This is a genomic window from Gulbenkiania mobilis, from assembly GCA_004346645.1.
Lineage (GTDB): Bacteria > Pseudomonadota > Gammaproteobacteria > Burkholderiales > Chromobacteriaceae > Gulbenkiania > Gulbenkiania mobilis.
In genome coordinates this window covers 281,343-337,075 of the sequence record SMDA01000001.1, presented here as the reverse complement: position 1 = coordinate 337,075, position 55,733 = coordinate 281,343, and the positions used below count along the sequence as shown (strand labels likewise).

52 protein-coding genes and 8 tRNA genes (1 of these 60 only partly in view) are annotated in these 55,733 nt (G+C 64.0%); 17 read left to right on the top strand and 43 right to left on the bottom strand.

Going from position 1 to position 55,733, the window contains the following annotated elements:
- Both EV669_RS01660 and EV669_RS01655 read right to left on the bottom strand, forming a co-directional pair.
- Positions 1-1,459, bottom strand: partial view of a methyl-accepting chemotaxis protein gene (locus tag EV669_RS01660; protein WP_132097716.1) — the 5' portion only. Its footprint begins 341 nt before the window's first position; the window shows 1,459 of its 1,800 coding nt (coding positions 1-1,459); the start codon lies at positions 1,457-1,459; the stop codon falls past the left edge of the window.
- A 134-nt stretch (positions 1,460-1,593) separates the two neighbouring features.
- Entirely contained in the window at positions 1,594-2,175 is a 582-nt protein-coding gene (locus EV669_RS01655) for a methyltransferase domain-containing protein (protein ID WP_132097715.1), read from the bottom strand.
- Positions 2,176-2,484: 309 nt separating this feature from the next.
- Between EV669_RS01655 and EV669_RS01650 the strand changes: the two genes are divergently transcribed.
- Complete coding sequence (locus EV669_RS01650; RefSeq protein WP_152966468.1) at positions 2,485-3,033, top strand: hypothetical protein; 549 nt, start codon at positions 2,485-2,487, stop codon at positions 3,031-3,033.
- Between the two features lie 391 nt (positions 3,034-3,424).
- Here EV669_RS01650 and EV669_RS01645 read toward each other — a convergent pair.
- The 3 genes from EV669_RS01645 to EV669_RS01635 all read right to left on the bottom strand — a co-directional run bounded on the left by EV669_RS01645 (position 3,425) and on the right by EV669_RS01635 (position 3,730).
- Positions 3,425-3,500: transfer RNA gene (locus tag EV669_RS01645), tRNA-Thr, on the bottom strand.
- A gap of 51 nt (positions 3,501-3,551) precedes the next feature.
- Positions 3,552-3,628 (bottom strand) — tRNA-Pro (locus EV669_RS01640).
- A 25-nt stretch (positions 3,629-3,653) separates the two neighbouring features.
- A tRNA-Pro gene (locus EV669_RS01635) sits at positions 3,654-3,730 on the bottom strand.
- A gap of 78 nt (positions 3,731-3,808) precedes the next feature.
- Between EV669_RS01635 and EV669_RS01630 the strand changes: the two genes are divergently transcribed.
- Both EV669_RS01630 and EV669_RS01625 read left to right on the top strand, forming a co-directional pair.
- Positions 3,809-4,801 carry a recombination-associated protein RdgC gene (locus tag EV669_RS01630; RefSeq protein WP_132097713.1) on the top strand — a complete coding sequence of 331 codons (993 nt, stop codon included), beginning with the start codon at positions 3,809-3,811 and terminating at the stop codon, positions 4,799-4,801.
- A 164-nt stretch (positions 4,802-4,965) separates the two neighbouring features.
- Positions 4,966-5,745, top strand: a complete 780-nt coding sequence (locus EV669_RS01625; protein WP_132097712.1) for a DODA-type extradiol aromatic ring-opening family dioxygenase — start codon at positions 4,966-4,968, stop codon at positions 5,743-5,745.
- 10 nt (positions 5,746-5,755) lie between these two features.
- On the opposite strand, the gene EV669_RS01620 is transcribed toward EV669_RS01625, so the two are convergent.
- From EV669_RS01620 to EV669_RS01605, 4 genes are all read right to left on the bottom strand, one after another.
- The gene (locus EV669_RS01620) at positions 5,756-6,700 is read right to left on the bottom strand and encodes a dihydroorotate oxidase (protein WP_132097711.1); all 945 of its coding nucleotides are present in this window, start codon (positions 6,698-6,700) and stop codon (positions 5,756-5,758) included.
- Between the two features lie 124 nt (positions 6,701-6,824).
- Positions 6,825-7,292, bottom strand: coding sequence for a bacterioferritin (bfr, locus tag EV669_RS01615; RefSeq protein WP_132097710.1), 468 nt, complete (start codon positions 7,290-7,292; stop codon positions 6,825-6,827).
- A 76-nt stretch (positions 7,293-7,368) separates the two neighbouring features.
- Positions 7,369-9,141: a ferrous iron transporter B gene (gene feoB / locus EV669_RS01610; RefSeq protein WP_132097709.1), complete on the bottom strand. Its 1,773-nt coding sequence runs from the start codon at positions 9,139-9,141 to the stop codon at positions 7,369-7,371.
- On the bottom strand, positions 9,138-9,365 hold the full coding sequence (locus EV669_RS01605; protein WP_054285712.1) for a FeoA family protein: 228 nt from the start codon (positions 9,363-9,365) through the stop codon (positions 9,138-9,140). Before EV669_RS01605 ends, feoB begins: the two co-directional genes overlap by 4 nt.
- Positions 9,366-9,517: 152 nt before the next feature.
- On the opposite strand from EV669_RS01605, the gene dcd reads away from it, so the two are divergent.
- On the top strand, positions 9,518-10,087 hold the full coding sequence (gene dcd / locus EV669_RS01600; protein WP_054285711.1) for a dCTP deaminase: 570 nt from the start codon (positions 9,518-9,520) through the stop codon (positions 10,085-10,087).
- 215 nt (positions 10,088-10,302) lie between these two features.
- Complete coding sequence (locus EV669_RS01595) at positions 10,303-10,812, top strand: glutathione peroxidase (RefSeq protein ID WP_318271264.1); 510 nt, start codon at positions 10,303-10,305, stop codon at positions 10,810-10,812.
- Between the two features lie 65 nt (positions 10,813-10,877).
- Here the strand turns inward: EV669_RS01595 and EV669_RS01590 are convergent, their stop codons facing one another.
- From EV669_RS01590 to EV669_RS01520, 15 genes are all read right to left on the bottom strand, one after another.
- Positions 10,878-11,192, bottom strand: coding sequence for a hypothetical protein (locus tag EV669_RS01590; protein WP_132097708.1), 315 nt, complete (start codon positions 11,190-11,192; stop codon positions 10,878-10,880).
- 116 nt (positions 11,193-11,308) lie between these two features.
- The gene (locus EV669_RS01585; RefSeq protein WP_318271263.1) at positions 11,309-11,677 is read right to left on the bottom strand and encodes a YchJ family protein; all 369 of its coding nucleotides are present in this window, start codon (positions 11,675-11,677) and stop codon (positions 11,309-11,311) included.
- 62 nt (positions 11,678-11,739) lie between these two features.
- Positions 11,740-12,204, bottom strand: coding sequence for a hypothetical protein (locus EV669_RS01580; protein WP_054285708.1), 465 nt, complete (start codon positions 12,202-12,204; stop codon positions 11,740-11,742).
- Between the two features lie 65 nt (positions 12,205-12,269).
- Positions 12,270-13,202 carry a cysteine synthase A gene (gene cysK / locus EV669_RS01575; protein WP_132097706.1) on the bottom strand — a complete coding sequence of 311 codons (933 nt, stop codon included), beginning with the start codon at positions 13,200-13,202 and terminating at the stop codon, positions 12,270-12,272.
- 126 nt (positions 13,203-13,328) lie between these two features.
- Complete coding sequence (locus tag EV669_RS01570; RefSeq protein ID WP_132097705.1) at positions 13,329-14,465, bottom strand: glycerate kinase; 1,137 nt, start codon at positions 14,463-14,465, stop codon at positions 13,329-13,331.
- A gap of 84 nt (positions 14,466-14,549) precedes the next feature.
- On the bottom strand, positions 14,550-14,741 hold the full coding sequence (locus EV669_RS01565) for a hypothetical protein (RefSeq protein WP_054285705.1): 192 nt from the start codon (positions 14,739-14,741) through the stop codon (positions 14,550-14,552).
- A gap of 119 nt (positions 14,742-14,860) precedes the next feature.
- Entirely contained in the window at positions 14,861-15,271 is a 411-nt protein-coding gene (locus tag EV669_RS01560; RefSeq protein WP_054285704.1) for a ProQ/FINO family protein, read from the bottom strand.
- A 219-nt stretch (positions 15,272-15,490) separates the two neighbouring features.
- Positions 15,491-15,578: transfer RNA gene (locus EV669_RS01555), tRNA-Leu, on the bottom strand.
- Positions 15,579-15,610: 32 nt separating this feature from the next.
- Positions 15,611-15,684 (bottom strand) — tRNA-Cys (locus tag EV669_RS01550).
- 40 nt (positions 15,685-15,724) lie between these two features.
- A tRNA-Gly gene (locus EV669_RS01545) sits at positions 15,725-15,800 on the bottom strand.
- Positions 15,801-15,825: 25 nt separating this feature from the next.
- Positions 15,826-15,901 (bottom strand) — tRNA-Gly (locus EV669_RS01540).
- Positions 15,902-15,928: 27 nt separating this feature from the next.
- Positions 15,929-16,004 (bottom strand) — tRNA-Gly (locus EV669_RS01535).
- 80 nt (positions 16,005-16,084) lie between these two features.
- Positions 16,085-16,666 carry a CDP-diacylglycerol--glycerol-3-phosphate 3-phosphatidyltransferase gene (pgsA, locus tag EV669_RS01530; protein ID WP_054285703.1) on the bottom strand — a complete coding sequence of 194 codons (582 nt, stop codon included), beginning with the start codon at positions 16,664-16,666 and terminating at the stop codon, positions 16,085-16,087.
- A 15-nt stretch (positions 16,667-16,681) separates the two neighbouring features.
- Positions 16,682-18,490, bottom strand: coding sequence for an excinuclease ABC subunit UvrC (uvrC, locus tag EV669_RS01525; protein WP_132097704.1), 1,809 nt, complete (start codon positions 18,488-18,490; stop codon positions 16,682-16,684).
- Complete coding sequence (locus tag EV669_RS01520; RefSeq protein ID WP_165922677.1) at positions 18,487-18,942, bottom strand: DUF4124 domain-containing protein; 456 nt, start codon at positions 18,940-18,942, stop codon at positions 18,487-18,489. The genes uvrC and EV669_RS01520 overlap by 4 nt, the downstream gene beginning before the upstream one ends.
- A gap of 151 nt (positions 18,943-19,093) precedes the next feature.
- On the opposite strand from EV669_RS01520, the gene guaB reads away from it, so the two are divergent.
- The gene (gene guaB / locus EV669_RS01515; protein ID WP_054285701.1) at positions 19,094-20,554 is read left to right on the top strand and encodes an IMP dehydrogenase; all 1,461 of its coding nucleotides are present in this window, start codon (positions 19,094-19,096) and stop codon (positions 20,552-20,554) included.
- 103 nt (positions 20,555-20,657) lie between these two features.
- Here guaB and EV669_RS01510 read toward each other — a convergent pair whose 3' ends face one another.
- Positions 20,658-21,503, bottom strand: a complete 846-nt coding sequence (locus EV669_RS01510) for an AraC family transcriptional regulator (protein ID WP_165922676.1) — start codon at positions 21,501-21,503, stop codon at positions 20,658-20,660.
- 57 nt (positions 21,504-21,560) lie between these two features.
- Between EV669_RS01510 and EV669_RS01505 the strand changes: the two genes are divergently transcribed.
- Both EV669_RS01505 and EV669_RS01500 read left to right on the top strand, forming a co-directional pair.
- Positions 21,561-22,457: an alpha/beta fold hydrolase gene (locus EV669_RS01505; protein WP_132097701.1), complete on the top strand. Its 897-nt coding sequence runs from the start codon at positions 21,561-21,563 to the stop codon at positions 22,455-22,457.
- 76 nt (positions 22,458-22,533) lie between these two features.
- Positions 22,534-23,385, top strand: a complete 852-nt coding sequence (locus tag EV669_RS01500) for an HDOD domain-containing protein (RefSeq protein ID WP_132097700.1) — start codon at positions 22,534-22,536, stop codon at positions 23,383-23,385.
- 29 nt (positions 23,386-23,414) lie between these two features.
- On the opposite strand, the gene EV669_RS01495 is transcribed toward EV669_RS01500, so the two are convergent.
- The 7 genes from EV669_RS01495 to ilvD all read right to left on the bottom strand — a co-directional run bounded on the left by EV669_RS01495 (position 23,415) and on the right by ilvD (position 32,769).
- Complete coding sequence (locus tag EV669_RS01495) at positions 23,415-24,059, bottom strand: hypothetical protein (RefSeq protein WP_132097699.1); 645 nt, start codon at positions 24,057-24,059, stop codon at positions 23,415-23,417.
- A 16-nt stretch (positions 24,060-24,075) separates the two neighbouring features.
- Positions 24,076-25,152: a malate/lactate/ureidoglycolate dehydrogenase gene (locus EV669_RS01490; RefSeq protein WP_132097698.1), complete on the bottom strand. Its 1,077-nt coding sequence runs from the start codon at positions 25,150-25,152 to the stop codon at positions 24,076-24,078.
- Complete coding sequence (ribD, locus tag EV669_RS01485) at positions 25,149-26,270, bottom strand: bifunctional diaminohydroxyphosphoribosylaminopyrimidine deaminase/5-amino-6-(5-phosphoribosylamino)uracil reductase RibD (protein WP_132097697.1); 1,122 nt, start codon at positions 26,268-26,270, stop codon at positions 25,149-25,151. Before ribD ends, EV669_RS01490 begins: the two co-directional genes overlap by 4 nt.
- Before the next feature lie 26 nt (positions 26,271-26,296).
- A complete protein-coding gene (gene nrdR, locus EV669_RS01480) occupies positions 26,297-26,758 on the bottom strand; it encodes a transcriptional regulator NrdR (RefSeq protein WP_054285694.1) in 462 nt (153 codons plus the stop codon).
- 154 nt (positions 26,759-26,912) lie between these two features.
- The gene (glyA, locus tag EV669_RS01475; RefSeq protein ID WP_054285693.1) at positions 26,913-28,166 is read right to left on the bottom strand and encodes a serine hydroxymethyltransferase; all 1,254 of its coding nucleotides are present in this window, start codon (positions 28,164-28,166) and stop codon (positions 26,913-26,915) included.
- 92 nt (positions 28,167-28,258) lie between these two features.
- Positions 28,259-29,371 (bottom strand): hypothetical protein, encoded by a 1,113-nt coding sequence (locus tag EV669_RS01470; RefSeq protein ID WP_132097696.1) that lies wholly within the window; start codon positions 29,369-29,371, stop codon positions 28,259-28,261.
- A gap of 1,541 nt (positions 29,372-30,912) precedes the next feature.
- Positions 30,913-32,769, bottom strand: coding sequence for a dihydroxy-acid dehydratase (ilvD, locus tag EV669_RS01465; protein ID WP_132097695.1), 1,857 nt, complete (start codon positions 32,767-32,769; stop codon positions 30,913-30,915).
- A 197-nt stretch (positions 32,770-32,966) separates the two neighbouring features.
- Between ilvD and lgt the strand changes: the two genes are divergently transcribed.
- From lgt to EV669_RS01430, 7 genes are all read left to right on the top strand, one after another.
- Positions 32,967-33,818 carry a prolipoprotein diacylglyceryl transferase gene (gene lgt, locus EV669_RS01460; protein WP_054285690.1) on the top strand — a complete coding sequence of 284 codons (852 nt, stop codon included), beginning with the start codon at positions 32,967-32,969 and terminating at the stop codon, positions 33,816-33,818.
- Positions 33,819-33,986: 168 nt separating this feature from the next.
- Positions 33,987-34,838 (top strand): putative selenate ABC transporter substrate-binding protein, encoded by an 852-nt coding sequence (locus EV669_RS01455; protein ID WP_054285689.1) that lies wholly within the window; start codon positions 33,987-33,989, stop codon positions 34,836-34,838.
- On the top strand, positions 34,835-35,635 hold the full coding sequence (locus tag EV669_RS01450; RefSeq protein WP_054285688.1) for a phosphonate ABC transporter ATP-binding protein: 801 nt from the start codon (positions 34,835-34,837) through the stop codon (positions 35,633-35,635). The genes EV669_RS01455 and EV669_RS01450 overlap by 4 nt, the downstream gene beginning before the upstream one ends.
- Positions 35,629-37,203 carry a PhnE/PtxC family ABC transporter permease gene (locus EV669_RS01445; protein WP_132097694.1) on the top strand — a complete coding sequence of 525 codons (1,575 nt, stop codon included), beginning with the start codon at positions 35,629-35,631 and terminating at the stop codon, positions 37,201-37,203. Before EV669_RS01450 ends, EV669_RS01445 begins: the two co-directional genes overlap by 7 nt.
- Positions 37,204-37,304: 101 nt before the next feature.
- Positions 37,305-39,701: a glucose/quinate/shikimate family membrane-bound PQQ-dependent dehydrogenase gene (locus EV669_RS01440; RefSeq protein ID WP_132097693.1), complete on the top strand. Its 2,397-nt coding sequence runs from the start codon at positions 37,305-37,307 to the stop codon at positions 39,699-39,701.
- A gap of 171 nt (positions 39,702-39,872) precedes the next feature.
- Entirely contained in the window at positions 39,873-41,768 is a 1,896-nt protein-coding gene (locus tag EV669_RS01435) for a M14 family metallopeptidase (RefSeq protein ID WP_054285685.1), read from the top strand.
- 120 nt (positions 41,769-41,888) lie between these two features.
- Positions 41,889-42,668 carry a 3',5'-cyclic-nucleotide phosphodiesterase gene (locus tag EV669_RS01430; protein WP_054285684.1) on the top strand — a complete coding sequence of 260 codons (780 nt, stop codon included), beginning with the start codon at positions 41,889-41,891 and terminating at the stop codon, positions 42,666-42,668.
- A 69-nt stretch (positions 42,669-42,737) separates the two neighbouring features.
- Here EV669_RS01430 and EV669_RS01425 read toward each other — a convergent pair whose 3' ends face one another.
- The 11 genes from EV669_RS01425 to EV669_RS01375 all read right to left on the bottom strand — a co-directional run bounded on the left by EV669_RS01425 (position 42,738) and on the right by EV669_RS01375 (position 52,751).
- Complete coding sequence (locus EV669_RS01425; RefSeq protein ID WP_054285683.1) at positions 42,738-42,956, bottom strand: heavy-metal-associated domain-containing protein; 219 nt, start codon at positions 42,954-42,956, stop codon at positions 42,738-42,740.
- A gap of 29 nt (positions 42,957-42,985) precedes the next feature.
- Entirely contained in the window at positions 42,986-45,346 is a 2,361-nt protein-coding gene (locus tag EV669_RS01420; RefSeq protein WP_054285682.1) for a heavy metal translocating P-type ATPase, read from the bottom strand.
- Positions 45,347-45,435: 89 nt separating this feature from the next.
- Positions 45,436-46,506, bottom strand: coding sequence for a magnesium/cobalt transporter CorA (gene corA / locus EV669_RS01415; protein WP_054285681.1), 1,071 nt, complete (start codon positions 46,504-46,506; stop codon positions 45,436-45,438).
- Positions 46,488-48,005: an exopolyphosphatase gene (ppx, locus tag EV669_RS01410; protein WP_207913761.1), complete on the bottom strand. Its 1,518-nt coding sequence runs from the start codon at positions 48,003-48,005 to the stop codon at positions 46,488-46,490. Before ppx ends, corA begins: the two co-directional genes overlap by 19 nt.
- A 125-nt stretch (positions 48,006-48,130) precedes the next feature.
- A complete protein-coding gene (gene phoU / locus EV669_RS01405) occupies positions 48,131-48,835 on the bottom strand; it encodes a phosphate signaling complex protein PhoU (protein ID WP_055433492.1) in 705 nt (234 codons plus the stop codon).
- 83 nt (positions 48,836-48,918) lie between these two features.
- The gene (rpiA, locus tag EV669_RS01400; protein ID WP_132097692.1) at positions 48,919-49,578 is read right to left on the bottom strand and encodes a ribose-5-phosphate isomerase RpiA; all 660 of its coding nucleotides are present in this window, start codon (positions 49,576-49,578) and stop codon (positions 48,919-48,921) included.
- 54 nt (positions 49,579-49,632) lie between these two features.
- Complete coding sequence (ispF, locus tag EV669_RS01395) at positions 49,633-50,124, bottom strand: 2-C-methyl-D-erythritol 2,4-cyclodiphosphate synthase (protein ID WP_318271260.1); 492 nt, start codon at positions 50,122-50,124, stop codon at positions 49,633-49,635.
- Positions 50,121-50,822, bottom strand: a complete 702-nt coding sequence (gene ispD, locus EV669_RS01390; protein ID WP_132097690.1) for a 2-C-methyl-D-erythritol 4-phosphate cytidylyltransferase — start codon at positions 50,820-50,822, stop codon at positions 50,121-50,123. The genes ispF and ispD overlap by 4 nt, the downstream gene beginning before the upstream one ends.
- Positions 50,819-51,547, bottom strand: coding sequence for a DNA polymerase III subunit epsilon (gene dnaQ / locus EV669_RS01385; RefSeq protein ID WP_054285677.1), 729 nt, complete (start codon positions 51,545-51,547; stop codon positions 50,819-50,821). Before dnaQ ends, ispD begins: the two co-directional genes overlap by 4 nt.
- A 33-nt stretch (positions 51,548-51,580) precedes the next feature.
- The gene (gene rnhA, locus EV669_RS01380) at positions 51,581-52,021 is read right to left on the bottom strand and encodes a ribonuclease HI (protein ID WP_054285676.1); all 441 of its coding nucleotides are present in this window, start codon (positions 52,019-52,021) and stop codon (positions 51,581-51,583) included.
- Positions 52,014-52,751 carry a class I SAM-dependent methyltransferase gene (locus tag EV669_RS01375; protein WP_245622691.1) on the bottom strand — a complete coding sequence of 246 codons (738 nt, stop codon included), beginning with the start codon at positions 52,749-52,751 and terminating at the stop codon, positions 52,014-52,016. The genes rnhA and EV669_RS01375 overlap by 8 nt, the downstream gene beginning before the upstream one ends.
- A 29-nt stretch (positions 52,752-52,780) precedes the next feature.
- Here EV669_RS01375 and gloB point away from each other — a divergent pair, with 29 nt between their 5' ends.
- Positions 52,781-53,542 (top strand): hydroxyacylglutathione hydrolase, encoded by a 762-nt coding sequence (gloB, locus tag EV669_RS01370; RefSeq protein WP_132097689.1) that lies wholly within the window; start codon positions 52,781-52,783, stop codon positions 53,540-53,542.
- A 156-nt stretch (positions 53,543-53,698) separates the two neighbouring features.
- Positions 53,699-55,717, top strand: a complete 2,019-nt coding sequence (locus tag EV669_RS01365) for a LysM peptidoglycan-binding domain-containing protein (RefSeq protein WP_132097688.1) — start codon at positions 53,699-53,701, stop codon at positions 55,715-55,717.
- Positions 55,718-55,733: the final 16 nt, after the last annotated feature.

Sequence of the window (55,733 nt, the reverse complement as noted above, 5' to 3'; positions counted from 1 at the left end):
GCAGCTTTTCCACCTGTGAATCGTAGAGCGTGTGGTACTTGGCGGGATGGGTACCAGGGATGGCCTGGTAGTTCTGGTCGAACAGGTTCAGCCCGTCCTCCGCCAGCCGGTTGAGCCGCTGCTGCACCTCGTCGCGGGCCTGACGCGCCATGTTCACCGTACGGTCGAAGTCGCCCTCGCCGATGACGAAACGTGACACCAATTCCTGCACCTGCTCGGCGGCACGCGAAAGGGCGCCAGCCACCTGCTCGGTATGGTTGAGCCGGCTGGTCACTTCCTGGCTGAGCTGGTGGATTTCGGACACGTGCACGTTGACTTCACGGTTGGTCTGGGCAAAGCCCTCCATCGTCACCGCGATGTCGGACAGGCTGTCGGAGGTGGTTTCGAAATCCCCCACCATCTTGCCGAAGTGCTGCGAGGCACGGGATACCACCTCGCGAGCCTCGTCCGTGTCTTGCGTGATCTGTCCGGTTTCCACCTGGGTTTCGGACACCAGCGTCAGCATGCTGTCGATATTCTGCGAGATTTCGTCGGAGGCGTTCTTGGCCTTTTCGGCCAACTTGCGCACTTCGTCAGCCACTACGGCAAAGCCCCGCCCGCTTTCCCCTGCACGGGCCGCCTCAATGGCGGCATTCAGGGCCAGCAGGTTGGTCTGGTCAGAAATATCCTTGATCAGGTCGACGATGGTTTTGATGCTGGAAGAGCGCTGGTTGAGGTCATCCACCGTCTGGTTGAAGTGGCCAACCTTCTGACTGATGGTATAGATGCGGTCGGCCACGGCTTTTAGCTCGTCATACGAGTCGCGCGCCATGGAAAGGTTGGACACCGTAGTCTGCGAAATGCCCTGGGTCTGGTTGGTCACCTGATTGATGCCGTCCGTGGTGCGGTCGCTGGCCTCGCGCACCTGCGTCGCCACTTCATCCTGCTGGCGGGCACTGGAGAGCGATTCCGAGACATTCTTGCTGGTGCGCGCCGAGTCCATGGCAATGCGTACCGTCATCAGCCGCACATTGCTGATGATCTCACGCATCTTGGCCAGGAAGCGGTTGTAGGACAGCGAAAGGTCGCGGATCTCATCGAAGGTGATGGTGGGGATATCATGCGAGAGGTTGCCTTCGCCATCACCGATCTCATTGAAGATACCGATGATGCGCTTGAGCGGTCGCACGATCAGGTAGCGCAGGTACCAGACCATGAAGCCGATGAAGACCACACACACCAGCCACAACACGAATATCCACACGATGGCCTGGTCGATCCGTCCCTCCATAGACTGGAGCACTGCGGGCGCGAGGTTGCTGGCGTGCAAACCGGTACGGACATCCTCCAGCACCAGGTACACATATCCCACCATCGCCAGCTGGAACAGGCTGATGAAGAAAAAGCTGCACAGCTTTTTGGTCAGGCTGTTCCAGAACGTCTTCTCGATCAGCGTGTAGAGCCGCCAGAACCATTCCATGTCTGAATCCTTCTCCCCGGTCTGCCTTGTTATGGTTGCTTCAAGCCTCGTGGGCCATTTTTGCTTTTTTCTTAAGAAAAGGCCAGCCTTTCACCGGCCACCCTTGCGCAGGCTCAAACCTGCCGGCAAAGGCTTCAGATTCGCTGCCAATGCATCCACCTCTCATGGCCGGCAAACACCGGCAGGCTGTCCTCTACGGGCCACTGCTCCGCCAGACGGAAATGCGACGCCAGAAGATCGCACAAAGCAGGCTCGGTGGTACCAAACGGCGGCCCCTTCGCGGTGGATTTCAGGAAGAAGTACCCCACCAGTGCCCCGCCAGGACGGATGCACTCGGCCATCTTGGCCGCATAGGCCGCCCACACCCTGGGCGGCAAGGCACACAGGAAGGCGCGCTCGTACACGAAATCATAGGTGGAGGCACCCAAGGCGAAAAAATCTGCCTGACGCACCAGATCGGCCCTAGCCCCCAGCCAAGCCTGGGCCCGCCCCACTGCCTCGGGACTGAAATCGATCGCGTCCACCCGGGCACCGGCATTATCCAACACCGCCACTTCGTACCCTGTGCCACAGCCGGGCACCAGCACCCGCGCCCCCGGTGTCAGCCGGGCACACCAGTTTTTGAAATCCCGGGGCACCTCGCCCCCATCCCAAGGCATTACGCCCTGCTGATAGCGCTGATCCCAGAAATCGGGGCGGGAACTGTCCTGAGCCATGCTGCCTCCAGAGGGCATAACCGTTCAAGCCGCCATCATAACGTCTCGTTCAGGCATTTATAAGACGCATTCTCAAACATTTTCCCGATTCTAGCCGTGTCATGCCCGCTAACGCGCGACCTTCGCACCAGCCTCGACGCCACAGAGGCCGCCCAACAGCCGACACGGGAAAAAGTATTAAGTTTCTTTGCGAGCCCGGTTTCGGGCAGCGTACTTGCTCTGTTCAGCCCTTACGAGAGGGTTGGACAGTCTGGACTGTCCGTGCAGAAACGAGGGCCGCAAAGAGAGGCTCGAGAAAGTGAGGTGAACATGGAGATGCTTCCGAAAATACTGGCATTGTGCGGGCCGGCCAGCCCCGTCAAGACAGCCTTGGCCGAAAGTCTGGTCAATCGACAGGGGTTTGTGCGCTTGCCGTTCGACCGGATTCCCAAAGCGATGATGGAAGCGCTCGGCCTGACGGCTGACGAACTGAGTGGAGAAAAGGCCCAGCGCCCACACGGCATGCTCGGCGGGCTTTCCCCGGCACGGGTGCTCACGTTGCTCAAGAGCGGGTGGGGCGAGGAGATGGTTTCGGCCGACCTGTGGGTGCATGCCTGGGCGCGGGCAGCCCGCACGGCACTGGAAGCGGGACAACGAATTCTGGTGGATGATGCCGAAACCGCCGATCAGCTGATGATGGTGCGCGCGCTCGGAGGCAAGCTGGTGCATGTGGAACCGGCCCCAGAAGGGATGAGGGCCTCACCGCATGCCTTCGATGACGACAGTCAGGAGGCTTCGGCCAACCCTGAGCGCCCGCAGGTGGCCGCCGAGCTGGTTACCCTGTTTTCGCTGGAAGCGCAGAACCGGTCCATTCATTGAACGAGCAGCCAGGTGCGCAAGACAGGGTCCGCCGGTTTGCCGCGATGGGCTGGCTGCAGGCGCGCAGACCAGCCACCACGATAAGTTACACGCTTGGCGCGGCCGGAAAACGGCCCCTTACGCCTTCCAGCGCTTGGCACACCGGCCCTGCCTTATCCTCTTGACCGTATGCTTGGACCAGCCTCCTCCTGCATAGCCGCAGCGAGGCTAAGGCGCAAGACAGTTGGGTCATTCAAGGGTCGCCCTCACCGAGCAATACACCAGGGATCGCAAGAGAGGACAAAGTAGTGCTGACTTGCTGGCCCCTCTGATGCGGCATGTTTTGTGGACAAAAACCAGAATTAAAGGGCAAACAAAACGGGCCTTGCAGTGATGCAAGGCCCGCTGATACTGGTGCCGTTGATGTGAATCGAACACACGACCTACTGATTACGAATCAGTTGCTCTACCGACTGAGCTACAACGGCTCCAACCGTTAAAAGCCTTGATGTTATTGTTCAGATCAACGCTTTTGAAAATGGTCGGGGTGAGAGGATTCGAACCTCCGGCCTCTACGTCCCGAACGTAGCGCTCTACCAGGCTAAGCTACACCCCGAATCCTGAATCTTGCCAAAAAACCGTGGTCGGGGTGAGAGGATTCGAACCTCCGGCCTCTACGTCCCGAACGTAGCGCTCTACCAGGCTAAGCTACACCCCGATGTGTTTTTTGGTCCGGTGCTGCGCTCGCTAATGCGGTACAATCCCGGCTTCAGAGGACGCGAATTATGAAACAAATATGTGGTTTAGGCAACTCTCTTTTTATCGCTTGAGTGCGGAAAACCGCACCGATCCCGCTGATCTGGCCGATGCGCTGGAGAAGCGGCCGTTCCAGCCCTGCTCCGGTCTTGACTGGTTCAGCGAGGGCTGGGTCCCCCCCGCCGCCCATCTTCCCGTGCCGGCGCACAGCGTGCGCGGCAGCACCATGATCGCGCTGCGTCGCGAGGATAAAGTCTTGCCCGCCGCTGTGATCCGCGACTTCCTGGATGCCCGCATCGCAGAGATTGAGGACAAAGAAGCGCGCAAGGTAGGCCGCAAGGAAAAGCTGGCGCTCAAGGAACAGATCACCGACGACCTGCTGCCGCGTGCGTTCACACGCTCCAGCCGGCTGACCGCCTATCTGGACAACGAACGCGGCTGGCTGATGGTGGATACAGGCACAGCCAGCCGGGCCGAAGCACTGATCAGTGCGCTGCGCGAGGCCCTGCCGCCGTTCCCCGCCGCCCTGCCCCGCACTACTTTGGCCCCTCACACCGCCATGACCGACTGGGTGGCGGCCGGCGAGGCGCCACCCGGCTTCGAGCTGGATGCTGAGTGCGAACTGAAGGACCCGACCGAGAACGGGGCGGTGATCCGGGTCAGCCGCATGGATCTGACCAGCGACGAGATCCGCCAGCATCTGGCTTCGGGCAAGCAGGTGACCCGGGTCGGGCTCATCTGGCAGGAGCGCATCCGCTTCGTGTTGACCGATACTTTGCAGCTCAAGCGCCTGCAGTTCCTGGACGTACTGCAAGAGGAGGCGAGCCAGGCGGGAGACGATCGTGAAACCCTGTTCGAGGCCACCTTGCTGCTGATGAGCGAGGCACTTGGTGAACTGGTGGAACACCTGGTGGAAGCCTTGGGCGGTCTGTCGGGCGAGCAGGCTGCGGCAGAGCCTGCGCCTGTGCCGAAGTCAGCAGAACCCGCCGGCAAGCCGGCAATTGCTGGCGATGACACGGTGCCTTGGGACTGAGCCTTATTCGCTCACCCTCCCGCTGAAAAGGAGCCACGGCTCCTTTTTTTATTCTCCACAAACGCACATTCGCTCCATAAGCAGGACAAAGTGTCGGGGAAAAGGGGATTTATCCGTTTTCGCCCGAACGGTAACCTGCAATCAATCATTAATGGAGAACCCGCATGTCTGTCCTGCCCGTCCTGTTCATCTCGCATGGCGCCCCTACGCTTGCCTTGGAAGACAGTCCGACCGGGCGTTTTCTGGACACACTGGCCAGCCGCTGGGCGCGTCCAAGCGCGATCATCGTGGTGTCTGCCCACTGGGAAGCCCCGTCCGTTACGGTGAACTTCACGCCACAGCCGAGCACTGTGCATGACTTCGGAGGCTTTCCGCGCGCGCTTTACCAGCTGCGCTATCCCGTCCGAAGCGACCTTGGGCTGGCAGAAGCCGTATTCGAGCGGCTGGAGGCAGCCGGACTTTCTCCAAAGCGAACAACGGATCGTGGCCTGGATCATGGTGCGTGGGTGCCGCTGTTGCGCATGTATCCCGGGGCGGATGTGCCGGTGGTGGCTGTCTCACTGCCGTGGCAGGCAAGCCCTGACACGCTCATGACACTGGGCGAAGCGCTGGCTCCGCTACGCGAAGACGGGCGGGTACTTGTATTGGCCTCTGGCAGCCTCACCCACAACCTCTACGCCCTGACGGCCGACGGCAGCCCCACCGCAGCTTGGGCCCATGACTTTTCTTCCTGGGTGGCAGCCCGCCTGGAAGCGGGCGACCGCGAGGCCCTGCGCGCTTGGCAGGATCAAGCCCCGTTTGCCAGGCAGAACCACCCCAGTGCCGAGCACTTCAATCCGCTACTGGTGGCCTGCGGTGCAGCCCGAAAGCCGCTGAAGGCCCACCGCCTGCATGAAGACTGGCGTTTCGGCGTGCTGTCGATGGCAGCTTGGCAGCTGGACTGAGCCACCCTCCTTATAGTGTGCGCAAGCGGCCCCGGAAATCGGTCAGCGTCCGGTAGCCCTTGTCCTGCATCAGATAGACGAGTTCATCCCGGATGCGTGCCAGGCAGGCAGGGCCTTCCTCGTACAGACAGGTCCCCACCTGCACCACGGTGGCGCCTGCCAGAATGTGCATGAAGGCCTCGCGCCCGCTACGGATACCGCCGCAACCGATCACATGCCGGCCGGGCAGGCGGCGGGCGAACTCCCGCACGTTGGCCAGCGCAGTGGGCAATACATAGTCACCACCAATCCCCCCAAGCCCGTCCTTGGGACGGATGACGACGGACTCGCGTTCGAGGTCGATCACCAGCCCGTTACCAATCGAATTGATGCAGGTGACAAAACCGATGGAAGGACAGCCATCCAGTACGTCCGCCATCTCGCCGAAGTGGACCGGGTCGAAGTACGGCGGCAGCTTCACGCCGAAGGGACGCCGGTACACCTTGGAGACTTCGGCCAGCAGGCGGGCGCTGGCTTCGAAGTCGTAGCCGATCTGGGGTTTGCCCGGAAGGTTGGGGCACGACAGGTTCAACTCCACCAGCACCGGTAGCGCCGCTTCGTCGAAGGCCGCCATCATCTCCAGATTGTCTTCCAGGCTCATGCCGGACACCGACATCAGGAGCGGCTTGCCGTGTTCATGGTCGTAGCGACGGGCATAATCGAGATAATAGCGGTAGCCGGCGTTGGGCAGGCCCATCGAGTTGATGCTGCCGAGCGCGGTCGAGGCATACCGTGGCTCGGGGTTACCCTTGCGCGGCTCCAGGGTGCAGCTTTTGGTAATGAGTGCACCCGCTGCAGAGTGTCGCAACGCCTCCAGCTCTTCTACGGTGCGGCACATCACACCCGATGCGTTGATGAGCGGGTTATCCATTTGGATACCCAGCCAGGCCACGGCAAGATCCACGGTCACGTCCATTCCTCCGGTAAAGGGTTCGGGGCGAGCCTACCGTCTGCCGGGTGCCCGGCCTCTGCGGCATGTCAAGGCGGCCGCAAAAAGCGAAAGCCGGCGCAAGCGCCGGCTTTCGGATGAAGACGGAAACTCACATCCGCGACTGGATGTAGTTTTCCAGGCCCGTCATCCGGATCAGCTTGAGCTGCTGTTCCAGCCAGTGGGCGTGGTCGTTCTCGGTCTCTTCCAGCAGCACCATCAGCGCATCGCGCGTCACGTAGTCGTGCACGCCCTCGCAGAAGGCGATCACTTCCTTGAGCAGCGCACCTACGCGGTATTCCACCTGCAGGTCGCTCTCCAGCATGGCGGGCACGTCAGCTCCCACCATGATCGGAACACGAGCGGCCACATCCGGGCGGCCGCCCAGGAACAGGATGCGGGCCACAAGCACCCGCGCGTGCTCCAGCTCGTCCATCCGCTCGTGGCTGATACGCTCGTGGAGCTTGTCCAGGCCCCAGTCCTTGTACATCTCGGCATGGATGAAATACTGATCGGCGGCGGAGAGTTCCTCTGCCAGCAGCCGGTTCAGGTATGCGATGACCTGCGGATCGCCTTGCATGCTCGTTCCTTTGCGTACGGTAGCGGCCCTTGCGGACCAAAATGTCATTTTAGGCGCTGGCGCCGTTTCGGCCAACCTAGAACCAGTACCGCGCCCCCTGATAAAAGGCAAAGCTGAGCAGCCAGGCCAGCGAGATCGACCAAGCCACGGACAGGGCGGCGAAAGCACGGGAACCGGATTCGCGCCGGATGGCGGCCACCGTGGACAGGCAGGGCACATACACCAGCGCGAAAATCAGGAAGCTGATACCGGAAATCGGATCGACCTGATGCAGGATGGCAGAGGCCAGACCCGCATCGCTCACGCCGTAGACCACAGCCAGCGCACCCAGCAGGATTTCCTTGGCGACGAAGCCCAAAATAAGCGCCACGGCCATCTCGTGCCGGATACCGATCGGGTCGAGCAGTGGCGCAAACAGGGTACCCAGCGCATCGGCCAGCGTGCCCTGCGCGCCAGCGGGCACATGCGTGAGCAGCCACACAAGCAAAACACCACCCAGGATGAAGGACGACGCCAGCTGGAGGAAAGCCCGCACCTCGCCGTAGGCACGGGTGAGCACATGCCCGATGCCCGGGAGGCGGTAAGGCGGCACCTCCAGAAGGTAGGCCTCGCACGCAGGATAGCGATGCTTGAACAGCCAGGCTGTCCCGGCGGCCACCGCAAGGCTCAGCAGATAAAAGCCCGTCAGGACCCAGGGGGCCCAGCCGGGCGCGAACAGCACGCTGACGAAAAACATCACCACTTGCAGGCGCGCCGAACACAGCGAGAAGGGGATCACCAGCATCGACAGCAGGCGCTGGTTGCGTTCGCGCATGACCCGGGTGCCCAGAATGGCCGGGACATTGCAGCCAAAGCCCATTAGCTGCATCACGAACCCCCGCCCATCGAGCCCCAGACGCACCATCAGCGCATCGGTGAGATAGGCAGCGCGCGCAAGGTAGCCGCTGTCTTCCACCAGCGCCATGAGGATGAAAAACACGAACAGGATGGGGACGAAGGTCAGCACGGTGCTCACCCCTTCCCAGAGGCCGTCCAGCAGCAGGCTCTGCACGATGACCGGTAGCGACGAGAGCGCCGGCGCCAGGAGACTATCCTTCACCGTGCCGAGCAGGTCCCCGGCCAGTGTCTGCAGCGGCGTGCCGACCAGATAGGTCAGGTTGAACACCAAGGCCATGATCAACGCAAACAGCCCCAGCCCGGCCCACGGGTGCATCAGCCAAGCATCGAAACGGTCGGTGAGCCGGGCCGGCAGCTGGACAGGGGCCTGCCAGAGACCGCTGCCGAGCACCGACCGTGTCCGCGCTACGGCTTCGAGATGCTCGGGCAGGGCATCAAGCCGGGCAAAGCCTGCCGGCCTGTCCCCCGCGGCCAGACGGTTGAGGGCATCGGTAAGGGCCGGCCAGCCCTGCATACGCCGGGCCGACACCAGCACCGTGGCGCAGCCGAGGGCTTCGGCCAACCCTGCCGCATCCACGCGGATCCCCAGCAGCTCGGCCTCGTCGGCCATGTTGAGCACCAGCAGACAAGGCAGTCCGGTAGCCTGTACCTGCAGGGCCAGCGGCAACTGACGGTCCAGCTGCGCCGCGTTGACCACCAGCACCACCGCGTCAAAGGCCGTGCCGGCCAGTACCTCGCGCACTACAGCCTCGTCGTCGGTGTAGCCGGTCAGGTCGTTGGCGCCAGGCAGGTCCACCAGCTCCACCATCTGTCCGCCCAAGAGCAGGCGTGCCCGGGCGAGCTCCACCGTCAGCCCGGGCCAGTTGCCCACACGCTGGGACAGCCCGGTCAGCCGGTTGAACAACGTGGACTTGCCCGTATTCGGCAGGCCGATCAGGGCAAAACGCTTCATGACCGTACCTCCACCTCGATCTGCCTGGCCAGGCTCTGGCGCAGCAAAAACTGGGTGGTACCGATGGCCAGCACCAGCGGACCGCCAAAAGCGGCACGGCGCATCAGCCGCAGGTCGGCGTTTTCCAGCAGGCCAAAGGCGGCCACCCGCCGGCGAGTGGTGTCATCCAGATGCAGGCACACCACCCGCGCCATGGCCCCGGGGCCGAGAAGATCGAGCGTCATGAGAGAGGCTTTTCGCGAATACGGATAATTCGCAATTCTAGAATGAGCAAAACTGTCACTTCATGACCTGTCTCAAGTGGGCCTCGGGCCGGATGACGCTTCAGGGTGCGCACGGTAGAATCCCGGGCAACTACCGATACGGAAAAGAAACGATGAGCATCAAGTCCGACAAGTGGATCCGGCGCATGGCCGAAGCGCACGGCATGATCGAACCCTTCGAACCCAACCAGGTCAAGCAGGGCCCGCAAGGCAAGGTGATCTCCTACGGCACCTCCAGTTATGGCTACGACATCCGCTGCGCGGACGAATTCAAGGTCTTTACCAACATCAACAGCACCATCGTCGACCCCAAGAACTTCGATCCGCAATCGTTCGTGGAAGTCTCGGGCAAAGGCTACTGCCTGATCCCCCCAAACTCCTTCGCGCTGGCACGCACGGTGGAATACTTCCGGATTCCGCGCAACGTGCTGACCGTGTGCCTCGGAAAGTCCACCTATGCCCGCTGCGGCATCATCGTCAACGTGACCCCCTTCGAACCGGAGTGGGAAGGCTATGTGACGTTGGAGTTCTCCAACACCACGCCGCTGCCGGCAAAGATCTACGCCAACGAGGGCGTGGCCCAGGTCCTGTTCTTTGAGTCCGACGAGGAGTGCGACGTCTCTTATCGCGACCGGGCCGGCAAGTATATGGGTCAGCACGGCGTTACCCTGCCCCGCCCCTGAGGCCGTCAGCCTTCAGCATCATTTGCAACGCTTTTAACGGGTTTGCCTCGCTTTTTGACAACGGTGTCCTACGATGAAACAGGATTGGCCTGCAGACCTCCCGGTGGCAGCCATCCAGGCACAGCAAGCCGTTTCTTCGAGGGACGTCGCGGTTCCCCCTTGCCGCTTCGTCCCTTTTTTTGTCCGTTGTACACCGGGAGGAGGCCGCCCCGCACATGGAGAAACCGCCGCATATGAGCACGCCCTACGATTTCCCCGTGCAAGGTCTGGACGGCACGCCGCTGGATACCGGGGCGTGGCGTGGCAAGGTGCTGCTACTGGTGAACACGGCCAGCGCTTGCGGCTTCACAGGCCAGCTGGGTGGGCTGGAACGACTGCACCAGCGCTTTCACCCGCAAGGGCTGGAGGTGGTCGGTTTTCCCTGCAACCAGTTTCGTGCGCAGGAACCGCTGACGGACGCACAGATCGGGGCCTTCTGCCAGAAGAACTACGGAGTCAGCTTTGTCTTGGCCGCCAAGTGCGAGGTCAACGGGCCGGGCGCCCATCCCCTGTGGGTCTACCTCAAGCAGCATAAACCGGGCGTGCTGGGTACCCGCGCGATCAAGTGGAATTTCACCAAGTTTCTGGTAAACCGTCGCGGCGAGGTGGTGGCACGCTTTGCGCCAATCACGCCCCCCGAGAGGTTGGCCGAAGCCATCACCCGCTGCTTGGCGGAGACGCCCTGAAGCCGGAAAAGAAAAGGAAAAGGGCGCCTGCGGGCGCCCTTCTTCTAATGCCGGAGGGGTGAGGATCATATGGCTTCGGAGGCAATGCGCGCCGGGTCGAGCAGGCTCTCGCAGGCACAGTCGGCCCAGGCATCCATATCGTGCTCGAGCCCGCCGACCAGATCGGCCAGCGCGGCCTTGAGCACGGCGGTGGCCAGCACCGCAGGCTCGCAGCCGAACACGCTGGCCAGCCCAGTCAACCGGGCACAAGTTTCGTGATCGAGCGGTGTGTGCAGCCAGTGGCAATCGGACAGATCGCCGGGCAGGGCCAAGGCGCTGTCCTGCGCTTCATGCAGGCTCTCCAGCCGCAGGAGCAATACGTTCAGGGCGGCGGGGTTCATGGTGGTCTCCTTGCACGGGTTCCACTCTGCAGCCTAGCCGCCAGGTGCGTTAAGACAAGCCTCCGGCTGGGCGCAATTGACCCAACACAAGCCCTTTAGGCAAAAAACAGACTTTTTTACGAGTCCTGCAGATCTCCATCCACATACCACCAGCGACCATCCTCCTTAAGGAAGCGACTGGTTTCATGCAGGCGAAAGGCACGGCCCTGGATCTTGTACCGTGCCACGAACTCGACCAGACCGTGCGTATCCGTGTTCTGTCCGCCCTCGCTCCGCACGATGCTCAGTCCCAGCCAGCGCGGCCGGGGCTGCTCGTCGGCCAAGCCGAGTCTTTCTGGCCGCGTCGTGGCATGCCAAGTGGCCATAAGATAAGGCTCGTTGCCCATCACGTAGGCACTGTAGCGCGAGCGCATCAGGGCCTCGGCCGTGGGAGCGGGCGCAGCCTCCGGGGGCAGGTAGCGCCCGCAGCAGGCGTCAAAGGGCACGGGCCGCCCGCAGGGGCAGCCCGTACCGGATGAGGCATTCGGTTTCATTGAAGAGAGTGGCGTCAGTAACCCAGAGGCGGTAGACGATACAGCTTCAGAAGGAACTGCGTAAAGGCCGGGTCCGCAGGCTTGGGGGTATATTTCGGCCAACGGCGCAGCCAGTCGCGCAAGCGTGCTTCCATGCGGCTTTGAGCCTCGTCGGCACCGATCACCCCACGGTCGCGCTGGACGGCAATCTGGCGATAGAGCGCGAAGGTGTTGTCATCCACCGCATTGGCGCCCACCAGTCGCAGGCGCAGACGGTTCAGTTCGTCTGCAGCGCCGGCACGGCTGATCTGGCCGGACTTGATGCGGTCGGCCAGACGCCCGGCTTCCTGCAGCAGTCGGTCGGCATTGCTCTGCTTGGGCACCGAGGGGGTTACGGGGACCGGGCGCTGCGGCCGAGCGGGCGCAGGCGGGGCGGTGTCGAGGGCGGCACAACCGGACAGGAACAGGGCGGCCGCAGCAATCGGTATGAGCGCTTTCATGCTACCGATTGTAAGAGGCCGCCCCGGGCATGGGAACGGAGCGCGGCAAGCACGCCCAGCTCCCTTCAGGCGAGGTGTTCGAACAGCGGGGTGGAGAGGTAGCGCTCGCCGTAGGATGGCACAACCACCACGATCAGTTTGCCAGCGTTTTCCGGGCGTTTGGCCAGTTCGAGCGCCGCCCACACGGCCGCGCCCGAGGAAATGCCCACCAGCAGCCCCTCCCGCGACGCCAGCGCACGGGCCGTGGCGAAGGCATCATCGTTCTTCACACGCACGACCTCGTCGTAGACCGCAGTGTTCAGGATGGGGGGCACGAAACCGGCACCGATCCCCTGTATCGGGTGCGGACCCTTGGCACCGCCGGACAGCACCGGAGAGGCATCGGGCTCCACGGCCACCACCTGCACGCCCGGCTTCCGCGCCTTGAGCACTTCGCCCACGCCGGTGACCGTCCCCCCCGTGCCCACCCCAGCAACGAAGATATCCACTTGGCCGTCGGTGTCGCGCCACACTTCCTCGGCGGTGGTATTGCGATGGGTTTCGGGGTTGGCCGGGTTTTCGAACTGCTGCGGCATGAAATGCGTGTCAGGATTCTGCTCTACCAGCTCGCGCGCCTTGGCGATCGCGCCCCCCATCCCTTCTGGGCCGGGCGTCAGTACCAACTCAGCCCCATAGGCCTTAAGCAACATCCGGCGCTCGCGGCTCATGGTCTCGGGCATGGTGATCACCAGCTTGTAGCCGCGGGCGGCACACACCATGGCCAAGCCGATGCCAGTATTCCCCGAGGTGGGCTCCACGATGACCGTGTCCGGGCCGATCTTGCCGGCCTTCTCGGCGGCCTCGATCATGGCCAGCGCAATCCGGTCCTTGACGCTGTGGCCGGGGTTGAAGTACTCGAGCTTGGCAACCACGGTGGCCCCTGCTCCCTCGGTGACACGGTTGAGCCGTACCAACGGGGTGTTACCGATGAGTTCGTTGACCGACTGGGCAATACGCATGCGAATTCTCCTGAAGGGTGCGGGCAGAACGCCCCGCCAAGTTTCAATCTTATACGGCATAAGGCATAACCGGCCAAGAATGACTGGTTATAAGATAAAAACAGGCGGTCACAGCCGTTGCGGAGGCTAAGGCTTGCGCAGGGGCCGATTGGCCAGTATCACCTGCGCCAAGGCGGCAGCGGTCTGGGACAGGTTGTCTTCGGTATGCGCCAAGGCCTCCTCCAGCGTGGCCGGACCAGGCTGGATCGAAAAGCAGCCGTCGAACTGATCCAGCAAAGCGGACAGCGCCTGACGGTCCAGGCCACCGGACAAAAGGGATACGGGTACGCCCGCCTCCCGCGCCAGGGTGGCCACCCGGGCGGGGGCCTTGCCGTGAAGAGTCTGCCCATCGCTGCGTCCTTCGCCAGTGAGCACCCAGTCGGCCCCGGCAATGGCCGCTTCCACCCCTGTAAGGCGTGCCACGACCGCGGCTCCACTCTCCACCTGCCCACCCAGCAGTCGCAGCGCAAAGCCCAGGCCGCCTGCGGCACCACTGCCGGGCAAGTGGGCACAACGTTGGCCGAAGGCCTGCTCGGCTTGACGTGCCCAGTGCGCGAGCGCTGCATCGAAGGCCTCCAGCTCATGGGAAGCCACACCCTTCTGCGGTCCAAACACCCGGGCCGCGCCCTCAGGGCCGGTCAGCGGGTTCCCCACGTCGGACAGGACCGTCCATTGCACCCTGGCCAGCCGCGCATCCAGGCCGGAAAGCTCCACCCGGTGCAGGTGGACAAGCGCCTCCGGAACCGGAGCCACCTCCTGGCCCAGCGAATCCAGAAGCCGTGCCCCCAGTGCGACCAGGCAGCCCGCGCCCCCATCAGTGGTACTCGAACCACCCAGACCAATCAGGATCCTGCGGCAGCCTGTGTCCAGTACAGCCCGAATCAGCGCACCCACGCCCACCGTCGACCGTTGCCCCGGCCGGGTACCACCCGCATCGGGTAGCCCCACCACTTCCGCCACCTCGACCACTGCTGCGCCATCCTCAAGACCTAGCCACCGCACGGGACGGACTGTACCGTCCACCCCGGCCACCCGCGCGTGCCGCCACTGGCCCAGTCCGGCCGCGCACAGCGCTTCGAGCGTGCCTTCCCCGCCATCAGCCATGGGCCGCAGCAGCAGCTCGGCACTCGGGTCCACCCGTGCAATGCCGCGAGCCAACGCTGCTGCCACCTTGGCAGCAGACAGCGACCCCTTGAAAGAATCGGGAGCGATCACCCAGCGCATGAAACCTTTTCCTTACAACGTGCTTCGGCCAACCTTGCCATGGAACGGCATCACGCGAAAGTCGGGCCCACTCCAGGGTGGCTGTTAGTCCTTCTCGCGCGCTTCCTTGCGCCCAGCCTGCTTGGCCGCGCTGTGTGCCACCGCGTAGGCCTTGCCTTCATCGCCCTCATACTCGTCAAAGGCATGGTTGAGCGCTTCGATGAAGGCATGCTTCTGGTGGGTGTCGTACTGGTCGATCTGGGCCGCAGGAATATCGGCCAGTGTCTTGTGCAGCATGGAAGTCTCCTTGAGGTACCGGCACCTGCCGGTACCTTGCTGTCATCAAGGGACGTGCCCGACAGACAAAACAAAACCCCCGCCAGGTGGCGGGGGGGGGAGACGCGGGGTCCGACGGCTTACTCGGCCGCACTGCCCTCGGCAGCCGGAGCCGGAGTTTCCGCTGCGGCAGGCACCGCCTCGGCCTTGGGCGTCACCATTTTCTCGGCGGCGGCCTTCTCCTCGGCAGTAACCTGCCCCGTGGGCTTGCCGGCCAGATCGAAGCGCTTGCCGCCCCGGGCCAGGGCCTTGAGGTAACGCGGCTTGCGGCAGTGATTGGCAACCACGCGCGAGATCAGGGCAGCATCGAACTGCGGCAGAGCCGCGATCAGGCTTTCATGAATGCCCAGCGCCAGCGGACGGAACTGCTTGAAGACGTCAAACTTGCCGTAGATGTGGTCGGCAATCATCTCCGTCTGTTTTTTCTTGCTCAGGCTCTGTACGGCGGACTTGAGGGCCGCGCCCAGTGCCGTTTCATTCGGGGTCTTCATCAATCGAAACAATCCGTAAAAGCGGTCAGACAAGCAGTCCGGGGCTCAGCAACGCCATGCGAAGCCTTGACGGCGAAAGGGTCATGATAAACCACGGCGCGGGGTGTTGCCACCTGCAAGAGCAGCCGCCACGCCGTAAAAGAGGAGACTCCGGCCCTCTGGGCCGGGTAAAAAACGAAACCCGCAGCCAGAGGCATGCGGGTTGTCTGCTTGTGTGCTTGGTGCCCGGAGCCGGACTCGAACCGGCACGACGCTTTCGCGTCGGCGGATTTTAAGTCCGCTGTGTCTACCATTTCACCACCCGGGCGCAAGGTAACAACAAGGGTCGTACTGACTAACTGGAGGCGGGGGTCGGAATCGAACCGGCGTCCACGGCTTTGCAGGCCGCTGCATAACCACTCTGCCACCCCGCCATGATCTGGCGCACCGGCGATGCCGGCAACGTGCGTATTCTGGAGCGGGAAACGAGGCTCGAACTCGCGACCTCAACCTTGGCAAGGTTGCGCTCTACCAACTGAGCTATTCCCGCATTGTAAACTGCTGCGGCAGGGACTTGGAGCGGGAAACGAGGCTCGAACTCGCGACCTCAACCTTGGCAAGGTTGCGCTCTACCAACTGAGCTATTCCCGCATCGCAAAATACTGCTGCAAGAGTTTTTGGAGCGGGAAACGAGGCTCGAACTCGCGACCTCAACCTTGGCAAGGTTGCGCTCTACCAACTGAGCTATTCCCGCATGTCTCTGCAGCGTCGCTGCGGCTTATCGGCTGCAGCGAGAGTGCGAATTATAAGGCTTCGGGCTCTGCTGTCAACTGGTCAGAGATCGATTTTTTTGCCGGCCAGCTCGTGGCTGGCCATGCGCAGGTAATAAATCATTGACCACAAAGTCAAAATCACCGCCAGCATCATGAAGGTATTGCCGATCATCAGCGTGCCCACGCCGGGCACTACGGGCTCGGCAAAGAGCAGCAGCAGGATGGCGATCATCTGCGCCGCCGTCTTGAGCTTGCCGATGTAGGCCACCGCCACGCTGCGCCGCGAACCCAGCCCGGCCATCCACTCCCGCAGGGCCGAGATGGCGATTTCGCGACCGATGATGATCATGGCCATCCAGCCCGGGGTGCGTTCAAGCTGCACCAGCAGGATCAGTGCGGCGGCAACGATCAGCTTGTCGGCCACCGGGTCCAGGAAGGCACCGAAGGCAGAAGTCTGGCGCCAGCGACGCGCCAAGTAGCCGTCCAGCCAGTCGGTGAATCCCGCCAAGCCGAAGATGGCGGCCGCAGTGAAGTTCTGCATCCGCGGCGAGAGCGCGGTATCGGGCAAGAAGAAAACGGCCACGAAGATCGGGATCAGCGCAACGCGCAGCCAGGTCAGGAAGATGGGCAGGTTCAACGGCATCGGGTCTGGAACGCTTCAGTGCAGTGCATTGTAAATAGCTTCGGCCAAGGTATGGCTGATCCCCTCCACCCGGGCAAGGTCTTCGATGCTGGCGGCCTTCACGCCCCGCAGCCCGCCAAAACGGGTGAGCAGCAGTTGCCGTCTGCGCGGGCCGATGCCCGGGATGTCTTCCAGAGTCGACAGCGTGCGGGCCTTGGCGCGTCGTGCGCGGTGACCGGTGATGGCAAAGCGGTGTGCTTCATCGCGGATGGTCTGGATGAGGTGCAGCCCCGGGTGGTCGCGCGGCAATTGTATCGTCTTTTGCAGGTAGGGGAGGATCAGGGTTTCCAGTCCCGGCTTGCGCTCCTCCCCCTTGGCGATGCCCACGATGGGCAACTGCAGCCCCAGTTCGGAGAGGACCTCGCAGGCGATCCCCACCTGACCCTTGCCACCATCGATCAGCACTACGTCCGGGAGCACTCCTTCGCCTTCCGCCAAGCGGCTGTAGCGCCGGGTCAGCACTTCGCGCATCGCGGCGTAGTCGTCACCTGGCTTGGCGGTCTCGATGTTGAAGCGTCGGTATTCGGAGGATTGCATCGCCCCTTTGTCGTATACCACACAGGAAGCCACGGTGGCCTCCCCCATGGTGTGGCTGATGTCGAAGCATTCGAAGCGCTGGGCCTGCTCCAGCTCCAGCGCCTCGACCAGCGCGGAGAGCCGGGCGTTCTGAGTGGCACGGGTAGCCGCTCGCTGCGAAAGCGCGAGGCTGGCGTTCTTCTCAGCCATCTCCAGCCACACCCGCCGTTCACCGATGGGGTTGCTGACGATGGCCAAACGCCGCTCGGCCTGCTCGACAAGATAGTCGCGCAGAGTGTCGCCAATCTGTGCATTGACAATGATGACCGGTGGTAACGGTGCACCTAGGTAGTGCTGCGCGAGAAAGGCCTCCAGGTTGGCCGAAGCGTCGGTGTCATCCGGGTTGTTGGGAAAGAAGCTCTTGTCTCCGAGATGGCGGCCACCACGGATCATGACCAGGTTCACGCACACCATGCCCTCCTCCAGCACCACCGCTACGACGTCACAGTCGAGCTGGCTATGGTTGCTGGAGACGAACTGCTTCTCCTGCACGCGCGCCAGCGCCTGAACTTGGTCGCGCAGTTCGGCAGCTTTTTCGAACTCCAGGGCCTCAGAAGCGGCCATCATGCGCCGCGTCAGCCCGTCGATCAGCTCGCTTTGCTTGCCTTGCAGGAAGGCGGCGGCATTGCGCACGTCCTCGCGATAGGCTTCCTCACCGATCTCCCCGGTGCACGGCCCCGAGCAGCGCTTGATCTGGAAGAGCAGACAGGGGCGCGAGCGGTTGGCAAAGACGCTGTCCTCGCAGGTGCGCAGCCGGAAAACCTTCTGCAGGATCTGGATGCTCTCGCGTACTGCGTAACTGTTGGGGAACGGACCGAAATACTGGTGGGAGCGCTTCAGCTCGCCCCGGTAGTAGGCCATCTGCGGATAAGCATGCGCAGAGAGCATGAGGTAGGGGTAGGACTTGTCATCGCGGAACAGGATGTTGTACCGCGGAGCCAGGGCCTTGATCAGATTGTTCTCGAGGATCAAGGCCTCGGCTTCCGAACGCGTCACCGTGGTTTCGATCGCGGCGATCTGGCGCACCATCAGTTGAATGCGCGGCGACAGATCGCTTTTCTGGAAGTACGAGCTGACGCGTTTCTTCAGATCGATCGCCTTGCCCACATAGAGCACGCTGCCCTCCGCATCGAGCATGCGATACACGCCGGGCAGATTGGGCAGCGTGGCCAGCACCGGTCTGGCATCGAACGGGACCGGCTGCGTCACGGATTGCCGCACCAGCTCTGTACGGCCTGCTGCGCCTGACGAAGCATGCTGTTGCGCTCGGCGTCGGACGCCAAGGCGTTGGTGGTACCCGGTTTCACGATACGTCCGGTCTGCTGCAGCGTCTGCAAGTTGGCCCGGGCACGGCGGCAGTTATCCTTGCGGACCTCGGCATTGTGGGCCTCCACCTTAGCGTTGAGCGCATTGACCTCCTCGGCAAGGGGATCACTGGCATTCTTGCGGCGCGCGGGGGCGGGTGCGGAGGTCGCGGACGGTGCACTGGCGGCGGGGATCACCCGCACGCTCAGGGGCTGGGCGCGCACGCCAGGCGGCGGCACGTCCGAGAACACGGTGCGACCGGACGGGTCGGTCCACTTGTACACATCGGAAAAGGCCGGAACGGAAGCCAGGCCCAGCATCAGGAGCATCAGGCCGGTACGGGTCGCGCTTTTCATGGGAAACCACCTGGGACGAATCGTGAAGGCTAAAGCAGCATTGTAAGGCGCGCGCGACACGGCAGGAAGCCGCACCCGTTGACAGGCAGGGATTTTGCAGGCTGCCGGGCTTGCCGGTATAATGTTTCTTTGCCGCCTAAGGAAACGCCAGATGCGTATCATCGAGAAAGCCTATACTTTCGACGACGTTCTCCTCGTCCCTGCCCACTCGGCCGTGCTGCCGCGCGACGTAGTCCTCTCCACCCAGCTCACCCGCAACATCAGCCTCAAGCTGCCGCTCGTGTCCGCCGCCATGGATACCGTGACCGAGGCCCGCCTGGCCATCGCCATGGCACAAGAGGGCGGGATCGGGATCGTGCACAAGAACCTGTCGGTGGAACAGCAGGCGCAGGAAGTCTCCAAGGTCAAGCGTCACGAAAGCGGCGTGGTGAAGGATCCGATCACCATCGCTCCGGACATGCTGGTACGCGACCTGGTATTGCTGACCCGCCAGCACCGCATCTCGGGCCTGCCGGTCATCGAGGACGGTAAGGTAGTGGGCATCGTCACCAACCGCGACCTGCGCTTCGAGACGCGTCTGGACCAACCAGTGCGCAGCATCATGACGCCGCGCGACCGCCTGGTGACCGTGAAGGAAGGCGCCAGTATTGACGAGGCGCGCGAGCTGATGCACGCCCACCGCCTGGAGCGCGTGCTGGTCATCAATGACGCATGGGAACTCAAGGGCCTGATCACGGTGAAGGACATCGTGAAGACCAGTGAGCACCCCAACGCCAACAAGGATACCCAAGGCCGCCTGCGCGTGGGCGCGGCCGTCGGGACCGGTGGCGATACCGAGGCGCGCGTGGCAGCCTTGGTAGCTGCCGGAGTGGACGTGATTGTCGTGGATACCGCGCACGGCCACAGCCAGGGCGTGCTCGACCGGGTGCGCTGGGTCAAGCAGACCTACCCGCAGGTGGACGTGATCGGCGGCAACATTGCCACGGCCGAAGCCGCCATGGCCCTGGTGGACGCGGGCGCCGACGGTGTGAAGGTGGGGATCGGCCCAGGCTCGATCTGCACCACCCGCATCGTGGCAGGCGTGGGCGTTCCTCAACTGACGGCCATCCACAACGTGTCCGAAGCACTGAAAGGCACCGGCGTGCCGATGATTGCCGACGGTGGCATCCGCTTCTCCGGCGACATCTCCAAGGCGCTGGCGGCCGGTGCGAATGCAGTGATGCTGGGCGGGATGTTCGCGGGCACCGAAGAGGCGCCGGGCGAGGTGGAGCTCTATCAGGGCCGCTCGTACAAGTCCTACCGTGGCATGGGCTCGCTGGGCGCGATGAGCCAAGGTTCCAGCGACCGCTACTTCCAGGACGGCAACAATGCCGACAAGTTCGTACCGGAAGGGATCGAGGGCCGGGTGCCCTTCAAGGGCCCGATCGGTCAGGTCATCCACCAGCTGGTCGGTGGGCTGCGCTCGTCGATGGGCTATCTGGGCTGCCAAGACATCGCCCAGATGCACCAAAAGGCCAGCTTCGTGGAGATCACCAGCGCCGGCATGCGCGAATCGCACGTGCACGACGTGCAGATCACCAAGGAAGCGCCGAACTACCACGCCGACCGCTGAGCCTGACAGGCACAGGCAAGGTTGGCCGAAACCCCGCCGCATGTACGGTGGGGTTTTTGTTTGCGGGCGGTCCAGTTGCTGTTTTGCCCGCTGGCGGCGGGCATTAGGCCAGCGGCGCCCAGATTTCGGTCAGCAGATCTTTCGGGGCGGTGTTGTGAGGCAGGTTCAGGTAGGCTTCCACGCATGGGCGATCGGCCAGCGCCTCGCCGCTGGCCGGCAGCCACACCCCGTACAGCCAGCCATAGGCTTGCTCCAGCTCGCTATAGGGGCCTCGATGGACGATGACCACATAACGCCCGGCATCGATTTCGCGGGCCTCCAGCCCCTCGGGCAGCGCCCTGTCTGGGGGGCGGCTCACGCACGCGGCGGCACGCAGGTCGGTCGGTGCCACGACGCGCGGGTCGTCCAGATAGATGCCGTACCAGCGGCTGTCCGCGGTGAGCCAGGCATTTGCTCGAAGAGCCAGTTCATCGAAGGCCTGGCCGATTTGCATGTAATCGCCGCGATGGGGCCGGGCGGCCAGCGGCAGGGGCTGAGACACAGTGCGGAACTCGGGGACATACATGGCGTTCTCCATACGGGTGAGCGAGAGACTGCGCGACAGGCAGGCCTGACGGTAGCGCCCCGGAGGCAGTCCGTAGGCGCGGCTGAAAGCGCGGCAGAAGGCGGCCGCGCTGCGGTAGCCAGAACGGCGTGCCAACTGCGCCATGTCCGCTTGGACCTGACGGGTCAGGCTCACGGCCGCCTGCTGAAGCCGCATGCGCTGGCGGGTGGCATTAACGCTCTCCTTCATTATCCCGACATAAATGCGGTGAAAGTGGTAAGGAGAAAAATGCGCCATGTCCGCCAGTACGGCCAGCGGTGTGTCTTCCCGCGGGTGCTGCCACAGATGACGGATGATGCGCAGCACCCCGTCCACATGGCGCCGCGTGATGCGCTGACTCGTCATGCCAGACCTCCTGTGCATACACTACGGTTTCCCGATTGATTCAGGTTGCGATTCTGCATGAGCCCTGCCCTGCCCTACCAGCCACACCAGCTTCCCCGACAGGAACGCCTCGACATCGCCGGCCGCCAGCGGCACCTGCTTCGCTGGGGGCCGAACGATGCCCCGCTGCTGCTGATGCTGCACGGCTGGATGGATTGCGCCGCTACATTCCAGTTCGTGGTGGATGCGATGAAGGAAGGCTGGCAGGTGGTGGCACCCGATCTGCGCGGTTTCGGGCACAGCGAGTGGGACAGCGAAAGCTACTATTTCCCAGACTATCTGGCGGATCTGGACGCACTGCTGGATAAGATTGCGCCCGAAGGGCCGGTGAAGCTGCTGGGGCACAGCCTGGGGGCGATGGTGGCTGGACTTTACGCCGGCGTACGCCCAGACCGGGTGAAGCGGCTGATGCTGGTGGAAGGGTTCGGCCTGCCGGACACCCGACCCGAGGACGCCCCGGCCCGATACACCCGGTGGTTGCGCGAGCGTCGCAACCCTCCCAGCTTCGACGTGCTACCCGGCTTCGACACAGTGGCCCGACGCCTGATGCAGCGCAACCCCCACCTGCGCGCGGACCGCGCGGCCTGGCTTGCGCGGCAGCTGGCCGAGCCGGTCGAAGGCGGGGTGCGCTACTTGGCCGACCCCAAGCACAAGATGGTCAACCCCATCCTGTACCGGCTGGAAGAAGCAAAAGCGGTATGGCGCCGCATTCACTGTCCGGTACTGTGGGTGCGAGCCGGCGACGTGGATGAGCACCCGATGGCGCAGGGCGTGGCCGCCACCCTGGACGAGCGCCGGGCCTGCTTTGCCAACCTGAGCGAAGTAGTGATCCCGCAGTGCGGCCACATGGTGCAGTGGGACCAGCCCGAAAGGTTGGCCGAAACGTTGCAGCACTGGCTGGCTCAACACGGTTGAGTCCGGGTTTTCGTGGCGGCGGGCGCACGCTTGGACGTACAATCTGGGTGTTTCTCTTCCTGCCCGAAAGCCCGGCATGAGCCCCCTGATCGACGACGCTACCACCGACCATCTGCTGCGCAACCTGGTCATTCCTCCACGCCCCGGCGTCCTCGACAAGATCGCCGCACTGCGTCGCCAGCCCGACCTGGAGCTGGGTGAGATTGCCGAGGTACTGACGGAAGACCTTGCCCTGACGGCCGCCATGCTCAAGGCAGCCAACAGCCCGCTGATCGGCCAGGGGCGCAAGATCGCCTCGGTGCCGCAGGCGCTGAGCCTCCTGGGAGTGAACAACACGCTCAACCTGCTCAACGGCCTGGCGGTGCGCGCCGCCCTGACGGCGCAGATGCCGCCCACGCTTGAGGTCTTCTGGGAACGGGCGATGACGATCGCCAGTGTGGCAGGCGCCCTGTGCGAGCAGCTCGAAGGCGTACCCGATGAGGCGCAAAGCTTTGCGCTGTTCCATGGCTGTGGCGCGGCCATCATGCTGATGCAGATGCCAGACTACGTGCGTACGCAGCGGCTGATTGCCCTGGCGCGTGACGGGCAGATTCCAAAGATCGAGGTCCAGCTGCACAACACAAGCAACAACGTGGTGGGCTACCTGGTGGCCCGAACTTGGCTGATGCCGGAAGCGTTCGCACAGGCCATCCTGCAGCAGTACAACCTGGGGCTGTTCCGGGGAGAGGAAGGGCTGGATGCCTCTGGCAAGCTGATGATTGCCATCACGCGGGCAGCGCGTAACGTCTGGCGTACGCTCACCGACAGCAAAGGGGACCCGGGCTGGGAAGAGGCCGGCCCGTTGGTGCTGGGCTATCTGGGACTGAACGACTGCGAATTCGAGGACTGGCGCGACGAGATGCACCAGCGGATTCACGAAGGCGGCTGACCCAAGGACGTGACACCGACGTCTGCGGTCTAGGCGGCCGAGGAGCCCCGTCGGTCCTGGGCCGACGGAAAAGCCAGCCACGAGGGATAAAAAGCGCGCGCCAGCTCGACGAAACGGTGCCGCTCCCCCTGGTCCGGCAGATGCAGCAGCAGGGCATCTACAGCCGCACGGTAGCTGTCCGGGCGGTGTGGCTGCCCATCCAGCAGGTAGAGCAGCGCCTTGAGCCAGCGCTCGTAGCCGGCCAGGACCATGGTATCGGTGCCGCTTTCAAACAGCTGCCCCAGGTACAAATCCAAGGCTGGTGGAAACCGCCCGAAGCCCTCCTGCCCCATCCGTTCCAGCAAGCCATCCAGGCTCTGCGCCATGCGCAGGTCCACCTGACGCAGAGAGAAGCTGCCGCTGGAGGCCATGGCGGCCAGCCGCTGCACGTCCCCGAGCCAGAAATAGTAGAACTCGCGCGCGCAGGTAAGCGCGGCGGCCCGGTCGGCAAGCGGGATACGTTCGAGGAAGGCATCCACTGCCTGTCGGTAGGCGCCCCCCTCCTTCGGCAGCTGCGTCAGCAGCGGGGTTAACCGCCGCAGCCATTGGCGCCGCACCAGGACGACGGCAGGCTCCGCACCCTGCCGTTCGATCAATCGCAGATAAGCCGCAGCCGCCGTTCCCGCATCGTTCATAACATGCTCCGCCCGCTTAGGCCAGATCGGCCAGGGCGGCTTCTGCGACCCCTGCCCGACGGGCGGCCTCGAGGATACCGGCCCATTCGTTGGCCGAAAAAGCCAGCCCCTCCTCCAGACGCTGGGCGCGCCGCTGCCGTTCGGGCTCGCCTGCCAGCATCACCGGGGGGGCGCCCTCGGGGGATGGCGAGGAACGGATGTAGTCTGCCATGGCATCGTACTCCGCCCGCAACCATGCTGTGCCGGCCACCCGGGCCGGATCGATGATCACCGCGGTCAGATTGTTGACGATGCCCCCGGCACGCGGATGTTCGGGCTGGAAGGTGCCCCCGGACGACAGTAGTCCGGCGAGGAACTCCACCGCCGCTACCAGCCCCCCTCCCTTGTGCTCGGCAATCGGACGCAGCGCGCCCTTCGGCTCTTCCCACATCACCTTCGGGTCGGCGGTGGGGTGGCCTGCGGCATCCAGCATCACCGCCTCATCAAAATGCCTGCCGGCCAAGTAGGCCACCCGGGTTTTGCCGTACGCCACCATGCTGGTGGCAAAGTCCAGCACGAAGGCAGGCTCGACGTTGCCGGACGGAAAGGCGATGCAGATCGGGTTGGTGCCGAACCGGGCGGCCGAGCCGCCAAAAGGTGCGACCAGTGCCTTGGGAAAATCGGTCACGTTGACAAAGAGCAGCGCCACCAGGCCAGCCTCGGCCAAGCGCTCGCCGTAGGTGCCGATACGCCCCATGTGATGTGACTGGCTGACGGTGGCCAGCACGATGCCTGTGGACTTCACCCGCTCGATCGCAAGGTCCAGCGCCTCCATGACTACCCGCTGCCCATAGCCGCGGTCGCCCGCAAACTGCAGGATCGCGCCCGCATCGTTGCTGAGCCGGGCAGGCTGGTTGGGCACCAGGGTTCCGGCCCGGCAGCTATCAACATAGAAAGGCAGCATGCCTACGCCATGGCTGTCGTGCCCGCGCAGGTTGGCTTCCACCAGGTGGCGCGCCACGACGGCGGCCTCGTCCGGAGCGCTACCCAGTGCGGAAAGGAGGGCGTGAGCCAGCGCTTCCAGCCTGGCAGCGGCAATGCGGGTGTCGGTCATGCGGGCTCTCCGTTGTGGGGTGGGGATTCGATGGTCAGACTGAGCCGGATGTCGGGGCCGATCATGCGGGTTTCGGTCACACGCACCCGGCAGGCGTCGGACAGGCGCTCCAGCGGGGTCCAGGCGAACAGCCCCTGGGCATGGGTGCCGGCGAGCATGGGTGCGAGATACAGCTCAATGGCATCCACCAGCCCGGCATCTACCAGCGCACCGTTCAGCCGGCTGCCGCCTTCTACCATCAGGTCGTTGATGCCGCGGCTGCCCAGAGCCTGCATCAGGGCAAAAAGGTCCAGACCGGCGCCAGCGGCCGGCAGCACCAGCACTTCTACGCCACGCTCGACAAAAGGGGCGTGCCGTGCAGGGTCGGTCACGGCGGTAGCCAGCAGAGTGGAGGCCTCGAGCCCGTAGATGGCAGCTCCGGGCAGAGTGACCAACTTGCTGTCCACCACCACCCGTAGCGGCATGCGCGGTGTGACAACCTCCCTCACCGTCAGCATAGGGTTGTCGGCAAGAACCGTTCCGCTGCCGGTAAGAATGGCACAGGAGCGCGCCCGCAGCACATGCACATCATGACGGGCCGCCGGACCGGTGATCCATTGGCTGGTACCGTTTTCGAGCGCCGTCTTGCCGTCGAGCGTGGCGGCGGCCTTGAGTGTCACCCACGGCCGTCCCCGGCGCACACGAGACAGAAAACCGCGATTGAGCGCCTCGGCCTCCCGCGTCAGCAAACCGGACTCGGCCACGATACCGGCTTCGGCCAACCTCTTGAGGCCTCGGCCCGCCACTTCATGATACGGATCCTCCATGGCAGCCACCACGCGCACCACACCGGCGCGCACCAGCGCATCCGCGCATGGCGGTGTACGGCCGTGGTGGCTACAGGGCTCCAGAGTGACATATGCGGTGGCTCCGCGGGCAGCCTCGCCCGCCATGCGCAGTGCATGGACCTCGGCGTGCGGTTCGCCCGCCTTTTCATGCCAGCCCAGGCCAACGATCTCGCCTTGACGGACCAACACGCATCCTACGCGCGGATTGGGGGTGGTGGTGAAGAGCCCGCGCTCAGCCAGGCGCAGCGCGCGCTGCATGAAAAAGTGATCTTCGGCACTGAATGCGTTCATGGCCTCTTCCGGCTGGAGATGAGGGATCAGGGGCGCTCGTCCTTTTCCACCTCACGGATGGCTTCGGAAAACTCTGAGACGTCCTGGAAGCTTCGGTAAACGGAGGCAAAGCGGACGTAGGCCACCTTGTCGAGCTTGGCCAACTCGCTCATCACCATCTCCCCGATCTGGCGGCTGCTGACCTCGCGCTCGCCTAACTGCAGCAGTCGCTGGCAGATGCGGTCAATGGCGTCATCAACCAACGCGGTGGGAACTGGACGCTTGTGCAAGGCACGCATGAAGCTGGTGCGCACCCGCTGCACGTCGAATTCGGCGCGATGGCCACCGGTCTTCACTACCTGAGGCATGCGTACGTCCGCCGTCTCGAAGGTGGTGAAGCGTTTCTCGCAGCGCATGCAGCGGCGGCGGCGGCGGATGCTGGTGCCGTCCTCGCTGACGCGCGAGTCGATCACCTGGGTATCGGTACACCCGCAGAACGGACATTTCATGATGAGGCGGTCCTGTAGAACAATCACCCGATGTTAACAGGAGCCCGCCCGGGGTTTAAAGCCGTTCCGTCAACCGCGAGCCAGAGAAGGAGCGCCGCAGCCGCTGTGCATGAAAAAAGCGGCCTTGCGACCGCTTCTGGATAGTGCCCGTAGATCAGATCTGCGGGGCGTACACCGGCAGGCGCTGGCACAGGGCCTTCACCTTGTCGGCCACGGCGGCGATCACGCCCTCATCCTGCGGTGCGTCGAACACATCGGCAATCAGGTGCGCCAGTTCTCGGGCCTCAGCCACGCCGAAGCCACGCGTCGTCATGGCAGGCGTACCGATACGGATGCCGGAAGTGACGAAGGGCTTTTCAGGGTCGTTGGGAATGGCGTTCTTGTTGACGGTAATGTGCGCACGCCCCAAGGCGGCTTCGGCGTCCTTGCCGGTGATGCCCTTGGCACGGAGGTCCACTAGGAAGACGTGGCTTTCGGTGCGGCCGGAAACGATGCGCAGGCCACGTTCGGTAAGCACCTCTGCCATCACCTGGGCGTTTTCCTTCACGCGCTGGGCGTAGGCTTTGAATTCGGGCGAGGCCGCTTCCTTGAATGCCACGGCCTTGGCAGCAATGACATGCATCAGCGGCCCACCCTGCAAACAGGGGAAGATGGCGGAGTTGAGGATCTTCTCGTGCTCGGCACGGGCCAAGATCACCCCCCCACGCGGACCACGCAGGGTCTTGTGGGTGGTGGTGGTCACGAAGTCGGCATAAGGCACCGGGTTCGGGTACTCACCGGCGGCAACCAGACCTGCGTAATGAGCCATGTCGACGAAGAGATAGGCCCCCACTTCATCGGCGATCTTGCGGAAGCGCGCCCAGTCGATCTCCAACGCATAGGCCGAAGCCCCGGCCACGATCATGCGCGGCTTGTGTTCGCGCGCCAGACGTTCCACCTGGTCGTAATCCAACTCTTCCTTATCGTTGAGGCCGTAGGCCACCACGTTGTAGAGCTTGCCCGAGATGTTCACCGATGCGCCGTGCGTGAGATGGCCGCCATGCGCGAGGCTCATGCCGAGGATGGTGTCGCCCGGCTTCAGCACCGATACGTATACTGCCTGGTTGGCCTGGCTGCCCGAATGGGGCTGAACGTTGGCGTACTCTGCCCCGAACAGTGCCTTGAGGCGCTCGATGGCCAGTTGCTCGACCACATCCACGTACTCGCAGCCGCCATAGTAGCGCTTGCCCGGATAGCCTTCGGCATACTTGTTGGTCAGTACCGAGCCCTGCGCCTCCATCACGGCGGGGCTGACATAGTTTTCGGAAGCAATCAGCTCGACGTGGTCTTCCTGGCGACGGTATTCCGCTTCCATCGCCGCGGACAGTTCCGGGTCGTACTTGGCAATCGTCAGATCGGCAGCAAACATCTTTGATTCATCCATCAAAGGGTTAACGATGGATTCATTCTACACGAATCCTTCAGGCATACATTTTGACGTGAAGCGTTCCCGTCAAGGCGTCACTGCAGGGGCGGCTGCCCATCCGCGGGCACGTCATCGGCCGTGAAAAATAGGGGAATACCGTTGCGCTCGTCGGGTTGCACCCGCTCGAGCACCCGCACGTCTTCCACGCGGCACTCGGCCATCAGCTGGCGGAAGTTGCTCTCGATGAGGGGCACCGAATCCAGCGCCGACAGCGGCCAGACAAAGCCTTCCCAGTTGCGCTCGTCTCCGCTGGAGGAAAGGGTGAAATGGAGCTCTCCGCTTTCGTGCGCCGAGGCAATGGCCACCGGTTGCTGGCCGGTTTCCCGCAGCTTACGGATCTGCGTGCTGGCAAAAACCTGCAGGGCTACCTCCAGACGGGCGGTATTGCCGGCCACGATGGCCTGCATCACCGGCAGCGGTGGGCGGGCGATCGGGAACAGGGTGACGCCTTCGGTCTTGAGTGCCTCGGCCAGGAACTTCATCAGCGGCATGCCCCAGCTGCCGACGCCGCCGCCCAGACTCACGGCTGGCTCGTCATCCTCTTCCTGGATGGCAACCCCAACCAGGTAGCGCAGGAAAACACCCTCCTCCTTGGCGACGATCGGCGCGGCCTGCAGGTCGAGCGGCAAACCGCGGGCGGCATCGACCAACTGACGGGTGTAGCGATACAGCTGACCGGCGCTGATGCCCACCAGCGCATCCGGGTGCAGCAGCTTCCCGGAGAGGAATACTTCCGCGCCCTGCCGGAAGACCCCGTGCTCACGCAGCAGGGCATTCAGACCATCCACATCGGCAATGCGGTCCGGCAAGGTGGCCTTGTTCTTGGTGCCTACTACCAGTACCAGCGGCACGGCAAACACCACCGCGTGGCGTCCGGCGGGCGTCTCGACCGCCTGACGCAGGGCCTGCCATAGAATTTTGTAGCCCTCCTGCGAAGGCGCCATGGCCAAGGCCACGGAAATGGCGAGCATTTCGTCGCGCTCCAGCATCTCGCCGAGCACGGCCACCAGATCCTCACGCGCCTGTCGGGCGGCAGCATCGGAGGCCGCAGAGAGCACGCTGGTCGTGTAGTGCAGGAGACGGTTGGATTCCATCCGCGCGGGATGATACTGACGGGGGTCGGGCAGGGTAAGGCGGGGCGCGTTCATGAGTCGGTAATGGATTGCAGTCGGCAAGACTTCTATTGTGGCACAGGCTTGTGGAAGGACAACAGCGGCGCTTTTTCGGAATAAAACATAAGTATGTGCTGATATGCGACATTTACTTACGGTTTTGTGCGGTACCGCACCGACGGCGTTGACACTTGAACACCGTATCCGGATAATCCGTCCTCGTTGAGATGCAGCAATTGCTTCTTGATAGTTTCTCCTCTATTTCTCCTTTGTAGACTTGGCGCGGAAGATTTTTCTTCCGCGCATTTTTTTGCCCGCTTTCTGCGGAATTCAAAAAAACCGCATAAGTATTTGTTTTTAAAAAATCTTCTGCCGCCCCCCCCTTTTGCTGCGTTTCGCTGCCCGCCCCTAGACTTTTTCCTTCCGCACGTCGGTCTACCCCGAAGCTCCACTGCCGTACCTGAGTTTTTGATGACAAGAGATCGAAGCGTACCGGCTTTCTGCTTAGTGAAGATTGCCTTTCAAATACTGTATACAAATTCGTTTTGTAACAAAAAAGAAAGCCAGCCTCTTCACAAAGGCTGGCCAGCAAAAGAAGGATTGCTCATCAGGGGAGATCGAGACGAGGACAAATCTGCAGTCTCAGGACAGTAGAGTGCAGTGCAGCAGCGAAGTTCCTCCTGGCTGCAAAAGTTTTCGGCTAACCGTCTACGCACCCCCTGAACATGTACCACGGAGCTCGGTGGCAGTTGCGCTTGACCCAAACACACTCTGGCGGAAACGGATGCCGACACAATGCCGAAGTAGCCACGAGGGCAGTGTCGCAGTGGCTAAAAAGGAGGGTGACGCGGCCCCGTTCGCACCAACGGGCGCCCGCAAGATAGCGCCACGGCTTCCGGCCAAGCAGTGATGTGCTACGCAGCGCGCAGCATCGGCGCCGTCAGATCGTGGCGGCCGGCCTGATCATGCGCGACCTAATTAGGACACGCCGACTTCAACCAAGTCGAAGCACCCTCAGCCTGCTGACGGATGTTGTCATCATCCGCGTCCGGTCGGTTGCAGAGCCTGCCCGCCCGCCCCCCATCGGTGATGGAAAAGGGAACGGTCACGGGTCGATCGGACACCACAACACCCTGGACCGACACACTCCTTCGGCAAACTCGGCTGGCCACCGTTTACCCCTCGCACCGCCGTGTACGCCCTGACACAAGGCTCAACCCAGTCCGCCGGACCGGGGCAGGGCACGCCAGGCGGTCGCTTGGCCCACAACAAGCAGGGCATCGACTGCCACATACAACCCTGTGCGCTCAGGTTGAGCGAAAAGCGACATTTGCTACTGCCACAAGGTTGGCCGAAGACCATTTGCTGGTGTCCGACTGCCCTGATACGACCCGTGTGGATCTTTCGGGGCGCAGCCCGTTTTCCGGCTAGCGCCTGGCTGCAGATGATTTTCTGATAGTGAGGCCCAAGCGGTGCCAAGTGTTGCTCACCACCCCCAACAACCAAACCGCTACAACCGTGGCAAAGAAAAACGGCAGCCATCGCTGCCGTTCGCCTCAATCACGGTTGGCCGAAGGCTAGCGACGCTCGACTTGGCTCACGTCGCGCACGGCGCCGGTGTCGGCACTGGTGGTCATCGCTGCGTAGGCGCGCAGGGCCGGGCTCACCACACGGTCACGTCCTACCGGTTTCCAGGCGTCACGGCCGCGTGCTTCCATGGAGGCGCGGCGGGCGGCCAGGGTGTCGTCGCTCACCGCCAGCCGGATGCGGCGGGCCGGGATGTCGATCTCGATGGTATCCCCCTCCTCCACCAGCCCGATGGCACCGCCTTCTGCCGCTTCGGGTGATACGTGCCCGATCGACAGACCAGAGGTGCCCCCCGAGAAGCGCCCATCGGTCAAGAGTGCACAGGCCTTGCCCAGGCCTTTGGATTTGAGATAGCTGGTCGGGTACAGCATTTCCTGCATGCCGGGCCCGCCCTTGGGGCCTTCGTAGCGGATCACCACCACGTCGCCTGCCACCACCTCGTCGTTGAGAATGGCAGCCACGGCGGCGTCCTGGCTTTCGTAGACGCGCGCGCGGCCGGAGAAGACCAGGATCGACTCATCCACCCCAGCGGTCTTGACGATGCACCCCCGCTCGGCAAGATTGCCGTACAGCACCGCTAGGCCGCCGTCCTGTGAATACGCGTGGGCCTTGTCGCGGATGCAGCCTCCGGCACGGTCGGTATCCAGCTCGGGATAGCGCATGCTCTGGCTGAAGGCGATAGTGGTGGGAATGCCGCCGGGTGCAGCGCGATAGAAGCGGTGCGGTGCACTGTCCGGTCCGTGACGCATCACGTCCCACCGCTCCAGTGCCGCCTCCATGCTGGGGCTGTGCACCGTGGCAACATCGCGGTGGAGCAGGCCGGCACGGTCCAGCTCAGCCAGCAGGCCCATCACGCCACCGGCGCGGTGCACGTCTTCCATATGGTACTTCTGGGTGGCTGGGGCCACCTTGGCCAGGCAAGGCACGCTACGGGAGATGCGGTCGATGTCGGCCATCCGAAAATCCACCCCGGCCTCGCTGGCCGCAGCCAGCAGGTGCAGCACGGTGTTGGTGGAGCCGCCCATGGCGACGTCCAGGCTCATGGCATTCTCGAACGCCGCCTTGGTGGCGATGCTGCGCGGCAGCACGCTTGCGTCGTCCTGTTCGTAGTAGCGCTTGGTGATGTCCACGATCAGGCGGCCGGCGGCCAAGAACAGCTCCTTGCGGTCCGCGTGCGTGGCGAGCAGGCTGCCGTTGCCTGGCAAGGACAGCCCCAGCGCCTCGGTGAGGCAGTTCATCGAATTGGCGGTAAACATACCCGAACAGGAGCCGCAGGTCGGACAGGCGCTGCGTTCCACCTTGTCTACATCGGCATCCGATACGGCGCTGTTGGCCGCCTCTACCATAGCATCCACCAGGTCCAGCTTGCGGATGTCGTTGCCCCACTGCACCTTGCCTGCTTCCATCGGGCCGCCTGACACGAATACGACGGGAATGTTGAGCCGCAGGGCGGCCATCAACATGCCGGGCGTGATCTTGTCGCAGTTGGAAATGCACACCAGCGCGTCCGCGCAGTGCGCATTGACCATGTACTCCACGCTGTCGGCGATCAGGTCGCGGCTGGGCAGGCTGTAGAGCATGCCGCCGTGGCCCATGGCGATGCCGTCGTCGACGGCGATAGTGTTGAACTCCTTGGCCACGCCGCCGGCCTTCTCGATCTCGCGTGCCACGAGCTGGCCCATGTTGTGCAGGTGGACATGACCCGGAACGAACTGAGTGAAGGAGTTGGCAATCGCGATGATCGGCTTGCCGAAGTCTTCGTCTTTCATGCCGGTGGCACGCCAGAGGGCGCGGGCACCCGCCATGTTGCGCCCCGAGGTGGAAGTGCGGGAACGGTATTGAGGCATGTTGCTTCCTTGAAGGTGATCGGGCTAAAACGCTGCCGCGCATGGGCCTGGAAGGTGGATGTACCACAGGCCGCCCGTTGTTGCGGGTGCCTCAGAAAACGGGACGCGTCTCGGCCGGTTGCGGTCCGGGACGCCGCAGGCAGGTTTTACGTATAATTTCCGTTACCTTTTTTACCGCAAACGCACGGTACTGACAAATGCTGATTCACCCGCAGTTCGATCCGATCGCTCTTCGCCTCGGCCCCCTGGCCGTCCATTGGTATGGCCTGATGTACCTGATCGGTTTCATGCTGTTCATGGCGCTGGGCAACCTGCGCATCAGGCGCGGCCATCCTTTCATGACGTCCAAGAAGCTGGACGACCTGCTGATGTACGGCGTGCTGGGGGTTGTGCTGGGCGGGCGGCTGGGCTACGTGCTCTTCTACAAGCCGGCAGAGTACCTCGCCGACCCCCTGGCCATCTTCAAGGTGTGGCAGGGCGGAATGGCTTTCCATGGAGGCTTCCTGGGGGTACTGGTGGCGATGTGGCTCTTTGCCCGCCGCAATGGTCGCGGCTTCTGGGAGGTCACCGACTTCATCGCCCCGCTGGTGCCGCTGGGACTGGCGGCCGGCCGCATCGGCAACTTCATCAATGGTGAGCTGTGGGGCCGGGTAACGCGCCCGGATGCGCCCTGGGCCATGCTGTTCCCGCAGGCCCAGCGGGAGGACATGGTAATGGCCCAGCAGTCTCCGGACCTGATGGCCCTCTTGGCCCAGTACGGTGGCCTGCCTCGCCATCCTTCGCAGCTGTACCAGTTCGCACTGGAAGGCGTGCTGCTCTTCATCCTGCTGTGGATGTACAGCAGCAAACCGCGCCGGGCGGGAGAAGTATCCGCTGCCTTCCTCTTGGGCTACGGCGTGTTCCGTTTCCTGGCCGAGTTTGCCCGTGAGCCCGATGACTTTCTGGGGCTCCTGGCCATGGGCCTGAGCATGGGGCAGTGGCTGTCACTGCCGATGATCGTGCTCGGGGGCGGTCTGTGGTGGTACTTCCGCCGTCGCGACCGCACCTGAAAAAGGGTTGGCTGAAAGGTCCGTTTGGAGGAAAATCCGGCTGCCGCAGATGCGGCAGCTTTTGTTTTGGTGCGGCTTATCGTCCGCCCTGCCGGCCCGGGCCCCTGCCCTGGCCGTTGTGTTTTCGTGCAACCGGCGGCTTTGTGCCCGCCTACGAAAGAGCCTGACATGTCCTTCGCGAAAAAAACCTTCGCGGCCGCAGTGATGCTGGCCGCTGCTTCCGTTGCGCTGGCTGAAGAAGCCGTCCTGCGTGTTTCCGCCATTCCCGACGAGGCTCCCACCGAGCTGCAACGCAAATTCGCGCCCTTGGGCAGCTACCTGGAGAAAGAGCTGGGGATGAAGGTGCAGTTCGTCCCGGTTACCGACTACGCTGCCGTGGTCACCGCCCTTACCTCCGACAAGATCGACATGGCCTGGCTGGGCGGCTTCACCTATGTGCAGGCCAAGGAGCGCGGCAAGGTCGTGCCGCTCGTCCAGCGCGAGGAGGACACCAAGTTCACCTCCAAGTACATCGGCAGCGTGGCTGCAGGCATCAACAGCCTGAAAGACCTCAAGGGCAAGAGCTTCGCCTTCGGCTCCGCCTCCAGCACCTCCGGCCACCTGATGCCGCGCTACTTCCTGCAAAAGCAGAACATCAAGCCGGAAACCTACTTCAAGAACGTGGCCTACTCGGGTGCCCATGACGCCACCGTGGCCTGGGTGGCCTCGGGCAAGGTAGAAGGCGGCGCGCTCAACGCGTCGGTGTGGGACAAGCTGGTCGAGGCCGGCAAGGTGGATGCCACCAAGGTCAAGGTGATCGGCACCACCCCCACCTTCTACGACTACAACTGGACAGTGCGCGGCTCCCTGGACGCCAAGCTGCAGAAAAAGATCACCGCTGCCTTCCTGAAGCTGGACCCGAAGAACCCGGAACATCAGCAGATTCTGGAACTGCAGCGTGCCACCCGCTTCGTGGGCACCAAGCCGGAGAACTACAAGGGCATCGAGGCTGCCGCGCGTGAAGCCGGCCTGCTGAAGTGAGCCTGGCGTTTCACGATGCCGGACTGACCCTGCAGGGCAAACCCGTGCTGTCCGGCCTGAACTTCAGGCTGGACGACGGGGCGCAGGTGGCCCTGATCGGTCCGTCCGGCGCCGGCAAGACTTCGCTCCTGATGCTGGCCAATACCCTGGCCCGCCCGACCCAAGGCACGGTAGAGCCTTTGGGACAGAACCCGTGGCGGCTACGCCCCGGGCCGCTGGCGGCGCTGCGTGCGCGCATCGGTACGGTCTACCAGACCCCGCCGCTGCCCGCGCGGCAGCGGGTGGTGAATGCGGTGGCGGCTGGACGTCTGGCCAGCCAGAGCGTGTGGGGCAGTCTGCTCGCACTGCTCCGTCCGCACGACCCCGTCGGTGTGAGCGAGGCGCTGACGCGTGTGGACTTGGCAGACCGAATTTGGGACCGTTGCGACCGCCTTTCGGGGGGGCAGCGGCAGCGGGTGGGCATCGCGCGGGTGCTCTATCAGGCACCACGGCTGATGCTGGCAGACGAACCCGTTTCAGCGCTCGATCCAAGGTTGGCCGAAGACACCGTGCGGCTGCTCAGCGCAGATGCCCGAGCACGCGGCGCCACGCTGATGATGAGTCTGCATTCGGTGGACCTGGCCTTGGCATATTTTCCGCGTATCATCGGGCTGCGCGCCGGCCGGGTCGCCTTCGACCTACCCCGTGCAGCCGTCACGTCTGAACTGATCGCCCAGCTGTATGCCGGCGAGGAAACCGCGCCCGCGCCCGCTCTCGAACCGGGTCCCTCCGCCCTGCCGCGGAGTGCGCAATGCTGAGCCATCCGCGCGACCCGGCCTTGCTGCCAAGGCTGGGCTGGACGCTGGTCCTGCTTGCCCTGCTGGCCCCGACCTTCGTTTATACCCACTTCAACCCGGCGCTGCTGCTGCAACCGGAGACGCTGGGAACGCTCGGCCATTTCGTCGCTGGCTTCTTCCCCCCTGCCCACGAGGCCGGCTTCCTTCTGGAGGTGGCGCGCGAGACCATTACTACGCTGGCGGTGGCCACCGCCGGGCTGGGAATGGCGCTGTTCCTGGGTGCGCCCCTGGCCTTCGTGACCACCCGCGCGCTGGACCTGCCCATGTCTGCCGAGGCACGCCGTCATCCGCTGGCCCGCGGGCTGCGCCCGATACTGCGTGGACTGATGATCGGGCTGCGCGGTGTGCCCGAAATCGTGTGGGCCCTGCTGTTCGTGCGGGCGGTGGGGCTGGGCAGTCTGCCTGCGGTGCTCGCACTGGGGCTCGCCTATGGCGGCATGCTGGGCAAGGTATACGCCGAGATTCTGGAATCCCAGCCTGATGGGCCCACCCGGGCGCTCACCGCACAGGGTGCCGGCCGGATACAGGTTTTTTTCTGGGGGCTGTGGCCGCAGGCACTGCCGGAACTGGTGAGTTACACCGTATACCGCTGGGAATGTGCCATCCGCGCCTCGGCGGTGATGGGCTTTGTCGGGGCAGGCGGCATCGGCCAGCTGCTGGACACCTCGATCAAAATGATGAATGGCAGCGAAGTCAGCACCCTGCTGCTGGTGTTCCTGCTGCTGGTGATCGGCACCGAAGCCATCAGCGCACTGGCACGCCGTGGACTGGAGAGCCGCTACGGCAGTGGGGTGCTCGCCGCCGCTGTAGCGACCGCCATCGGCGCGAGCCTGGCGTGGCTGTGGCCGGCATGGGCTGCTGCAGGGGCTGACCTGAAGGCCCTGTGGCCGTTCGCCGCCAGCTTCTTCCCACCCGAAATGGGCGCAGCCATATGGGGAGACCTGGCACGCGGCACCTTGGAAACGCTGGCAATCTCGATACTAGGGACCACCCTCGCGTTCGCCGGCGGCGGGCTGCTGGCCCTGCCGGCTTCTGGCCGCTTCGGCATGCCGGCCAAGGCAGCTACCCGCCTGCTGCTGAACGCGCTGCGCGGCGTGCCCGACTTGCTGTGGGCGGCACTGGCTGTCTTGGCGCTGGGGCTCGGGCCGGCAGCGGGGGTGTTGGCTCTGGCGCTGCACACCACGGGTGTGCTGGGCCGGCTGTTTGCCGAAACGCTGGAGAATGCGCCGCCTCTGCCAGAACAGGCCCTGCTGGCAGCAGGGGCCGGGCGGGCGGCCGCCTTCGGCCACGGCGTACTGCCGGAAGTGATCGTCCAGTGGCTGGCCTATACCCTCTACCGCTGGGAGAACAACATCCGCATCGCTGCAGTGCTGGGCATCGTGGGGGCAGGCGGTCTTGGCCAGCAGCTGTACCTCGCGCTCTCCCTCTTCCAGGAAAAGACGGCGGCCACCGTGATCGTGGCGATGCTGCTGCTCTCGTGGTTGGCCGAAGAGACCAGCCGGCACACCCGCCTGCGCCTGGCACACTGAGAGGACGCCGCGGCCCGGCCCGCGGCGTCACTCGCCTAACCCCTACCATTCCGGGTACATAAATTGCCGGGCCCGACGTGGACCGTGCCCGGAGGAATACTGTGCCCACACTTGCTGCCCACGGCAGGCTGATCCGCCTGACCGTACTTGTCTTTGCCCTCTTCGCGCTGGCTTTCCTTGGTGGAGGCGGCCTCCTCGTCTGGTTGGGCGGCTCGCCCTACTATCTCGTTGCCGGCCTGATGCTGCTGGCGACTGCCTGGCTGCTCTGGAGGCGCCCCCTGCACGCTTTCTGGCTATACATTGTGCTTTTGGCCGGCACGATGGTGTGGTCGGTGATCGAGGTCGGACTGGACGGCTGGCAACTGGTGCCGCGTCTGGACCTGTGGATCGTGCTTGGCCTGTGGCTGGCGCTGCCCTGGGTGCCCAATCGGCTCTCCACCACTCACGGCGCGGTCAAGCTCGCGCGTGAAGTCACCCTGCTGCGCATCGTGCTGCTGCTGGCTGCGGTGCTGCTGGTATACGGCGTGTTCTTCCGTCCGGCGCCAGGCACCCTGGAGGGGAGCCTGGCCGAAACCACAGCCCCGGGTAACCAAGCCGCCCACTTCGCCCCGCGCGATTGGTCTGCGTATGGCCATTCCGGCTATGGCGACCGTTATGCACCGTTGAGCCAGATCACGCCGGCCAACGTAGCCCGCCTGGAACGCGCTTGGGAGTTCCACACCGGCGACTTCAAGGGCTCGGGCGACCCGGACGAGATGGCCAACGAGGTCACCCCGCTCAAGGCCAACGGCATGCTCTACATCTGCACGCCGCACAACATCGTGATCGCCCTCGACCCCGACACCGGCCGCGAGCGCTGGCGCTTCAACCCACGCATCAACCGCGATGCCAGTCACTATCAACACATGATCTGTCGCGGCGTCGCCTATTACGATGCCGCCGCCTATGGGCGCACCGCTGCCGATTCGCCCGCCGTCAGCGAGTGCCCGCGCCGCATTTACGCCCCCACCGCCGACGCTACCCTCGTGGCAGTCAATGCCGATACCGGCCAGCCCTGCACCCGCTTCGGCCAACGTGGCGTGGTGGACCTGAAAGCCGGTCAGGGAGCCATCAAGCGGGGCGCCCTCAACCCAACCTCTCCCCCCGTGGTCACTAACCGCATCCTTGTGGCTTCTGCCAGCGTAACCGACAACGACTCCACCAACGAACCGTCCGGTGTGATCCTCGGGTTCGACATCGACAGCGGCAAGCTGGTGTGGAACTGGGACTCGGGCAACCCGGACGAAACCACGCCCCTGCCGCCCGGACGCCAGTATGTTCGCAACTCGCCCAACTCCTGGTCGGTGTCCAGTGTGGACGAGCGCCTGGGCCTGGTGTACATCCCCATGGGCAACCAGACGCCGGACATCTGGGGGGGCAACCGCAAGCAGCCGGCGGAACGCTTCAGCAGCAGCATCGTCGCACTGGACATCGCCAGCGGCAAACTGCGCTGGGTCTACCAGACGGTGCATCACGACCTCTGGGATATGGATATCGGCGCGCAGCCGACACTGGTGGACCTGGGCCGGCCCGAAGGGCGTGTGCCGGCGCTCGTAGCGCCCACCAAGCGTGGCGACGTCTACGTGCTCGACCGCCGCACCGGCCGCCTGCTGGTGCCGGCGCCAGAACGCCCAGTGCCGCAGGGCGCGGCCAAGGGCGACTGGACAGCCCCTACCCAGCCTTTCTCTGTGCTGAGCTTCGCCCCCGAGAAGCCCCTGCGCGAGACCGACATGTGGGGCTCCAGCCCACTGGACCAGCTGGTGTGCCGCATCCAGTTCCGCCGCCATCGCTATGAAGGCATCTTCACTCCGCCTTCGGTGAAGGGCTCGCTGGTCTACCCGGGCAACTATGGTGTGTTCGACTGGGGCGGCGTGGCCATCGACCCGGTCCGGCAGGTGATGATCGCCAACCCGAACTATATGGCCTTCCGCTCGCGCCTGATCCCGCGTGAAGAGGGGGTGGAACGGGACAACAACGGCTCGGAGATGGGCATTCAGCCGATGACCGGCACCCCCTTCGGCGTCATCCTGCGCCCCTTCCTCTCGCCTCTGGGAATCCCCTGCCAGGCGCCCCCGTGGGGCTACATGGCCGCCGTGGACCTGCGCACGATGAAGAAGATATGGATGCATCGCAACGGCACCATCCGCGACAGCGCACCCCTGCCAGTGCCGGTGCCGCTGGGCGTGCCCAGTCTGGGTGGCCCGATGGTGACGGCCGGAGGGGTGGCCTTCATGAGCGCCACACTCGACTACTACCTGCGCGCCTATGACGTGAAGACCGGCCGCCAGCTCTGGCGCGACCGGCTGCCTGCAGGCGGCCAGGCTACACCGATGAGCTATGTCTCGGAGCGCACCGGACGGCAGTACGTGGTGGTGATGGCCGGTGGTCACGGCTCGCTGGGCACCAAGCTTGGCGACTCGCTGATCGCGTATGCCCTGCCTGCCGGGCAGCAGCGCTGAAGCTGGCAGGATTCACCCCAAAGCCCGCCCATGGCGGGCTTTTCCTTGTCTGCCTCACGCGAAATGCGACAGGTTACCCTTGATCGCGGGCAATGATTAGCTAATTATCATATACAGAAAAAGCCGCTGCACGTTACGCTTTCCCCATCATCCTCTTACGGAGTTCGCACCATGCAACGCGCCCAACGCCTGACCCTGATCGCTGCCCTCGTCAGCACGCTGCCCGCTTGGGCCGGTGTGCCCACCGGGCCCGACTACATCGACGACAGCCAGTTTCTCTCGGCGGCCAAACAGCGCATCCTGCCGCCGGACATCCCGTGGAGCGGAAAGAGCCTGGCGTTTGCCGTGGCCGCCAACGACCCTTGGGCCACACCTTTCGAAGCCTCGGGTATGCAGCACACCCCACCCTACAGCGAAACCGTGGCCTACCTGCAGCGCCTGGCTGCGGCACGTCCGGAGCTGATCCGTCTGGTGACTCTGACCGAGCCCACCGATGAGGGCCGCCCGCTGGTGATGGCGGTGGTGTCCACCAGTGCCGACAAGTCCGCCGCCGGCCTGCGCGCCAGCGGCAAGCCGACGGTATACGTACAGGCCGGCATCCATGCCGGAGAAGCCAACGGCAAGGATGCCGGCCTGATGATGATTCGCGACATGACGGTCCGGGGCAACCAGAAGGCTCTGCTGGACAAGGTCAACCTGCTGTTCGTGCCCACCATCAATGCCGATGGCGACATGCGCTATGGTAAGTACGGCCGCATCAACCAGAACGGTCCCACCGAAACCGGCTGGCGCGTGAACAGCCGCAACCTCAACCTGAACCGCGACTTCACCAAGCTGGACAGCCCGGAGATCCGCAACGTGGCGCGGGTACTTAACGAATACGATCCGGACTTCTTCATCGACACGCACTCCACCGACGGGGTGAATTACCGCTACGACGTTACCTACTGCAACAACGGCATGGGTTGGTCGCCCAATGCCACACGTTGGATGGATGAGGTGATGACGCCGACGGTGTACGCCACCCTGCGGCAGTACGGACACGAGCCCAATGTCTGCATCTCGATGAATGACAACGAGGACCCGAGCAAGGGCTACTATCCCTACTACACCGACCTGGCCCGCTTCTCAAACCAGTATGCAGACGTGCGCGGCACACCGGGCATCCTGGTGGAACTGCACGCGCTCAAGCCCTATCCGCAACAGGTGCTGGGCAACTACGTGCTGTACCAGTCCATCTTCGAGCGGGTGGCGGCCAACCGCGACAGCCTGCGCGCAGCCATCGAGGCCGACCGCAAGCTGCGTCCGGAAAAGGTCACTCTCACTTGGAAGGAAGCAGAGGGCAAGCCGCAGGTGGTGGACTTCAAGGGGGTGAAATACGAAAAGGTGGCCTCGCCGATCACCGGCGACAAGATCATGCGCTGGACCAATCAGCCACAGGACTACAAGCTGCCGATCACCCCGCTGACGGCTCCGGACCTGGTGGTGCCCCGTCCCAAGGCCTATGTCGTGCCTGCACAGTGGCATGACGTGATCGAACGGATGAAAGTGCACGGGATCCAGATGACCACGCTGGACAAGCCGACCAGCTACGACGTCACGGTCTACCGGCTGGAGGACGTGAAGCTTGGCACCCCGTTCGAACCGGACCGCGAATCCGCCGACAAGATTCCGGGCTATGAAGGACGCCTGCTGGTCAGCGGCAAGCCGGTACCGCAACAGCGTCGCGTGACCTACCCGGCCGGTTCGGTGGTCATCGACCCCAACCAGCGCCTGGGCACGCTGGCCATGGTGCTGCTGGAGCCGGAAAGCCCCGACTCCTTCTTGCACTGGGGCTTCTTCAACGCAAACCTCACGTCGGCCGAAGCCCCCGAGGCCTATGTAATGGAACCCATGGCCCGGCGCATGCTGGCCGAAAGCCCTGCCTTGCGCAAGGCATTCGAAGCCCGTCTGAAGTCGGACAAGAAGTTTGCCGCCGACCGCAGTGCCCGCCTGAACTGGTTCTATGAGCGTACACCGTTTGCCGATAGCAACCGATACCTGTATCCGGTGGGGGTGGTGCGTTAAGTCACACTCCAAGCAACCAGGAACGGCGGGGAAACCCGCCGTTTTTCATGAGACTCGGTAAAAACCTGCACGGGTAGCGCAGCGACAGCTAGAATCGGCTGACTGCACGTTGGAACCCACATGGACATTACCGTACTTGGCGCCTCTTCGGGCATCGGCGGCCCTGCTCGAACCACCAGCTTCCGGGTAGGAGAGGCCATCCTCATCGATTGTGGAACAGGCGTGGGGGATCTTCCTCTGCCCGACCTGCTTGCCATCGATACTGTACTGCTCACGCACAGCCACTTGGACCATAGTGGTCTATTGCCGCTTCTGGCGCATGCCCATGCCAGCAACGGTGGTGGCGGTGTAACGGTCTATACCGGACCCGAAACGGTGCAGGCACTCAAGACTCACATGTTTTCCGGACCTCTCTGGCCTGATTACACCCGTTACCCACATCCGGACAGGGCTTTCGTGCGGCTGTGCCCGGTAACCCCGGAGGAGAGACTACAGATACATGGCTTGACGGTCGCCGCCTTGCCCGCCTGCCACAGTGTGCCTGCGCTGGGGTGGCTAGTTGACGAAGGCCGCGTTGCCTGGGCCTTTACCGGGGATAGCGGTCCCTGCCCGGCCTTCTGGAAGGCGCTCGCACGCGTACCGCACCTGACCGACGTGTTGGGTGAGATCTCCTACGACGACAGCCGCGCCGAGACCGCTGCACGGTTTGGTCACCTCTCCCCAGCCCTGCTGGCCCCGCTTCTGGAGGGCCTTCCCTCCTCGGTCCGTTTCTGGGTCAGTCACCTCGAACCGGGAGATGAAGCGCGGATGATGGCACTGATTGCCCCTGCACTAGGCGGTGGGCGGGACATCCGGCAACTCGTGGCAGGCAGCGTGATCCGCCCCGGCGGGCGAGTCTGAGCCCTGAAACATGCTTCGGCCAACCCTGCCGCAGCGAGGTTGGCCGAAAGATCACTCGGTGACGCTGCGTCAGGCGCTGATCGAGCTGGCTTCAAAGCCGGCGTCGTTCACCGCCTGCAGCAGCGCATCCGGCGCCACGCGGCTTTCGTCGTAACAGACGCGTGCACTGGCGGTCTGCAGGTTCACTTCGGCCGATTCCACGCCCTCGATACGGTTGAGAACTTCGTTCACGCTGTTGACACAGCCCACGCAGGTCATGCCGCGTACCGACATCGTCATTTCAATCATGGTCTTGTTCCTTTAGAGATTGATGAAAGTCATTTCCAACGGCGCAGCAGCAGCGAGTTGGTCACGACCGAGACCGAACTGGCTGCCATAGCGGCGCCTGCGATCACCGGGTTCAGCCAGCCCAAGGCGGCAAGCGGGATGCCCAGTGTGTTGTAGACAAAGGCAAAAAACAGGTTCTGGCGGATCTTGGTCAGCGTGGCGCGTGACAGCCGGATGGCGTCCGCCAGATGCACCAGATCGGCACGCATGAGCGTCACGTCGGCCGCCTCGATGGCTACGTCGGCCCCAGTGCCCATGGCAAAGCTGACATCTGCCAGTGCCAGGGCGGGCGCATCGTTGATGCCGTCGCCGGCCATGCCCACGATGTGACCTTCTGCCTTGAGCCGGGCCACCTCGGCGGCTTTTTCTTCGGGCCTCACCTGGGCCTGCCAGTGCGTGATGCCGGCCTCGGCCGCCACGCGTCGTGCGGTTGCGGCATTGTCCCCGGTCAGCATCACGACCCGTACCCCAGCCTCCTTCAGGCGGCGCACGGCTTCCACCGAGGTGGCCCGCAGTGGGTCAGCCACCGCGATCAGCCCGATGCATTGGCCATCGCGCGCCACCGCGAGCACTGTCAGGCCATCGGCGTAGTGAGCGTCGACCTCTGCCGGTGCCGGCCCGGCCCAGCCCGGCACCCCCACACGGATGCGCCCGACGCCGGCGACATGTGCTTCCACTCCCTGGCCAATCGTCGCCACGAAGGCTTCCACAGCCAGGGGCGACAGCGTCCGGTTGCGCGCCTCGGCCAGAACGGCCCGAGCCAGTGGGTGCTCGGAGCCGGCCTCGACGCTGGCGGCCCACTGCAATACCGATTCCGGAGACACACCAAAGCCCTGGACCGACCGCACTTGCGGCTGCCCTTCGGTCAGCGTCCCCGTCTTGTCCAGCACCAATGCCGTCAGGCGCCCCGCATGCTCCAGCGCGGCAGCATTACGAAACAGGATGCCGCGCCGCGCGCCATTGCCCATGCCCACCATGACCGCGGTGGGGGTGGCCAGGCCCAGGGCACACGGGCAGGCGATCACCAGCACCGCCACCGCACGGATCAGCGCCTCCACCCAGTTGCCGGTTAGCAGACCGGTGGCCACCAGGGTCAGCAGGGCAATGCCCAGCACGGCAGGCACGAACACTCCAGAAATCACGTCCGCAAGCCGCTGGATCGGCGCCTTGGAGCCCTGCGCCGTCTTCACCATGCGCACAATGTCCGCCAGCTGAGTACGGCTGCCCACGCCTGTAGCCAGCACTTCCAGCATGCCCTCCCGGTTACGCGTGCCGGCAAACACCGCATCACCCGCCTGCTTGCCCACTGGCAGGCTCTCGCCGGTGAGCATGCTCTCGTCTAGGCTGGCATGGCCGCTGACCACCGTGCCGTCCACCGGTACCGTCTCACCGTTACGCACCATCACACGGTCGCCTTCGGCCAACTGTTCGGCAGGAACATCGACCCACTGGCCTTCCCTTTCCACCCGTGCAGTCCGGGGGGCCAGCCGGATCAGGGCCTCGATGGCCCCGGCGGTTTTGCCCTTGGCACGCGACTCCAACAGCTTGCCCAGCAGCACCAGCGTGATCACCGCCGCACTCGCCTCAAAATAGACATGCTGTGTGTGCAGCCCGGCCACGGTCACCACCGTTGACAGCAGCCAAGCCATGGTCGTCCCCAAGGCGACGAGGACGTCCATGTTGGCACCGCCGCCACGCAGGGCGTGCCAGGCCCCACGGTAGAAGCGCCACCCGATCACGAACTGTACCGGCGTGGCCAGCAGCCATTGCAACCAGCGCGGCAGAAAGCCATGGTGGCTGCCGGACAGCATCAGAGCCATCTCAAGCAGAAAGGGCAAGGTCAACAGGGCAGACACGGCAAAAGCCCGCCGGTCCCGCTGCCAGGCTGTGGCATGCCGCGCCTCAAGGTTGGCCGAAGCAGACTCCGGGGCTACCTCCGGACGGCGGGCACCGAAGCCTGCCTTGCGCACTGTTTGGGCAATCTGCTCGAAGTCGTATACGCCCTCAGGGTAGGAAAGGGTTGCGGACTCGCTGGCAAAGCTGACACTGGCCTGCATGCCCGGCAGCCGATTGAGCACCTTCTCCAGCCGGTTGGCACAGGCCGCGCAGGTCATTCCCTCGATCTCCACAGTTTCCCGCGCCTGTGGCACCCGATAACCGGTCTTCTCGATCATGGCCACCACATCCGAAAGACCACTGGAACCGTCGTCCGGCAGCGCCACGGTGGCAGCCTCGCTGGCAAAACTGACGGCCGCTTCCACACCCGGCAGGCGATTGAGCTGCCTTTCGACGCGTGCAGCGCACGCATTGCAGGTCATGCCCTCCACGGGCAAGGTGATGCGATGGCTCATGACTGTTCCTCCTTACCGGGCATATTATACCCCATAGGGGTATACTGCAAGCCGAAGAAAAGACCGCCGAAGCGGTCTTCTTTGGGGGCTCACAACCAGCGCCGACGCCAGAACCATACGCTCATCGCCACCGCAATCGCCCCCATCAGGGCCAGCGAATAGTAGTAGCCATAGTGCCATTCCAGCTCCGGCATGTACTTGAAATTCATGCCGTAGATGCCGGCGATCAGCGTCAGCGGCATGAAGATCATGGTGATGACCGTCAGCACGCGCATCTGTACGTTGAGGCGGTTGGACTGGGCAGACATGTACAGCTCCAGCATGTCGCTGACATTTTCGCGCGACATCTCCACCGACTCCAGCAGGTGCAGCGTGTGATCGTAGGCATCGCGCATGTAGACCAGCGTTTCGCCCTTGAAAAAGCCGTAGTCGCCCCGGTTGAGGGCGGTAAGGATCTCCCGCATCGGCAGCAGCGAGCGGCGCAGCTTCAAGCAGTCGTGCTTCAGCCGCTGGATGCGCCGCAGCACTGCACCGTCGCTCATCACCAGCAGGGCGCGATCTGCCTGCTCCACCTGCTCGGTCAATTGGTTGATCACGCCAAAGTAATCGTCGATCAGCGCATCGATCAGCGAGTAGGCGAGATAATCGGCGCCCTTGCCACGGATCAGGCCGCGCGCCGTACGCAGGCGTTCGCGCACTGTCTCGAAGATCCCCAAAGGGCGCTCCTGAAAAGTGAGCACGAAGTTCTCACCAATGACAAAGTACACCTGGTCGTACCGCAGCCGGGAGGTTTCATGGTCGCTGGGAAAGTAGAACACGCGCGTGGCCATGAAAAGGTAATCGCCGTAGTCCTCTACCTTGGGGCGCTGGCGTGCGTTGAGGATATCTTCGAGCACCAGCGGGTGAAGATGGAAGCGTTCGCCGATGGCCCGCATCGCCTCCGGGTCATGGCCATAGACATTCAGCCACAGCACCGGCTGCCTGGGCTGGTAGGCAAGACCGTCCTCCACGCTGTCGAAACGTGTCTCGTCGAGCGCCTCGGCGCTGTACTCGATCAACGTGATGGAGGTGGTATCGCTCTTTTTTTCGCCCACGCGCAGGAGCGTGCCGGGCACCTCCCCGAGCGTGGGCACGCGTTCTTTCAGATGGGCGTGACGCATTGGACCTGACCTTGCCGGAAGTTGAGACAGAAGCCCGCCGTTTTCCACTGGGCAGATTCCTGTTTCAACGCACTGGCGGTCAGGGGGTTGGCATCCAGCCATTCCCCTTCCAGGGTCAGTTCGAACCCTCGCGACACCGGGCGCAGATCCAGGGCCTGCGGCAGCGCCACCTCGGTGCGGCTGCGGTGGAACAGCACCGCAAGCCGCAGGGCGATGATGGCAGGCCAGAGCACCGGTTCACGCACCTGGGGCACCATCTTGCCCATGTCCCCGCGGTGGCCGAGCACGATCAGCGCCAGCGTGGCCTGTTCGCGCCGGGAAAAGCCGGGCATGTCCGCGTGTTGCAAGATGTATGCCGAATGCTTGTGATAGGCCGTATGCGCAATCGTGCGGCCAATTTCATGCAATCGGGCTGCCCACAACACCTGCTTGACCATGTCCGCATCGGCGTCGTCGCCAGCAGCCATGCGATAGAAACGTTCGGCCAAGGTTGCCACGCGCTCTGCCTGGGCCAGATCGACGTGATAACGGCGCTTGAACGCGGTGACAGTGGTGTCACGCATATCCTTTTCCTGCTGCCGGCCCAACAGGTCATACAGCACGCCATCGCGCAGCGCGCCTTCGGCCACGATCATCCGGTCGACGCCCAGTTCCTCGAAGATGCCGATCATGATCGCCAGCCCGCCGGGCAGCACCGGCAGGCGGTCGCTCTTGAGCCCGTTCAGGGCGACATTGCGCAGCTGGCCACGGCGGATCAGCTCGCCGCGCAAGCGCTCCATGCCTGTCAGGGTGATGTCGCCGTCGCTGTAATCGTTGAGTTCGAGTATGTCCCGTAGCGAACGGGCTGTGCCGGAGGTGCCCACCGCCAGTTGCCATGCATCAGGCGGGTAGGCCTGCGTGATGCGCTGGATCTCGTTGCGGGCTGCGAGGGTCGCATCGCGGAAGGCCTGCTTGGTCAGCACGCCGTCAGCAAAGTAGCGCAGGCTGTAGGACACGCAGCCCAGCGGCAGGCTTTCGGTCACCAGCGGCTTGTACTGCGCCCCGATGATGAACTCGGTGGAACCGCCGCCGATGTCCACCACCAGCCGCTTCTCCTTGGTGGCCGGCAGGCTGTGCGCAGCGCCCAGATAGATCAGGCGGGCCTCTTCGCGCCCGGCGATGATCTCGATCGGAAAACCCAGCCGCGCCTCGGCCTGCTCGATGAAGGCCGGTGCGTTCTTGGCTACTCGCAGGGTGTTGGTGCCCACCACCCGCACCTGCGCTGGCTCAAAACCGCGCAGGCGTTCGCCAAAGCGGGCCAGGCAGGCAAGCGCCCGGTCCTGCACTTCCTGGGTCAGCAGTTTGTCGCTGGTCAGGCCGGCACCGAGCCGGACGGTTTCCTTGAGGGAATCCAAGGTATAGAGCTGGTCGTCGACCACGCGGGAAATCTGGAGGCGGAAGCTGTTGGACCCGAGGTCCACGGTGGCCAGCACCGGGTAGGGAGGTACGGTCGTCGTCATGCTCATCCATCCACTGGATGGTAGGACCGGCGGCTGCCAGGTGAGATACGGCCGCAGGCTGGGGTTGGTCACGGAAAAACGGCGACGCCCGAAGCCGTCGCCGCACCGTGATAAATCAACTAGGCCTAGTTGTCCAGCGTTTCCCGCTTGATCGTCTCGATTGTGGTGTGGCGGATGTCCTTGCCCTTGACGAGGTACACCACGTATTCGGAGATATTCTTGGCGTGGTCGCCGATGCGCTCGATGGCCTTGGCAATGAACAGCACGTCGATCGACATGCTGATGGTGCGCGGGTCTTCCATCATGAAAGTGATCAGCTGGCGCAGTTCGGAGGCAAAGTCCTCGTCCAGCCGCTGGTCTTCTTCGGCCAGCTCCAGCGCGGCGGTGGCATCCAGCCGGGCGAAGGCGTCCAAGGCACGGCGCAGCATGCCCAGCGCCACTTCCGCCATTTTTCGGATCTCGCGGAAACGCGGGATCTGGTAGCGCTCGCTGCCGTGCACTGTGCGGCCCATGCGGGCGATCTTCTGGGCCTCGTCGCCAATGCGCTCGAGGTCGGTGATGGTCTTGACCACCGTCAACACCATGCGCAGGTCGCTGGCAGCCGGCTGGCGGCGCGCAATGATGTGCTGGCAGTCGTCGTCGATGGCCACTTCCAGCGCGTTGACAAGCGCGTCTTCGGCGATCACCTTCTCCATCTTGGCCACGTCGCCCGAAGTGAGCGCATCGATCGCCGAGAGGATCTGCTGTTCGACCAGCCCGCCCATCTGCAGCACGCGGGTGCGGATGGTTTCGAGTTCCAGGTCGAACTGTTTGGAAATATGTTCTGGCATTGCGCTCCCCTTTGTTCAGGCAAACCGTCCGGCAGCTTACCGCGTCCGTGTGACAACACGATGACCGGACGCGGCAGCAGGCCTTACCGGATTACGTCCACCCCGTTCTGCCGGCCGAGCACCAGCACATCCGCGCGACGACGGGCGAACAGTCCGCAGGTGACCACGCCGGCAATCTGGTTGATGGTTTCCTCCATCTCCACCGGCTTGGCAATCGAGAGTCCATGCACATCGAGGATGATGTTGCCGTTGTCGGTGGTGAAGCCATGGCGCATTTCCGGATGGCCACCGAGGCGCACCAGTTCGCGCGCCACATGGCTGCGGGCCATCGGAATCACTTCAACCGGCAGGGGAAACTGCCCCAGCACCGACACATACTTGGTCTCGTCTGCGATGCAGATGAACTCGCGGGCCACGGCCGCCACGATCTTTTCGCGGGTGAGAGCACCGCCGCCGCCCTTGATCATGTGCAGATAGTGGTTAATCTCGTCGGCACCATCGATATAGACGGGCACGTCGTCCACGGCGTTGAGGTCGAAGACCGGAATGTGGTGGGCCTTCAGCCGCTCGGTGGAGGCCTCGGAACTGGACACCGCGCCACGGATGCGGCCCTTGATGCGCGACAGCTCTTCGATGAACAGGTTCACGGTGCTGCCGGTGCCCACCCCCACGATGGCATCGTCCGGGACGAATTCGATGGCTTTCTGGGCAACAGCAAGTTTGAGCTGGTTCTGGGTCAGCATGGTCTTCTCCCGGTTGCACGGCGCGGGCGCCGCGGGTTCTGGTTCTTCACGGCTTCATTTTACACCGGCAGCGGCCATCAGCAGGCAGATCGCATGCGTTTCGATCGCCTCGCCCCGCCCGATGTAACCGAGCTTTTCGTTGGTCTTGCCCTTGATGTTGACCTGTTCGGGCGCCAGGCCCAGGTCTTCGGCCAAGGTGCGGCGCATGGCATCGATATGCGGAGCCAGTTTGGGTGCCTGGGCAATGATGGTGCTGTCGACGTTGACGACCCGCCAGCCGGCGGCCTCCACCCGCTCGCGTGCTGCCCGCAGCAGCACGCGGCTGTCGGCCCCGGCAAAAGCCGGGTCGGTGTCAGGAAAATGGCGGCCGATATCGCCCAATCCCGCCCCCCCCAAGAGGGCATCGGTCACCGCATGCAGCAGCGCATCGGCATCGGAATGCCCGAGCAAGCCTTTTTCGTAGGGCAGCTGCACACCGCCCAGGATCAGCGGTCGGCCCTCCACCAGCCGGTGAACGTCATAGCCTTGTCCAATGCGGAACATCACTCCCTCCCTTCAATCTGGTTGCGACCCGCGAGCACAGCGCGCGCCAGCACGAGATCGGCCGGCCAGGTGACCTTGAAGTTGCTGGCGCTGCCCTCCACCAGCCGCGGGGACAGACCCAACGCCTCGATGGCTGAGGCCTCGTCGGTCATGCTTTCGGCCAAGGCCCCTCCACCCAGCGCCCGCGTCAGCAGACCGCTACGAAACATCTGCGGCGTCTGCGCCAGCCACAGCCCGTCCCGGGGGCGGGTGCCCCTTACCCGCTGGGCGGCATCGGCCTCCTTGACGGTGTCGGGCACCGGCAAGGCCAGAAGCCCCCCCACAGGGTCTTCGGCCAAGGTATCGATGAGCCGGGCCACCTGCGCCGTATCGATGCAGCAGCGGGCCGCATCATGCACCAGCACCCAGTCCCCTTCGGCCAAGCCCAGCGCTGCCAGGCCGTTGCGCACGGTCTCCGCGCGGCTCGCGCCGCCCACCCGCAGCACACGCAGCTTTTCCATCGGCCAGTCGAAGCTGTCGAACCAGGTGTCGTCAGGCGCGATCACAACCGCCACAAGATCGATGGCGGGCACCGCCGCCAGTGCAGACAGGGTGTGCGCCATCAGGGGCAGACCGTTGACGTCCAGGTACTGCTTGGGACACACCGCACCGAAGCGACTGCCCACTCCCCCGGCAGGCACCAGCGCCACACACCGGCTCACGCGCTGCCCTCCGTCGGGTCGGCCGGGGCCAGGCTGCGCCAGATGCACGCCCCTTTGGCCGCCTTGTCGAGTGTGTCCAGATAGGCGGCGTGCTCGGCAAGCTCCGCTTCACTGGCCGGTAGCACCCGCAAGGGTTTGCGCTCGAAGGCCAGGCCGGTCAGGGCGTCCTGACGTGGCGTTTCCATGTCGATGTCCATAGCCAGGCTGTCCTGGCCGCGTGTCATCGCCAGATATACTTCGGCCAACAGCTCGCAGTCGATCAGGGCACCGTGGAACACACGGTTGGCACGGTCGATCTCGAAGCGGTCGCACAGGGCGTCCAGGTTGTTGCGTTTACCTGGAAACAGGTCACGCGCCATGGCCAGCGTATCGATCACGCCGTTGCACAGCGCGTTGGCGCGCGGCAGCCCCACGCGATCGAACTCGGCATTGAGAAAGCCAAGGTCGAAGGGGGCATTGTGGATGATCAGCTCAGCATCGCGCAGGAAGGCTGCAAGCTCGTCGGCCACCTGCGCAAACTTCGGCTTGTCGGCCAGGAAGTCGAGCGAGATGCCGTGCACCCGTTCGGCGTCCGGGTCGATCTGGCGCTCCGGATGCATGTATAAATGCAGGTAGCGTCCGGTCAGCTTGCGGTTGACCATTTCCAGCCCGGCGAACTCGATGATGCGGTGGCCAAGGTGGGCTTCGAGACCGGTGGTCTCGGTATCGAGGATGATCTGTCTCATCTGCGTCCTGAGGTTCGGAAGACGGGGGCCGTATTAACGGGCCAGCTCCACGCCGCGGTTGGCCAGCTGGTCGGCGCGTTCGTTGAATTCATGGCCAGCGTGGCCTTTCACCCACCGCCACTCAACGGTATGGCGATTGCGGGCGGCATCCAGGGCCTGCCACAGATCGGCATTCTTCACCGGCGCCTTGGCCGCAGTCTTCCAGCCCCGTTGCTTCCAGCCGTGAATCCACTCGGAGATGCCTTTCTGCACATACTGCGAATCGGTGTATACCACCACGCGGCAGGGGCGATTGAGCAGATTCAGTCCCTCGATCACCGCCTGCAGCTCCATGCGGTTGTTGGTGGTTCCAGCCTCGCCGCCGAAAAGTTCCTTCTCCTTGCCGCGGTAACGCAGCAGCACGCCCCAGCCACCCGGGCCGGGGTTGCCCTTGCAGGCGCCGTCGGAATAAATCTCGACGCAGTCTTCATTCATGGGTGGGTTCGTCCGTCTTGAGTGGAGGTGCGGGATGCCGGTCGGCCTGACCGGCCACGGCAAGGCCCGCTGCTTTCTTGTGCGTCATCCATGCCGGGGTGATCAGCCGCATGCCGCGCTCGCGCTTGACGGCCTCAATGCCGTACACACCCGCAGCCAGCGGCCACCAGCGCTCGCCCGCGGTTTCCAGTCGGCCGAAACGGGCCAGCCAGTCGCCACGGTTGAAGGGCGGCGCATAGGCCATGTAGCCCGCGCCCATCGGTTCCAGCCCCAGCAGCTTCAGCCAGTCCTTCATCCGGCCCAGCCGCAGGAAGCGGCCACTCCAGGGCGCCCGGGTCGAGCCTTGCAGCAGCCGCCGCGCCCCCCAGAAAGAGAATGGATTGAAGCCGGTGACAATAAGCCGGCCCTCCGGCACCAGCACCCGCGCCGCTTCCCGCAGCACCTGGTGCGGATGCCCGGTAAAATCGAGGGTGTGCGGCAGCAGGATGAGGTCGATGCTGCGGGTGGCAAACGGCAGTTGGGCGAAGTCGGCCCGGAGGTCGCCGGCCCCGGCATCCACACGCACTTGGCAGGCGATGCGGTTGGCACGCAGCAGCGGCTGGTCAACCAGACCGAGCTGCACAGCATGAAAGCCGAAGGCATCGGCCACAACCTGGTCGTAATAGGCCTGTTCCCGGGCCAGCAGGTACTGCCCGAGCTCCGAGCCTGCCAACCATTCGGAAAACGTCATTTTCATCTGGAAGAAGGCCCCGCCTCGTCATGTTCACTGTCACGCCCGTGCGCGCATTCGACGACAATTATATCTGGGTTTTGCATCAGGACGGCCGTGCCGTCGCGGTCGACCCCGGAGAGGCCGGCCCCCTGCAGGCCTTTCTCGAGGCAAACGACCTGCTGCTGCAGGCCGTGCTCATCACCCATCGTCATGGCGACCACGTCGGCGGACTGCCGGCCCTGACAGAGCGCTGGCCGCAACTGGCGGTGTATGGTCCGTCGACCGTTCCCGGCATTACCCACTCCGTCGAGGAGGGCTGCAGTGTGCCCCTGTTCGGCCAACCTTTCACCGTCTGGGCCATTCCCGGCCACACCCGTGAGCACCTCGCCTTTGTCGCACCGGGCCATGCCTTCTGTGGCGACACCTTGTTCGGTGCCGGCTGCGGGCGCGCCTTCGATGGCAGCGTGGAGGCGCTGGCTGCTTCGGTGGCCCGGTTGGGCCACCTGCCGGCTCAAACCCGCCTCTACCCTGCCCATGAGTACACGCTCGCCAACCTGAAGTTTGCCCGAGCAGTGGAACCGGACAACGCGGCACTGACCGAGCGCTGGTCGGCGGACACCGCCAGGCGGGCGCAAGGACAGCCCACCCTGCCCACCACCGTGGAGCAGGAGCACGCCACCAACCCCTTCCTGCGTACTGGCGAGCCTGCCGTGATCGCGGCGGCCAGCGCTTGGCGCGCCCAGCCGTTGAGCGGGGCCACGGCGGTTTTCGCCGCCCTGCGCGCTTGGAAGGACGGCTTTGCCGGCTGAGGGATATGCCATTGCCTTTGGGGCAGCCATCAGAACATGTGCACCTGCTGTCCGCTCAGGCAAAAGCTCATGAAATACCACGGTTTTTTTGTGTTGACAGCCTTCTTTTGGCTGGACTAGCATCGGCCCGAAACCAAAATCCGACCAGGCTCTCCAATGAAAAGATTGACACCCCTGGCGCTGACACTGTCATTCGCTTTTTCCGCCGCCTTGCCCGCTCACGCCGAGACCTCTGCTTTCGGCCGCTCGACCGGGGTCGACGTCAGCCTGGCTGCCGGCCTCGACATGATGCTCCTCAATGCCAGCCTGCTCCGTAATGGCGACAACGTCTGGGAGCGCCTGCGGGAAGGCTTCCAGCTGCCGGAGGTCAATCCGGAGATCGTGCGCCGTCACGAGCAGCAGATGGCGGCCCGTCCCGAAAGCTTCAAGCGCTCGCTGGACCGCAGCCGCAAGTACCTTTTCCACATCCTGAACGAGGTCGAGCGGCGCGGCATGCCCACCGAACTGGCCCTGTTGCCGATGGTGGAAAGCTCTTTCGTCCCGACCGCCGTATCGCCGGTCGGCGCTGCCGGTCTGTGGCAGTTCATGCCCGCCACCGGCCGTCAGTACGGCCTGGAGCAGACCTGGTGGTATGACGGCCGCCGCGACGTGGTGGACGCCACCCGGGCCGCGCTGGACTACCTGCAGAACCTCTACACCCTCTTCGGCGACTGGAACCTTGCCCTGGCAGCCTACAACTGGGGCGAAGGCAACGTTTCACGTGCTATTGCCCGGCTACAGGCCAGCGGTCAGGAAGTGACCTACGAAGCACTGAAGATGCCGAACGAGACGCGCAACTATGCCCCTAAGCTGCTGGCAGTGCGCAACCTGCTGATGGCCCCCGAGAAATACGGCCTCAAGCTCGACAAGTTCCCCAACAAACCTTACTTCGTTGCCTTGTCCACCGGACGCCACATGGACATCGATGTGGCAGCCAAGCTTGCCGGGATGTCGGTGAGCGAGTTCAAGGAACTCAACCCTGCCTTTAACCTTCCGGTCTATGCGCACAAGTCCGGCCGCCAGATGCTTATTCCGGCAAACAAGGTAGACAAGTTCGAGAAAAACCTCAGCGAGTGGAACAAGCCGCTGCTCACCTGGCAGGTATATACCCCCGCCGGTGACGAAAACGCCGTCGAGGTGGCCAGCCGGTACGGTATGAGCACGGAGGAGTTCGCCGCGGTCAACAAACTCAACCGTACCACCACCCTCACCGCGGGACGCCCCGTGCTGGTGGCGATGAAGTCCGGTGCCAGCAGCCTGGTACCTGATGCCGCCGAACCTGCGCCGACTGCACCGGTACTGGTGGCGGATTCCCGCCCGCCGGTGATCGTGGCAGAGCGCGCGCCGATGGTTTCCCAGCCGGTGACGGTGGCTTCGGCAGCGCCGGTGGCCGCCCCCCGCACCGCTGCTCCGGCAGCGCCCGCTGTGACGCTCGCCGTGGCCAAACCGGCGGTTTCGCTGGCCGCCGCAGTTCCCAGCGCGCCCCCGCCGGCCACAGTGATCCAACCGCCGAAACCGGACACCACGCCAGCCATTGTTGCGGAAGCCGCCCCGGTGGCCGCTACGCCCGCAATTTCGTCTGACGTCAGCGTGAGCCGGGCAGCCACTGCACCGACAGTCTCTGCACCGGCTCAGCCGGTGCGCGTGGCCGAAATCCGGCCAGCCGCGCCCGTGTCTGCCGCCGTCAACCCGAATGCGCGCGAACACACCGTCGCGGCCGGCGATACCCTCTTCAATATCTCGCGTCGCTACAATCTGACGGTGGCCGAACTGAAGGCTCTCAATGGCATGGATGAGGATGTGCTCAAACTGGGGCAGGTCCTCAGGGTGAAGGCCTCCGGCACCAGCTATGCCATGGCCACTCCGGTGGCCACGCCGACCGCCCCTGCCCGACAAATGGTTAACGCCGAGCCAGCCAGCGCACGGGACGAGGCTTTGCTGAAGGTCGCCGGCCTGTCGACCTCTGGCAGCGCAACCGGCCAGGTGCCTTCGGAATATGTGGTCCAGCGTGGCGACACCGTCTTCAGTATTGCGCGCAAGTTCGGCCTGCACCACACCGACATCCAGCGCTGGAACGACTCCAGCCTGTTGGCGCGCCTGCAGCCTGGGCAGCGCCTACGCATCCAGGGGCTGTAAGTCGCCTCGGTCGCTC

Excerpts from the sequence above, each read along its gene's own strand:
- EV669_RS01655 (WP_132097715.1), bottom strand. The coding sequence starts at position 2,175 with ATGGCTCAGGACAGTTCCCGCCCCGATTTCTGGGATCAGCGCTATCAG.
- EV669_RS01650 (WP_152966468.1), top strand. The coding sequence starts at position 2,485 with ATGGAGATGCTTCCGAAAATACTGGCATTGTGCGGGCCGGCCAGCCCC.
- EV669_RS01630 (WP_132097713.1), top strand. The coding sequence starts at position 3,809 with ATGTGGTTTAGGCAACTCTCTTTTTATCGCTTGAGTGCGGAAAACCGC.
- EV669_RS01625 (WP_132097712.1), top strand. The coding sequence starts at position 4,966 with ATGTCTGTCCTGCCCGTCCTGTTCATCTCGCATGGCGCCCCTACGCTT.
- EV669_RS01620 (WP_132097711.1), bottom strand. The coding sequence starts at position 6,700 with ATGGACGTGACCGTGGATCTTGCCGTGGCCTGGCTGGGTATCCAAATG.
- bfr (WP_132097710.1), bottom strand. The coding sequence starts at position 7,292 with ATGCAAGGCGATCCGCAGGTCATCGCATACCTGAACCGGCTGCTGGCA.
- feoB (WP_132097709.1), bottom strand. The coding sequence starts at position 9,141 with ATGAAGCGTTTTGCCCTGATCGGCCTGCCGAATACGGGCAAGTCCACG.
- EV669_RS01605 (WP_054285712.1), bottom strand. The coding sequence starts at position 9,365 with ATGACGCTCGATCTTCTCGGCCCCGGGGCCATGGCGCGGGTGGTGTGC.
- dcd (WP_054285711.1), top strand. The coding sequence starts at position 9,518 with ATGAGCATCAAGTCCGACAAGTGGATCCGGCGCATGGCCGAAGCGCAC.
- EV669_RS01595 (WP_318271264.1), top strand. The coding sequence starts at position 10,303 with ATGGAGAAACCGCCGCATATGAGCACGCCCTACGATTTCCCCGTGCAA.
- EV669_RS01590 (WP_132097708.1), bottom strand. The coding sequence starts at position 11,192 with ATGAACCCCGCCGCCCTGAACGTATTGCTCCTGCGGCTGGAGAGCCTG.
- EV669_RS01580 (WP_054285708.1), bottom strand. The coding sequence starts at position 12,204 with ATGAAAGCGCTCATACCGATTGCTGCGGCCGCCCTGTTCCTGTCCGGT.
- cysK (WP_132097706.1), bottom strand. The coding sequence starts at position 13,202 with ATGCGTATTGCCCAGTCGGTCAACGAACTCATCGGTAACACCCCGTTG.
- EV669_RS01570 (WP_132097705.1), bottom strand. The coding sequence starts at position 14,465 with ATGCGCTGGGTGATCGCTCCCGATTCTTTCAAGGGGTCGCTGTCTGCT.
- EV669_RS01565 (WP_054285705.1), bottom strand. The coding sequence starts at position 14,741 with ATGCTGCACAAGACACTGGCCGATATTCCTGCGGCCCAGATCGACCAG.
- EV669_RS01560 (WP_054285704.1), bottom strand. The coding sequence starts at position 15,271 with ATGAAGACCCCGAATGAAACGGCACTGGGCGCGGCCCTCAAGTCCGCC.
- pgsA (WP_054285703.1), bottom strand. The coding sequence starts at position 16,666 with ATGCCGTTGAACCTGCCCATCTTCCTGACCTGGCTGCGCGTTGCGCTG.
- EV669_RS01520 (WP_165922677.1), bottom strand. The coding sequence starts at position 18,942 with ATGAAAAGCGCGACCCGTACCGGCCTGATGCTCCTGATGCTGGGCCTG.
- guaB (WP_054285701.1), top strand. The coding sequence starts at position 19,094 with ATGCGTATCATCGAGAAAGCCTATACTTTCGACGACGTTCTCCTCGTC.
- EV669_RS01510 (WP_165922676.1), bottom strand. The coding sequence starts at position 21,503 with ATGACGAGTCAGCGCATCACGCGGCGCCATGTGGACGGGGTGCTGCGC.
- EV669_RS01505 (WP_132097701.1), top strand. The coding sequence starts at position 21,561 with ATGAGCCCTGCCCTGCCCTACCAGCCACACCAGCTTCCCCGACAGGAA.
- EV669_RS01500 (WP_132097700.1), top strand. The coding sequence starts at position 22,534 with ATGAGCCCCCTGATCGACGACGCTACCACCGACCATCTGCTGCGCAAC.
- EV669_RS01495 (WP_132097699.1), bottom strand. The coding sequence starts at position 24,059 with ATGAACGATGCGGGAACGGCGGCTGCGGCTTATCTGCGATTGATCGAA.
- EV669_RS01490 (WP_132097698.1), bottom strand. The coding sequence starts at position 25,152 with ATGACCGACACCCGCATTGCCGCTGCCAGGCTGGAAGCGCTGGCTCAC.
- ribD (WP_132097697.1), bottom strand. The coding sequence starts at position 26,270 with ATGAACGCATTCAGTGCCGAAGATCACTTTTTCATGCAGCGCGCGCTG.
- nrdR (WP_054285694.1), bottom strand. The coding sequence starts at position 26,758 with ATGAAATGTCCGTTCTGCGGGTGTACCGATACCCAGGTGATCGACTCG.
- glyA (WP_054285693.1), bottom strand. The coding sequence starts at position 28,166 with ATGTTTGCTGCCGATCTGACGATTGCCAAGTACGACCCGGAACTGTCC.
- EV669_RS01470 (WP_132097696.1), bottom strand. The coding sequence starts at position 29,371 with ATGAACGCGCCCCGCCTTACCCTGCCCGACCCCCGTCAGTATCATCCC.
- ilvD (WP_132097695.1), bottom strand. The coding sequence starts at position 32,769 with ATGCCTCAATACCGTTCCCGCACTTCCACCTCGGGGCGCAACATGGCG.
- lgt (WP_054285690.1), top strand. The coding sequence starts at position 32,967 with ATGCTGATTCACCCGCAGTTCGATCCGATCGCTCTTCGCCTCGGCCCC.
- EV669_RS01455 (WP_054285689.1), top strand. The coding sequence starts at position 33,987 with ATGTCCTTCGCGAAAAAAACCTTCGCGGCCGCAGTGATGCTGGCCGCT.
- EV669_RS01445 (WP_132097694.1), top strand. The coding sequence starts at position 35,629 with ATGCTGAGCCATCCGCGCGACCCGGCCTTGCTGCCAAGGCTGGGCTGG.
- EV669_RS01435 (WP_054285685.1), top strand. The coding sequence starts at position 39,873 with ATGCAACGCGCCCAACGCCTGACCCTGATCGCTGCCCTCGTCAGCACG.
- EV669_RS01430 (WP_054285684.1), top strand. The coding sequence starts at position 41,889 with ATGGACATTACCGTACTTGGCGCCTCTTCGGGCATCGGCGGCCCTGCT.
- EV669_RS01425 (WP_054285683.1), bottom strand. The coding sequence starts at position 42,956 with ATGATTGAAATGACGATGTCGGTACGCGGCATGACCTGCGTGGGCTGT.
- EV669_RS01420 (WP_054285682.1), bottom strand. The coding sequence starts at position 45,346 with ATGAGCCATCGCATCACCTTGCCCGTGGAGGGCATGACCTGCAATGCG.
- corA (WP_054285681.1), bottom strand. The coding sequence starts at position 46,506 with ATGCGTCACGCCCATCTGAAAGAACGCGTGCCCACGCTCGGGGAGGTG.
- ppx (WP_207913761.1), bottom strand. The coding sequence starts at position 48,005 with ATGACGACGACCGTACCTCCCTACCCGGTGCTGGCCACCGTGGACCTC.
- phoU (WP_055433492.1), bottom strand. The coding sequence starts at position 48,835 with ATGCCAGAACATATTTCCAAACAGTTCGACCTGGAACTCGAAACCATC.
- rpiA (WP_132097692.1), bottom strand. The coding sequence starts at position 49,578 with ATGCTGACCCAGAACCAGCTCAAACTTGCTGTTGCCCAGAAAGCCATC.
- dnaQ (WP_054285677.1), bottom strand. The coding sequence starts at position 51,547 with ATGAGACAGATCATCCTCGATACCGAGACCACCGGTCTCGAAGCCCAC.
- rnhA (WP_054285676.1), bottom strand. The coding sequence starts at position 52,021 with ATGAATGAAGACTGCGTCGAGATTTATTCCGACGGCGCCTGCAAGGGC.
- EV669_RS01375 (WP_245622691.1), bottom strand. The coding sequence starts at position 52,751 with ATGACGTTTTCCGAATGGTTGGCAGGCTCGGAGCTCGGGCAGTACCTG.
- gloB (WP_132097689.1), top strand. The coding sequence starts at position 52,781 with ATGTTCACTGTCACGCCCGTGCGCGCATTCGACGACAATTATATCTGG.
- EV669_RS01365 (WP_132097688.1), top strand. The coding sequence starts at position 53,699 with ATGAAAAGATTGACACCCCTGGCGCTGACACTGTCATTCGCTTTTTCC.